This is a genomic window from Pseudonocardia sp. Cha107L01 (genome assembly GCF_052566575.1).
On record NZ_CP199579.1, the window covers coordinates 9,632,526 to 9,688,366 of the forward strand.

54 protein-coding genes and 1 tRNA gene (2 of these 55 cut by a window edge) are annotated in these 55,841 nt (G+C 72.0%); 30 read left to right on the forward strand and 25 right to left on the reverse strand.

The genetic code is table 11. The annotated features are described in order from the left end of the window. Together ACTXG6_RS45425 and ACTXG6_RS45430 are read left to right on the forward strand one after the other, a co-directional pair. On the forward strand, positions 1-219 hold the 3' portion of the coding sequence (locus tag ACTXG6_RS45425; RefSeq protein ID WP_445185486.1) for a DUF309 domain-containing protein. It extends 318 nt beyond the left edge of the window; the window shows 219 of its 537 coding nt (coding positions 319-537); its start codon lies off the left edge, out of view; its stop codon occupies positions 217-219. A 184-nt stretch (positions 220-403) separates the two neighbouring features. Then, complete coding sequence (locus tag ACTXG6_RS45430; protein WP_445185487.1) at positions 404-3,490, forward strand: AfsR/SARP family transcriptional regulator; 3,087 nt, start codon at positions 404-406, stop codon at positions 3,488-3,490. A gap of 52 nt (positions 3,491-3,542) precedes the next feature. On the opposite strand, the gene ACTXG6_RS45435 is transcribed toward ACTXG6_RS45430, so the two are convergent. Then, a complete protein-coding gene (locus ACTXG6_RS45435; protein ID WP_445185488.1) occupies positions 3,543-4,079 on the reverse strand; it encodes a tautomerase family protein in 537 nt (178 codons plus the stop codon). 168 nt (positions 4,080-4,247) lie between these two features. Here ACTXG6_RS45435 and ACTXG6_RS45440 point away from each other — a divergent pair, with 168 nt between their 5' ends. The 3 genes from ACTXG6_RS45440 (at position 4,248) to ACTXG6_RS45450 (ending at position 5,539) form a co-directional block, all read left to right on the forward strand. Further along, positions 4,248-4,577 carry a hypothetical protein gene (locus ACTXG6_RS45440; protein WP_445185489.1) on the forward strand — a complete coding sequence of 110 codons (330 nt, stop codon included), beginning with the start codon at positions 4,248-4,250 and terminating at the stop codon, positions 4,575-4,577. Positions 4,578-4,581: 4 nt separating this feature from the next. Beyond that, complete coding sequence (locus ACTXG6_RS45445) at positions 4,582-5,082, forward strand: hypothetical protein (RefSeq protein WP_445185490.1); 501 nt, start codon at positions 4,582-4,584, stop codon at positions 5,080-5,082. A gap of 103 nt (positions 5,083-5,185) precedes the next feature. Further along, the gene (locus ACTXG6_RS45450; RefSeq protein ID WP_445185491.1) at positions 5,186-5,539 is read left to right on the forward strand and encodes an MmcQ/YjbR family DNA-binding protein; all 354 of its coding nucleotides are present in this window, start codon (positions 5,186-5,188) and stop codon (positions 5,537-5,539) included. Positions 5,540-5,579: 40 nt separating this feature from the next. Here the strand turns inward: ACTXG6_RS45450 and ACTXG6_RS45455 are convergent, their stop codons facing one another. Together ACTXG6_RS45455 and ACTXG6_RS45460 are read right to left on the reverse strand one after the other, a co-directional pair. After that, the gene (locus ACTXG6_RS45455; protein ID WP_445185492.1) at positions 5,580-7,118 is read right to left on the reverse strand and encodes an APC family permease; all 1,539 of its coding nucleotides are present in this window, start codon (positions 7,116-7,118) and stop codon (positions 5,580-5,582) included. Next, the gene (locus tag ACTXG6_RS45460) at positions 7,108-9,042 is read right to left on the reverse strand and encodes a primary-amine oxidase (RefSeq protein ID WP_445185493.1); all 1,935 of its coding nucleotides are present in this window, start codon (positions 9,040-9,042) and stop codon (positions 7,108-7,110) included. Before ACTXG6_RS45460 ends, ACTXG6_RS45455 begins: the two co-directional genes overlap by 11 nt. A gap of 228 nt (positions 9,043-9,270) precedes the next feature. On the opposite strand from ACTXG6_RS45460, the gene ACTXG6_RS45465 reads away from it, so the two are divergent. Further along, entirely contained in the window at positions 9,271-10,845 is a 1,575-nt protein-coding gene (locus tag ACTXG6_RS45465) for an APC family permease (protein ID WP_445185494.1), read from the forward strand. Continuing rightward, positions 10,842-11,594: an IclR family transcriptional regulator gene (locus ACTXG6_RS45470; protein WP_445185495.1), complete on the forward strand. Its 753-nt coding sequence runs from the start codon at positions 10,842-10,844 to the stop codon at positions 11,592-11,594. Before ACTXG6_RS45465 ends, ACTXG6_RS45470 begins: the two co-directional genes overlap by 4 nt. Positions 11,595-11,714: 120 nt before the next feature. Here the strand turns inward: ACTXG6_RS45470 and ACTXG6_RS45475 are convergent, their stop codons facing one another. Then, positions 11,715-12,884, reverse strand: coding sequence for a PucR family transcriptional regulator (locus ACTXG6_RS45475; RefSeq protein ID WP_445185496.1), 1,170 nt, complete (start codon positions 12,882-12,884; stop codon positions 11,715-11,717). Positions 12,885-13,002: 118 nt separating this feature from the next. On the opposite strand from ACTXG6_RS45475, the gene ureA reads away from it, so the two are divergent. The 4 genes from ureA to ACTXG6_RS45495 are packed head-to-tail and all read left to right on the forward strand — an operon-like array spanning position 13,003 to position 18,324. Continuing rightward, positions 13,003-13,608 carry an urease subunit gamma gene (gene ureA / locus ACTXG6_RS45480; RefSeq protein WP_445185497.1) on the forward strand — a complete coding sequence of 202 codons (606 nt, stop codon included), beginning with the start codon at positions 13,003-13,005 and terminating at the stop codon, positions 13,606-13,608. Further along, a complete protein-coding gene (locus ACTXG6_RS45485) occupies positions 13,605-15,278 on the forward strand; it encodes an urease subunit alpha (RefSeq protein WP_445185498.1) in 1,674 nt (557 codons plus the stop codon). Before ureA ends, ACTXG6_RS45485 begins: the two co-directional genes overlap by 4 nt. Before the next feature lie 4 nt (positions 15,279-15,282). Next, positions 15,283-16,923 (forward strand): amidohydrolase, encoded by a 1,641-nt coding sequence (locus ACTXG6_RS45490; protein ID WP_445185499.1) that lies wholly within the window; start codon positions 15,283-15,285, stop codon positions 16,921-16,923. Positions 16,924-16,977: 54 nt separating this feature from the next. Then, positions 16,978-18,324, forward strand: a complete 1,347-nt coding sequence (locus ACTXG6_RS45495) for an MFS transporter (RefSeq protein ID WP_445185500.1) — start codon at positions 16,978-16,980, stop codon at positions 18,322-18,324. 122 nt (positions 18,325-18,446) lie between these two features. Here the strand turns inward: ACTXG6_RS45495 and ACTXG6_RS45500 are convergent, their stop codons facing one another. From ACTXG6_RS45500 to ACTXG6_RS45515, 4 genes are read right to left on the reverse strand one after another with little or no spacing between them, the layout of a single operon-like run. Beyond that, complete coding sequence (locus tag ACTXG6_RS45500; RefSeq protein WP_445185501.1) at positions 18,447-19,220, reverse strand: enoyl-CoA hydratase; 774 nt, start codon at positions 19,218-19,220, stop codon at positions 18,447-18,449. Beyond that, entirely contained in the window at positions 19,217-20,440 is a 1,224-nt protein-coding gene (locus tag ACTXG6_RS45505; RefSeq protein WP_445185502.1) for a CaiB/BaiF CoA transferase family protein, read from the reverse strand. The genes ACTXG6_RS45500 and ACTXG6_RS45505 overlap by 4 nt, the downstream gene beginning before the upstream one ends. Continuing rightward, positions 20,437-20,871: a hypothetical protein gene (locus tag ACTXG6_RS45510; RefSeq protein WP_445185503.1), complete on the reverse strand. Its 435-nt coding sequence runs from the start codon at positions 20,869-20,871 to the stop codon at positions 20,437-20,439. The genes ACTXG6_RS45505 and ACTXG6_RS45510 overlap by 4 nt, the downstream gene beginning before the upstream one ends. Beyond that, positions 20,862-21,296: a hypothetical protein gene (locus ACTXG6_RS45515; RefSeq protein WP_445185504.1), complete on the reverse strand. Its 435-nt coding sequence runs from the start codon at positions 21,294-21,296 to the stop codon at positions 20,862-20,864. Before ACTXG6_RS45515 ends, ACTXG6_RS45510 begins: the two co-directional genes overlap by 10 nt. On the opposite strand from ACTXG6_RS45515, the gene ACTXG6_RS45520 reads away from it, so the two are divergent. Beyond that, a complete protein-coding gene (locus tag ACTXG6_RS45520; RefSeq protein ID WP_445185505.1) occupies positions 21,250-22,548 on the forward strand; it encodes a (Fe-S)-binding protein in 1,299 nt (432 codons plus the stop codon). The two genes, ACTXG6_RS45515 and ACTXG6_RS45520, sit on opposite strands and share 47 nt — an antisense overlap. Before the next feature lie 82 nt (positions 22,549-22,630). On the opposite strand, the gene ACTXG6_RS45525 is transcribed toward ACTXG6_RS45520, so the two are convergent. After that, positions 22,631-23,563, reverse strand: coding sequence for a LysR family transcriptional regulator (locus ACTXG6_RS45525; protein ID WP_445185506.1), 933 nt, complete (start codon positions 23,561-23,563; stop codon positions 22,631-22,633). A gap of 102 nt (positions 23,564-23,665) precedes the next feature. Between ACTXG6_RS45525 and ACTXG6_RS45530 the strand changes: the two genes are divergently transcribed. The 6 genes from ACTXG6_RS45530 (at position 23,666) to ACTXG6_RS45555 (ending at position 29,988) form a co-directional block, all read left to right on the forward strand. Next, positions 23,666-24,781, forward strand: a complete 1,116-nt coding sequence (locus ACTXG6_RS45530) for a maleylacetate reductase (protein ID WP_445185507.1) — start codon at positions 23,666-23,668, stop codon at positions 24,779-24,781. Positions 24,782-24,820: 39 nt separating this feature from the next. Next, a complete protein-coding gene (locus ACTXG6_RS45535) occupies positions 24,821-25,735 on the forward strand; it encodes an intradiol ring-cleavage dioxygenase (RefSeq protein ID WP_445185508.1) in 915 nt (304 codons plus the stop codon). After that, the gene (locus tag ACTXG6_RS45540; protein WP_445185509.1) at positions 25,732-27,579 is read left to right on the forward strand and encodes an FAD-dependent oxidoreductase; all 1,848 of its coding nucleotides are present in this window, start codon (positions 25,732-25,734) and stop codon (positions 27,577-27,579) included. The genes ACTXG6_RS45535 and ACTXG6_RS45540 overlap by 4 nt, the downstream gene beginning before the upstream one ends. A 57-nt stretch (positions 27,580-27,636) precedes the next feature. Beyond that, positions 27,637-27,771, forward strand: a complete 135-nt coding sequence (locus ACTXG6_RS45545) for a hypothetical protein (RefSeq protein ID WP_445185510.1) — start codon at positions 27,637-27,639, stop codon at positions 27,769-27,771. 14 nt (positions 27,772-27,785) lie between these two features. Next, positions 27,786-29,450: an FAD-dependent oxidoreductase gene (locus ACTXG6_RS45550; protein WP_445185511.1), complete on the forward strand. Its 1,665-nt coding sequence runs from the start codon at positions 27,786-27,788 to the stop codon at positions 29,448-29,450. Between the two features lie 73 nt (positions 29,451-29,523). Then, positions 29,524-29,988 carry a nuclear transport factor 2 family protein gene (locus ACTXG6_RS45555; protein WP_445185512.1) on the forward strand — a complete coding sequence of 155 codons (465 nt, stop codon included), beginning with the start codon at positions 29,524-29,526 and terminating at the stop codon, positions 29,986-29,988. On the opposite strand, the gene ACTXG6_RS45560 is transcribed toward ACTXG6_RS45555, so the two are convergent. Both ACTXG6_RS45560 and ACTXG6_RS45565 read right to left on the reverse strand, forming a co-directional pair. Next, on the reverse strand, positions 29,964-30,425 hold the full coding sequence (locus ACTXG6_RS45560) for a PaaI family thioesterase (protein WP_445185513.1): 462 nt from the start codon (positions 30,423-30,425) through the stop codon (positions 29,964-29,966). The genes ACTXG6_RS45555 and ACTXG6_RS45560 overlap by 25 nt on opposite strands. A gap of 321 nt (positions 30,426-30,746) precedes the next feature. Beyond that, a complete protein-coding gene (locus ACTXG6_RS45565; RefSeq protein WP_445185514.1) occupies positions 30,747-32,012 on the reverse strand; it encodes a cytochrome P450 family protein in 1,266 nt (421 codons plus the stop codon). A gap of 406 nt (positions 32,013-32,418) precedes the next feature. Here ACTXG6_RS45565 and ACTXG6_RS45570 point away from each other — a divergent pair, with 406 nt between their 5' ends. Beyond that, positions 32,419-33,846: an LLM class flavin-dependent oxidoreductase gene (locus ACTXG6_RS45570; RefSeq protein WP_445185515.1), complete on the forward strand. Its 1,428-nt coding sequence runs from the start codon at positions 32,419-32,421 to the stop codon at positions 33,844-33,846. Between the two features lie 10 nt (positions 33,847-33,856). On the opposite strand, the gene ACTXG6_RS45575 is transcribed toward ACTXG6_RS45570, so the two are convergent. After that, the gene (locus ACTXG6_RS45575; protein WP_445185516.1) at positions 33,857-34,699 is read right to left on the reverse strand and encodes an oxidoreductase; all 843 of its coding nucleotides are present in this window, start codon (positions 34,697-34,699) and stop codon (positions 33,857-33,859) included. A 79-nt stretch (positions 34,700-34,778) separates the two neighbouring features. On the opposite strand from ACTXG6_RS45575, the gene ACTXG6_RS45580 reads away from it, so the two are divergent. Beyond that, positions 34,779-35,666 carry a LysR family transcriptional regulator gene (locus ACTXG6_RS45580; RefSeq protein ID WP_445185517.1) on the forward strand — a complete coding sequence of 296 codons (888 nt, stop codon included), beginning with the start codon at positions 34,779-34,781 and terminating at the stop codon, positions 35,664-35,666. Between the two features lie 16 nt (positions 35,667-35,682). Here the strand turns inward: ACTXG6_RS45580 and ACTXG6_RS45585 are convergent, their stop codons facing one another. After that, positions 35,683-36,552: an NAD-dependent epimerase/dehydratase family protein gene (locus ACTXG6_RS45585; protein WP_445185518.1), complete on the reverse strand. Its 870-nt coding sequence runs from the start codon at positions 36,550-36,552 to the stop codon at positions 35,683-35,685. Between the two features lie 243 nt (positions 36,553-36,795). On the opposite strand from ACTXG6_RS45585, the gene ACTXG6_RS45590 reads away from it, so the two are divergent. Together ACTXG6_RS45590 and ACTXG6_RS45595 are read left to right on the forward strand one after the other, a co-directional pair. Continuing rightward, complete coding sequence (locus ACTXG6_RS45590) at positions 36,796-37,581, forward strand: alpha/beta fold hydrolase (protein WP_445185519.1); 786 nt, start codon at positions 36,796-36,798, stop codon at positions 37,579-37,581. A gap of 3 nt (positions 37,582-37,584) precedes the next feature. Beyond that, on the forward strand, positions 37,585-38,058 hold the full coding sequence (locus tag ACTXG6_RS45595) for a LysR family transcriptional regulator (protein WP_445185520.1): 474 nt from the start codon (positions 37,585-37,587) through the stop codon (positions 38,056-38,058). Between the two features lie 40 nt (positions 38,059-38,098). Here ACTXG6_RS45595 and ACTXG6_RS45600 read toward each other — a convergent pair whose 3' ends face one another. Genes ACTXG6_RS45600 through ACTXG6_RS45615 form a run of 4 tightly spaced genes read right to left on the reverse strand, consistent with a single transcriptional unit; the run spans position 38,099 to position 42,198 of the window. Further along, a complete protein-coding gene (locus ACTXG6_RS45600; protein ID WP_445185521.1) occupies positions 38,099-38,905 on the reverse strand; it encodes an ABC transporter permease in 807 nt (268 codons plus the stop codon). Between the two features lie 10 nt (positions 38,906-38,915). Further along, positions 38,916-39,812 (reverse strand): ABC transporter permease, encoded by an 897-nt coding sequence (locus ACTXG6_RS45605; RefSeq protein WP_445185522.1) that lies wholly within the window; start codon positions 39,810-39,812, stop codon positions 38,916-38,918. Position 39,813: 1 nt separating this feature from the next. Beyond that, a complete protein-coding gene (locus tag ACTXG6_RS45610) occupies positions 39,814-41,046 on the reverse strand; it encodes an ABC transporter substrate-binding protein (protein WP_445185523.1) in 1,233 nt (410 codons plus the stop codon). 36 nt (positions 41,047-41,082) lie between these two features. Further along, complete coding sequence (locus ACTXG6_RS45615) at positions 41,083-42,198, reverse strand: ABC transporter ATP-binding protein (RefSeq protein ID WP_445185524.1); 1,116 nt, start codon at positions 42,196-42,198, stop codon at positions 41,083-41,085. Between the two features lie 212 nt (positions 42,199-42,410). On the opposite strand from ACTXG6_RS45615, the gene ACTXG6_RS45620 reads away from it, so the two are divergent. Both ACTXG6_RS45620 and ACTXG6_RS45625 read left to right on the forward strand, forming a co-directional pair. Continuing rightward, positions 42,411-43,154: a FadR/GntR family transcriptional regulator gene (locus ACTXG6_RS45620; protein WP_445185525.1), complete on the forward strand. Its 744-nt coding sequence runs from the start codon at positions 42,411-42,413 to the stop codon at positions 43,152-43,154. A 45-nt stretch (positions 43,155-43,199) separates the two neighbouring features. Beyond that, positions 43,200-43,946: a cache domain-containing protein gene (locus ACTXG6_RS45625; RefSeq protein WP_445185526.1), complete on the forward strand. Its 747-nt coding sequence runs from the start codon at positions 43,200-43,202 to the stop codon at positions 43,944-43,946. Between the two features lie 27 nt (positions 43,947-43,973). Here ACTXG6_RS45625 and ACTXG6_RS45630 read toward each other — a convergent pair whose 3' ends face one another. Beyond that, complete coding sequence (locus ACTXG6_RS45630; protein ID WP_445185527.1) at positions 43,974-44,723, reverse strand: maleylpyruvate isomerase family mycothiol-dependent enzyme; 750 nt, start codon at positions 44,721-44,723, stop codon at positions 43,974-43,976. A gap of 361 nt (positions 44,724-45,084) precedes the next feature. Between ACTXG6_RS45630 and ACTXG6_RS45635 the strand changes: the two genes are divergently transcribed. The 4 genes from ACTXG6_RS45635 to ACTXG6_RS45650 all read left to right on the forward strand — a co-directional run bounded on the left by ACTXG6_RS45635 (position 45,085) and on the right by ACTXG6_RS45650 (position 48,303). Beyond that, a complete protein-coding gene (locus ACTXG6_RS45635) occupies positions 45,085-45,936 on the forward strand; it encodes a polysaccharide lyase family 7 protein (RefSeq protein ID WP_445185528.1) in 852 nt (283 codons plus the stop codon). Positions 45,937-46,009: 73 nt separating this feature from the next. Continuing rightward, entirely contained in the window at positions 46,010-46,633 is a 624-nt protein-coding gene (locus ACTXG6_RS45640; RefSeq protein WP_445185529.1) for a phosphatase PAP2 family protein, read from the forward strand. A gap of 189 nt (positions 46,634-46,822) precedes the next feature. Then, positions 46,823-47,479, forward strand: a complete 657-nt coding sequence (locus ACTXG6_RS45645) for a DUF1326 domain-containing protein (RefSeq protein ID WP_445185530.1) — start codon at positions 46,823-46,825, stop codon at positions 47,477-47,479. Positions 47,480-47,538: 59 nt separating this feature from the next. Beyond that, entirely contained in the window at positions 47,539-48,303 is a 765-nt protein-coding gene (locus ACTXG6_RS45650) for a DUF2182 domain-containing protein (RefSeq protein WP_445185531.1), read from the forward strand. 68 nt (positions 48,304-48,371) lie between these two features. Here ACTXG6_RS45650 and ACTXG6_RS45655 read toward each other — a convergent pair. After that, positions 48,372-48,447 (reverse strand) — tRNA-Ala (locus ACTXG6_RS45655). A gap of 83 nt (positions 48,448-48,530) precedes the next feature. On the opposite strand from ACTXG6_RS45655, the gene ACTXG6_RS45660 reads away from it, so the two are divergent. Beyond that, on the forward strand, positions 48,531-49,880 hold the full coding sequence (locus tag ACTXG6_RS45660; RefSeq protein WP_445185532.1) for a phenylacetate--CoA ligase family protein: 1,350 nt from the start codon (positions 48,531-48,533) through the stop codon (positions 49,878-49,880). Positions 49,881-49,935: 55 nt separating this feature from the next. On the opposite strand, the gene ACTXG6_RS45665 is transcribed toward ACTXG6_RS45660, so the two are convergent. Next, a complete protein-coding gene (locus tag ACTXG6_RS45665) occupies positions 49,936-50,619 on the reverse strand; it encodes a DsbA family protein (protein ID WP_445185533.1) in 684 nt (227 codons plus the stop codon). Positions 50,620-50,644: 25 nt separating this feature from the next. Further along, positions 50,645-51,118 carry a MauE/DoxX family redox-associated membrane protein gene (locus ACTXG6_RS45670; protein WP_445190294.1) on the reverse strand — a complete coding sequence of 158 codons (474 nt, stop codon included), beginning with the start codon at positions 51,116-51,118 and terminating at the stop codon, positions 50,645-50,647. A gap of 173 nt (positions 51,119-51,291) precedes the next feature. Between ACTXG6_RS45670 and ACTXG6_RS45675 the strand changes: the two genes are divergently transcribed. Then, positions 51,292-52,026, forward strand: a complete 735-nt coding sequence (locus ACTXG6_RS45675; RefSeq protein WP_445185534.1) for a VIT1/CCC1 transporter family protein — start codon at positions 51,292-51,294, stop codon at positions 52,024-52,026. A gap of 65 nt (positions 52,027-52,091) precedes the next feature. Here ACTXG6_RS45675 and mshB read toward each other — a convergent pair whose 3' ends face one another. From mshB to ACTXG6_RS45695, 4 genes are all read right to left on the reverse strand, one after another. Then, entirely contained in the window at positions 52,092-52,943 is an 852-nt protein-coding gene (gene mshB / locus ACTXG6_RS45680) for an N-acetyl-1-D-myo-inositol-2-amino-2-deoxy-alpha-D-glucopyranoside deacetylase (RefSeq protein WP_445190295.1), read from the reverse strand. Between the two features lie 331 nt (positions 52,944-53,274). After that, entirely contained in the window at positions 53,275-54,507 is a 1,233-nt protein-coding gene (locus tag ACTXG6_RS45685) for a DUF222 domain-containing protein (RefSeq protein WP_445190296.1), read from the reverse strand. A 317-nt stretch (positions 54,508-54,824) separates the two neighbouring features. After that, positions 54,825-55,121: a hypothetical protein gene (locus ACTXG6_RS45690; RefSeq protein ID WP_445185535.1), complete on the reverse strand. Its 297-nt coding sequence runs from the start codon at positions 55,119-55,121 to the stop codon at positions 54,825-54,827. 120 nt (positions 55,122-55,241) lie between these two features. After that, positions 55,242-55,841 carry the 3' portion of an SDR family oxidoreductase gene (locus ACTXG6_RS45695; RefSeq protein ID WP_445185536.1) on the reverse strand. Its footprint extends 102 nt past the window's final position, so 600 of the gene's 702 nt are visible here — the last part of the coding sequence; the start codon falls outside the window, past its right edge — the gene reads right to left on this strand; its stop codon occupies positions 55,242-55,244.

Consider the following 55,841-nt stretch of genomic DNA (forward strand, 5'->3'; position numbering starts at 1 on the left):
ACCCACGCGCAGCGGCGCAACGCCAATGGGGCGGTCTCGCTGCTGGAGCGCGGCGCCGAGCGGATCAGCCCGTTCGCCGCTGACCCGCCGCACGGGATCGACGTGGCCGGGCTGGTCGCGCACGCCACCGCGCTGGCCGGCCGGATCAGCTCGGCGGGGTTGACCGGGCTCACCGGGGACGATCTGCGGCCCCGGTTGCGTCGACAGCTCGGCGACTAGGGCGGCAGAACGGCGTACCTGGGACCCCTCCGGAGGTCATTACAGGTATTTACCAACGTGACTTTGCCCTCTACGGCTTACCGTAGGTCCCATCAGTGAGCGTCTCCGCTGACGGCGCCGCGCAATCGGCTGGATGACGCGACGGACACGCTCCGGGCTGATCGGCGGGCATGGGGGTGCTGACGTGCTGTTCTGTCGCGTGCTCGGACCTCTCGAGGTCGAGGTGGACGGCGTCAAGGCCGATCTCGGCGGCCCGTTGCCGCGCCGGCTGCTGGCCGCGCTGCTGGCCGCCGAGGCCAAGCCGATGAGTGATGACACCCTGGCCGAGCTGGTCTGGGAGGCGGACCGCCCGGCGGTGCTCAGCAGCGCACTGCAGGTCACCGTGTCCCGCCTGCGCTCGGCGCTGGGGCCGACCGGGCGGGCCAGTCTGGAGCGCAGTCCGGCCGGATACCGGTTCAAGGTGGACGCCGAACAGACCGACGCCGGCCAGTTCGTCGCCCTGGTCGAGCTCGGCGGCCAACTGTTGGCTAGCGTGGACGCGGCGCGCGCGCTGCGGGTCTACAGCTCGGCGCTCACGCTCTGGCGGGGCGAGCCGTGGAGCGAGCTGGCCGAGGCGCCGGAGACCGCCGGCTCCCGGGTGCGGCTGCACGAGCTGCGCGAGGTCGCGCTCGAGGAGCTGCAGGCCGCGCGGCTGGCCACCGGCGACGCCGCCGGGGCGGTGGCCGCGCTGAGTGAGGCGGTGGCCGCATCGCCCTACCGAGAACGGCGCTGGGAGCTGCTGGTGCTCGGGCTCTACCGGAGCGGGCGGCAGGGCCACGCGCTGGCCGAGCTGCGCCGGGTCCGCGAGCTGCTGGCCGGCGAGCTCGGCGTCGACCCCGGTCCCGGGCTGAGGGCGCTGGAGCAGCAACTGCTCAACCACGACCCCCGGCTACTGATCATCGACTCCCCGTCGGCGGCCAGGGTGGCGGCTCCGGCCGGCTCCGTCCGAGCCGGCCCGACCCCGGCCGCCCTGGCCGACGCCGACCAGAAATCCGCTGACCTGGCATCCGCGGACCTGACATCCGCTGACCTGAAATCCGCTGACCTGGCATCCGCGGACCTGGCATCCGCGGACCTGACTTCCGCCGACCTGACTTCCGCCGACCTCGACCCGTCCAGGCTGGTCGACCGGGCCAGCGGCTACCTCGCCATCGCCCGACCGCTGTCCTCGTTCGTCGGGCGCGGGGCCGAGCTGGCGCTGCTGGCCGGGCCGCTGGCCGAGGAGCGACTGGTGAGCCTGCTCGGACCGGCCGGGGTGGGGAAGACCCGGCTGGCGTTGGAGCACCTGGCCGCAGTGACCGACAGGGTGGACACCTGGCTGGTGCGCCTCGCCGATATCGCCGCCCCCGAAGCGGTCATCGTGTCGGTGGCCAGTGCGCTCGGCATCGAGCAGCTGTCCGGTGACCCGGTGCGGGCCATCGAGCGGGCGCTGGCCGGCGCGCCCGGTCTGCTGGTGCTGGACAACTGCGAGCACCTGATCGACGCGGTGGCGGAGCTGGCCATGGCGCTGCTGTCCAACTGCCCCCGGTTACGCATCCTGACCACCAGTCGTGAACCGCTCGGCCTGGACGGCGAGCACGTCATCGCGGTCGCGCCGCTGCCCGTGACCGGTGCCAACGACGCCGACGGGACGGCGGTCACCCTGCTGCTGGACCGCGTGCGGGCGTCCCGGCCGGGGTGGCGGCCGACGCCCGACGAGCTGGCCAGCGCGCGGCAGATCTGTGCGGAGCTGGACGGGTTGCCCCTGGCCATCGAGCTCGCGGCGGCCCGGGAGCGCGCCTTCGGGCTGGCCGGCGTGGCCGCCCACCTGCGCGACCGGTTCGCGGTGCTGGGCGCGCCGCCCCGAGGGTCGCTGACCCCGCACGCCACGCTGCACGCCGCCATCGGGTGGAGTGTGGACCTGCTGGGGGCGGCGGACCGGGCGATGCTGCTGCGGCTGTGGCCGTTCGAGGGCGGCTTCTCCTGGCAGGCTGCCGAAGCGGTGCAGCCACCGGGGGCGGTGGGTCGACCGGTGCTGGCCACCCTCGCCTCGCTGGTGGACCGGTCGGTGGTGATGGCCGACACGACCACGGCGCCGGCCCGGTACCGGTTGCTGGAGACGGTGCGGAGCTACTGCCGCGACGCCGACCCGGAACCGGCGGCCACCCGGGCCGCGCACGCCGCCTGGGTGCGCACCTTCGCCGCCGAGCACATCGCGCTGGTCAGCGGGTCCCGCGCCGGGGCGGCGTTCCGGGCGCTCACCTCGGAGCTGCCGAACATCAGGGCCGGCATCGCGCACGACCTCGAACACCGCCCGGTGGAGGCGCTGCGCACCACCGCGACACTGGAGTGGCTGTGGTCGGTGGCCGGTGTGGTCACCGAGGGCCGCCAACTGATCCGCGCCGCGCTGCGGGCCAGCCCGGGCGCCGCCCCGGAGGACCAGGTGCGGGGGCTGCTGGCGCTCGCGCTGGTGGCGTTCCACGCCGGCGATCCCGCGGAGACCGTCCGGCTGGCCGACGACTCGATGGCACTGCTCGGCGACCTGGCCAACCGACACCCGCTGCTGCTCAAGGCATGGATGTTCCGCTCGGCCGGCGCGGTGCAGCTGGCCGACCCGGAGCTGGCCAGAACCACCGCCGACCGGGTCGTCGCCGAGGCGGAGCGGCAACGCGCGCCGAGGTGGATCCGCTGCAACACGCAGCTCGCGCTCGGCGCCGCACAGCTCATGCAGGGCCATCGGACCGAGGGCGAGGCGACGCTGTTGGCCGCCCGGGACCTGAGCCACCAGTGCGGCTACCGGTGGGGCCAGGGCACCACCGACCTGATGCTGGCCTGGAACCTGCTCAACGACCGCGACCTCGCCGAGCCGACGGCGCAGCAGGCACTGCGCTCACTGCGCGGTGCGCTGGCCGTGTTCCTCGACCTGTCCAACACATCGGACGTCCTCGGTGTGCTCTACGCCGGAGCGCACACGCTCCCGTACGTGGCGCGGGCGTCGGACGGGGTGCGGCTGCGCGCGGCGGTGCTGCAGCACGCCGAACGGGTCGGCACCGAGCACCGGCGCTACGTACACCTGGCCGGCGGCGGCTTCGAGCAGCGGCTGGACCTGGCGCTGACCCCGGACGCGCGGGCCACCGCCGAGCGGGAGGGGCGGGCGCTGAGCTGGCCGGCGATGCTGCGCCTGTTCAGCGACGCCACCCGCGCGCCGGAGCCGGCCGTCCAGCTGGCCAGCGCGAAGGTGGCGCCGGCCTGACGGGCGGCTACACCGCGTCCGCCTACACCCCGTCCGCCTACACCCCGTCCGCCTACACCGCGTCCGCGTCCACCGGGGCCAGCGCCGATGCGTCCAGCGCCGCACGGACCCGGCTGCCGTGCTCGGTGAGCGTGCCGTTCGGCGGTATACCGCTGACGCTGGCGATGTCCTCCATCCGCCCGATGCCGCCGACCGTGCCCCAGTAGCCCTCCTTGATCTCGCGGATCAGCACCCACACCCTGGCGGCGTCCGCATCGGTGTACGGGGTGCCCTCCACGATCAGCACCTGCTCGGTCGCCGCGCGCACCAGCCGCTCCCGGTTGACCAGTCGGAACGGGCCGGACAGCGCCGGGGACCCCTCCGGGATGGTGAGCACCACGCGGTAGACCGGCACCCGGGCCGGCCGGCCACCGACCTGGATCGCGCCGAGCGGGCGCTCGTCGAAGAAGCACCAGGCGATGGCCCGCACGTACGGGGTGTCCGGGGAGCCCTCCGCGCCCAGCAGAGCAGCGGTGAGGCGGCTGGCCAGCTCGTCCTTGGCCGAGGCGGTCAACAGCCCAGCCGGCAGGGTGATGTCGATCATCGGCATGGTTGTGCTCCTCGGCTCATGGGCACGAGGTTCCCGCGCGGGCCTTCCGGTCCGCTTTCACCTCCCGCCCCACCGGCTGCAAGGTGATCGCAAGGTGGCCCGGTCAAGGTGTCACCGGTCGCCGCTGCGCCCGGCGACACCTGTACCGCGCCCTGGAGGGGATGAACCGTGCACCCGAACACCCGACGTGTGCTGCGCACCGCGCCGCTCGCCGTGGTGCTGGCGCTGTCCGTGGGAGCGTGCGCGTCGCCGTGGGCGAGCGGGTCGAACTCCACCTCGACGAGTTCCACGGCCGCGAACAAGGCGGCGAACAGCGCGGCCGCGCCGCCGGACGGGCTGCCGCCGGCCACCGCGCTGTCGGCGACCGACCAGGCCGAGTACTGCAACAGGACGAGCCCGCTCGACGTCGCACTGCCGTCGGAGGACGGGCGCCGCCAGCCGACCGCCAACCTGATCTGTCTGACCGAAGAAGAGCGCCAGAAGCAGGCCGGGAACTGAGCCGGTGAACCCCGAACAGAACGGCACCGACATGCCTCAGCAGACCAGACTCCGCCGGCGGGCCGCGCTGGCCGCCGCGGTCGCCGCCCTGTCCGTCACGCTGGCCGGCTGCGGCTCGGCCGGCTCCGGCACCGGGGCTGCCGGCGCGGCACCGGCGGGCCCCGCGCCGGCCCTCAACGCGGCGCCACCGCTGGCCAGCGGCCTGGACCCGGTCCAGTTCTGCGCCGTCGTGGTGAAGTTGGCGCAGGCGACCCTGCAGCGGGAGTCGGCGAACCCGAACACCGCGAAGGACCCGTCGTCGACGTTCGCCGCGCGCGCGGCCGACTGGGCCAAGTTGGTCCCCCTCGCTCCGGCCGAGATCGAGCCGGATGTACAGCAGATCGCGGACGGTATGCAGAAGATCGCGTCCGGTGGGGACCCGGCGTCCATCACGCAGAGCCTGTCGGCCCCGCTGCACCGCTACATCCAGTACGGCTCCCAGCACTGCCCCAAGCCGACCGGGTGAGCGTTCCCGTTCCTCCAAGACAGCCGCCCCCGGCCTGCCCGAGGATGGCTGTCGTCGGAAGCCGGGACAGCGTCGGAAGCCGGGACAGCGGGGAGCGAACGGGATGGCGGACTGGGCGGAAGTGGTGGCGATGGCCGGTGAGCTGCCGGCCGTCGAGGAGTCGACCTCGTACCGGACGCCGTCGCTGAAGGTGGCCGGCAAGAGCTTCGCCCGGCTGCGCACCGAGGCCGAGGGCGGCCTGATGGTGCTGTGTTCGATGGCGGAGAAGGAGGCACTGCTGGCCTCCGGCGAGCCCGCGTTCTACACGACGCCGCACTACGACGGCTACGGCTCGATCCTCATCGACCTGACCCGGGTCGACCCCGAGCAGCTGCGCGAACTGCTCGAGGAGGCCTGGCGGCTCAAGGCACCCGCCAAGCTCCGCAAGGCCCACGACGCCGCGACTCAAGGCTCGTGAGTGGCGAGTGGTCCCAGGGGACCGCTCGCCACTCACGGGATTAGACCTCGTCGAACACGGTGCCCATGTCGGCCCAGACCGCCTGGCGGGTGCGCCGGATCCAGGTCGCCACCAGCAGCCCGGACACCACGATGCCCAGGCAGACCCACGGCACCATGGCGACCACCAGCGGGATCTCCGCGCCGGGGGCGGCCGGCACGAACGAGTAGTACAGGCTGCCGAACACGGCGAGCGCACCCACCACGGCGGCCAGTGCGCCGATGAGCTGGAAGCCGGGTTCACCGTCGCGGCGCCCCTCGAGCACGCCCGCCACGCCGAGCAGCAGGTACACGAACATCACCAGCGGTGTGCCGAGCCCGGCGAGAAAGGTGAAGGCGAACACCCCGCCGGTGACGCCGCTGTCGGCTCCACCGGCCAGCGCAACCTGGGTCGCCCGGCCGGTGAACACCAGCGCGGCGACGGCGAGCACCGCCCACCCGACGAGGTCGAGGCCGATGGTCCGCCACGGGGTGCCCCACCTCGGGTGCAGCACGCCCAACCAGGCCGGCAATACCCGTTCGCGGGCCATTGCGAAGAGCACCCGCGACACCGCGATGTGGACCCCGAGCGCGCAGAACAGGCTGGCCAGCGCCGCACTGGCGAGCACGGCGGCGGCGAACGTCCGGTTCGGGGCGACGGCGGCCAGCCCGGCAACCGAAGCGGGCCAGTCCGTCGCGGCCTGCTTGACTCCGAAACCGATCGACGTGGCATAGGTCACGACGAGGTAGAAGACCCCGGCGACCACCACGGACCCGACGATCGCCCTCGGTACCGCGCGCCGGGGGTCGCGAGTTTCCTCGGACAGCACCGCGCCGGCCTCGATGCCGGTGAACGACAGCATCGCGAACGCCAGGCCGAACAGGATCCCGGTCCACGGCACACCGGCAGCGGCCGGCCAGAACGCGCCTGGGTCCCAACTCCGCCCGGCGTCGGCCAACGGCGTCGTGTGGTCGATGACGCTCACCGAGGGGGCCCCGATGGCGATCACCGTGACTGCCGCGACGAGCATCGCCGCGACCGTCAGAACCATGATCACCAGCTGGGTCCGGGTGGAGGTCTGGATGTCGAACAGGCTCATCAACGCAATGACCACCAGCGCCGCGAGCGAGAACCAGTACCACGCCGGATCGGCCCCGGTGAGCAGCCCGATCAGGCTCGCGGTGAAGAACCCGAACCCGCACAGCACCGCGCTGCCCAGTACCAGGAACGCCAGCGCGTAGCACCAGCCGGCGAGGAAGCCGGTCGTCCGGTTCGCCCCGTGGGTGATGTAGGTGTAGAGCGAGCCCGCCGAGGACAGGGTGCGGGCGAACCTGGCCACGACCAGCCCCAGGCAGAGCATCCCGACCAGGCCGAAGACGAATGCCAGCGGCGTCGCCCCGCCCGCCTTGGTCGCCGCGAGGTAGGTGAGGAACGCTCCGGACATCGCCGGGGCGACCACGGACAGGCTCTGCGCGATGACGTCCGACAGGCCGAGCGACCTGTGGAATCCCTCGGGCGCGGCCGCGGCGGTCTGGACCGGCGGCTCCAGCTCAGTCGACATGGCCGTTGTCCCTGCTCGAGCAGTGCGCGCCGCCGGTGGCCGGCACGTCGAGCGTGGGGTTGCGGTCGAAGAAGCCGACCGGCTTGAGGGTGAACCCGGCGTAGTCCACCGGCATGACCGGCCAGTCCTCCGGGCGCGGGAAGTGGGTCGGGCCGAAGGTGTGCCAGACCACGATGTCCTCGCCGTCCACGTTGCGGTCGGCCGCCGTCCAGCGCGGCAGCCCGTCGCCGCCCGGGTTCTGGTTGACGAAGTCGCCGGCCGGGTAGCGCTGCGCGGGGTCGTAGCGGGTCACCCACAGGTGCCGGGTGGCGAAGGTGGCCCTGGCCCGGATCGAGGAGGACTCGTCGGCCAGCAGCGCCGGCTGGCCCTCCGGGCGCAGCGCGTAGCCGACCGGGTTGCCGAACCGGTTGAGCTTGTCCGGGTTCACGATGTGCCAGGTGCGGCCCACGCTGTTGTCGGCCAGTCGCTGCGCGTTCGACTCGCTGGTCAGCCTGGTCCGGGCGCGGCGGAACGCGTTGCCGTGCGGGTTCTCCTCGCTCATCGGGACCCGCTGCGCCTCGATCTCGTCGACGGCGTTGCGGGTGCCGTCCACGGTCATGTCCAGCCGGGCGGAGAACAGGTGCTGGTGGTACGGCGCGCCCAACCCGGGAGCGACCTCGGTGGCGTACTCGTTGCCCTCCTCCGGGTAGGCGGCGGTGAACAGGATGCCGGTGGCCTTGACCTCGCACTGGATGGTGCCGTCCAGGTAGAGGTACCAGTAGAAGCCGTAGTCGTAGTTGCCGATCGGGGTGAAGAAGGAGAACACCATCCGGCGCTGCCGGCGGGTCTCGCGGGCCTCGGTGAACAGGTCGCTGTGCTTCCACAGCACGCCGTAGTCCTCTTCGTGCATGCAGATGGCGTTGCGGATGGTCTTCGGCGCGCCCAGGTCGTCGGCGATCACCGCGTCCGTGTAGTGGATCTCCCCGACGCAGTCGCAGCCCAGCTCCAGGGAGTCGGCATAGCGGGCGAACATGTACTCGCCGCAGTCGAAGTAGTTCTGCCAGAACCGCACCGGCGACGGGTCTGCGTACGGCACCACCATCTCGGCGATCGACGCCCGGTAGACGATCGGGCGGCCGTCGAAGCTGATCTGGTGCAGGGTCAGGCCCTCGCGCTCGTTGAACCCGATCCGCAGGTCCCACTTCTCCCACTGCACGTGGTTGCCCTCGACGGTGAAGCTGGGGCCCTCGGGCTGGGTGATCTCGATCGGCTTGAGCGTGGTGCGCGCCGGCCCGGTCACCTCGGGGTCGTCGTAGTTGCCCGACTCCGCCGGCACCGGCAGCAGGCGCTGGTCGATCACCTTGGTGACCACCCGCCGGGTCAGGTCCACGTAGGCGACCAGGCCGTCCACCGGGTGCGCCCAGGCGTGGTCCTTCGGGTGGTCCTGCCGGAAGCCGAACGAGCGGACGATGCGGCGGCCCACCTCCTCCGGGTAGTCGTACACGCCGGCCGACAGCGGCACCGAACGCACCATCGCCGGGTCCAGGCCGCGGCGGCGCAGCGCCTCGGTGCACTCCGCGTTGGCGTTCACGATCTCCTCGATCAGCACGAACTCGGAGTCGATGATCGGCGGCTGGCCGGTGGTCGCCGGGTCGAGCTCGTGCACGCTGTCCACCCGCTCGTGGCTGACCGACACGACCACGTCCCGCGACGTGCCGGTGGCCAGGTCCAGCAGCACCACCCGGAACCGGCGGTCCGGCGCGGTGCCCGGCCGGTGGTCCAGCACCTCGGCCTTGGCCGGCTCCTCCGGGGCGAAGAACGCCCAGCGGATGGACTCGCCGAGCAGACCGGAACCGTCCAGGATGTCCCGGACCGCACCGACCTCGGCCTCGGTGGTCATGTCGAGTGGGTGGCCGGTGGCGGTGGTCGGTTCGGTGATCGTCATCTCGCTCCTGTCGTCGACCGGACGAAGTGGTCGGCCGACCGTCCGCTGCCGAGGTCAGACCGGCAAGGCATGATCCCACGCGAAGAGAGGACGATCTGTGGGTTGTCTCACAACCCGGGACACCCGGTTGCGGCCGTCTCGGCCCCGGGGTGAGGTGCACCCACCCGGGCGGGGGCCGGCGACGCGGCGGGCCCCGACCCATCACGCTACCGATCCGGAGCAGCAGCGGTGACCTACTCGCCCCGGGTCGCGGACCAGCTTCGCGGCCAGTCCCCGATGGCCGGCCTCGACCGGCGCAACCTCGGCCCCATGCAGGTGTTCGCCCAGTCCGTGTCCGGGGCGGCGCCGGCTGCCGCGATGGCGGTCATCCCGGCGATCGTGGCGGCCAACGCCGGCTCGGCGACCATCTGGTCACTGGCCATCGCCACCGGGCTGGCGCTGCTGGTCGCGGGGTGCATCGGCCAGTTCACCCGCCGGATGGCCGCCGCCGGCTCGCTCTACAGCCTCACCGCGAAGGGCCTCGGGGCCGGGCCGGCGCTGCTCTGCGGCACCGGGCTGATGGTCGGCTACAGCCTGCTCGGCATGGGCTCGCTGACCGGGGCGGCCATGCAGACCGCGGCGCTGCTCGCCCGGCTCGGCCTGCCCGGCGCCGGCTCCCCCGCCGTCGCGGCTGTGCTGGTAGTACTACTTGCCGGACTGGTCGCCGCCTGCACGGTGCGCGGCGTGCGGCTGTCGGCCGGGGTGGTGTTGCTGGTGGAGGCGCTGTCGATCACCCTCATGCTCGTGGTGTTCGGCGTGCTGCTGGTCAGCCACGGCATCGCGCCGGACACCCGGCAGCTCTCTCCGTCGGGCGGGCCCGGCCTGGGTGGGGTGGCCGCCGGCGTGCTGCCCGCGCTCGGTGCGTTCATCGGCTTCGAGGCCGCCGCCGCGATGGGCGTGGAGGCGCGCCGGCCGTTCCGGACCATCCCGCGCGCGGTGCGCTCGACCGCCGCGCTCACCGGCGTGCTCAGCCTGCTCGCGGCGTACACGCAGGTCGCCGGGTTCGCCACGGTCCCGGGCGGGCTGGCCGGCCAGACCGAGCCGGTGCGCACACTCGCCGCCGGCGAGCAGCTGCCGTGGCTGTCCGCGCTGCTGGACGTCGGCCTGGCCACCTCGTTCCTGGCCTGCGCGGTGGCCACCACGACGTCGCTGGCCCGGCTGCTGTTCACCATGGGCCGCGAAGGGGTGCTGCCCCCGGTGCTCGGTACCGCGCACCGCCGGTTCCGCACGCCGCACGTGGCGATCGCGGTCGCCCTGCCGGTGCTCGCGGTGGTGCCCGTACTGCTGTTCGCCGCCGGCCTCACCCCAGCGCGCGCGCTGGTGCCGCTGCTGGTCACCGCGGCGTTGGGCTACCTGCTCGCCTACCTGCTGGTGTGTCTGGCCGCGCCGGTGTTCCTGCACCGGATCGGCGAGCTCACCGCCGGCGCCGTGCTGGCCACCTCGGTGATCGTGCCGGTGCTGGTGGTGGTGCTGGCCGCGTTCGTGTCCACCGCGCCGGTCTCGGTGGCCACGCTGGTCACGATCGGGGTGCTGCTGCTCGCCGGTGCCCGGTACCTGTGGCTCCGGGCCCGCCACCCCGATCGGCTGGCCGCCGTCGGGGCGTACGACGAGACCTCCGCCGCCGACCTGCTCGCCACGCCCCCGACGCACTGGACCGCCCCGCTGCGCCGCCCGGTCGCTACGGCCGGGCCGGGGCCGGCAGCAGAACCGGGGCCGGCACCGGGACCGGACCGGCCGGCGGGACCGTCGGAGCCCGATCGGTGAGCCCACAACCGCCACCGCCCGTCCCCGGCCGCCAACCCCGGGCCGTGCGCAACGCGCTGGCGGCCCTGGCAGAGGTCGTCTCGGCCGGGCCGGGGGTGACCGCCAGCGAGATCTCCGCGGCACTGCGCCTGCCCAGGGCGACCACGTACCGGCTGCTCAACCTGCTGGTCGCCGAGGAGTACCTGGTGCGGCTGCCGGACCTGCGCGGGTTCGCCCTCGGCGCCAGGGCCGGGCGGCTCGCGGTGCCGGTCGTGCCGAGGCCGTGCACGGCCGCCCGGGCGGTGGTGGCGCACCTGCGCGGCCGGGTCCGCTGGGGGGTGCACCTGGCGTCCTTTGCGGGCGGGCAGGTCACGCTCACCGACCCCGACCCGGACCACCCGCGCAGCGAGGAACACCTGCTCGCCCGGCACCCGCACGTCTCCGCGCTGGGCAAGCTGCTGCTGGCCGAGCACCCCGACCGGCTGCCCCCGGCGAGCGAGCTGCGCCGGTTCACCGAGCACACGGTCTGCGACCCGAACCGGCTGGCGGCGCAGCTCGCCGGGATGGCCGAGGCGGGCCTGGCCAGGCAGTGCGGTGAGCTGCACCTCGAGCGGGGCTGCCTGGCCGTGCCGGTGCGCAGCCCGTCGGACGGCACGCTGATCGCCGGCCTCGCCCTGAGCGGCCCCGCGCACCGGGTGGCCGAACCCAACACCGACCTGATCGACCTGCTCAGGGCACACGCCACCCGCCTAGCCCCCCTGCTCGCCTGACCACACACCCACTTCGGTCGCCGCACACCTACCGCGGCGGGTGCGCGGCGACCGGAGAGGGTGTGCGGCGACGCGCCACGGAACGCGCGGGCCAGGGCGGCTAGGGGCGGCTAGGGGCGGCTAGGGGCGGCGGTCGGCGCAGTGCAGGGCGAGCAGGACGGCGGCGGCCTGGGTGGGCACGGCGACGTCGCGCCCGGTGAGCTCGGTGAACCGGCGCAACCGGTTGAGCACGGTGTTGCGGTGGCAGTACAGCTCGGCGGCGACCTCGCCGACCGCGCCGCTGGCGGCGTAGCGGCGGACGGTGTCCAGCAGGCGCTCGCGCTCCCGGGCGGGCGCCCCGGACAGGCCGCCGAGCACCGAGTCGACCAGCTCCGGCGCGGTATCCGCCAGCCGCCCGCCGGCCAGGGGCAGCCACGCGTCCAGCAGCTCGCACGGACCGGTGGCGCCGGGCAGCACGTCCACGATCTCGCCGGCGAGCCGGGCGCTGCGCCCGACGTTGGCCAACCCGTGCGCGACCGGTCCGACCCCGCACGGCACCCCGGCCAGCGCCGCACGCACCGGCGCCCCGGCACCGCCGTCCCAGCGCGCGATCAGCACGCTGTGCCGCCCGGTGGACTGTACGTGCGCGGTCCGCCCGTCGGCGCCGAGCCGGTCGGCGGCCCGGCGCAGCGCGCGCCCGGCGGCGGGGCTGGCGGCGGCGACCAGCAGGTCGTCGTCCACGTCCACGTCGAGGGCCAGCGCGACGTGAGCGACCTCGTCCGGATCCGGGTCCTCGGTGCTCAGCAGCGCGGCGACCAGCATGGTGCGCTCGCCCTGGCGGTCCCTGGCCAGCAGCGCCGCCTCCGCCTGGTAGCTGACCTGGATCTGCGCGGTGTACTCCTCGACCACCGCCCAGACGTCCTCCACGCGCGCCACCAGCATCGGCTCGTCGGTCGGCGCGGCACGTTCCCGCAGCGCCTCCCAGAGCACCCGGAAGTCCAGCCGGACGGCGGTCAGCAGGTCGTTCAGCGGCACTCCCCGGCGCGCCCGGTCCCGGCCGATGGACGGCCCGATGCCGGCCAGCCGGGCCGGTACGGGGTGCCCGGCGAGGCGGCGCAGCAGGTACTCGAAGGTCAGGTCGGCGTCGGTCTCCAGCCGCTCCGTCGGCACCACGCCCCGGCCGTACGGCGGGATCGCGCGGACCCGGGAGACGAACGAGGCGACCAGCGTGTCCGCCTCGTCGCGCAGCCGGCCGACCAGCGTGGTCCAGCGTTCCGCCTCGGCCGCCGTCAGATGACCCGAAGTGTGCATATGCACAATCTATTACCTGTTTTCCGTGGTGGTTTTGTCTTCCACCAAGGGCCTTCGGGGCGGACGCTCAGCCAATGCCACAGCCGATACCGCAATCGATGCAGCACTGGGATCCGCGATGCACCTGACCCCGAGGGAACGGGAACGGCTGCTGCTGCACAGCGGCGCCGAGCTGGCCAGGCGCCGGCTGGCCCGGGGTGCCCTGCTCGGCGCGCCGGAGGCGATCGCCCTGGTCTGCGACGAGATCTGCGAGCTGGCCTGGGACGGGGTGGCCTACGAGCAGGTCGTGGCGACCGCGCGCACACTGCTGCGCCCGGACCAGCTCGTAGACGGCGTGCCGGCCGCCGTGCCCACCCTGCAGGTGGAGGCGCTGTTCCCCTACGGCTCCACGCTGGTGCACGTGGACGCGCCGTTCGGGCCGGCGCCGGTGGACGGGCCGGGTGCGGTGCGGGCGGCCGACGGCGAGATCGAGCTGGCGCCCGGGCGCGAACGCGGCACCGCCGTGCTGCGCAACACCGGGCCGCTGGCGATCTGGGTGTCCTCGCACGTGCCGCTGGACCGGCTGAACACGGCACTGACGGTCGAGCTGACGGTGGAGCTGGAGACCGAGCCAGCCGCCCCGGGCCGGTACCGGCTGGACCTGCCGGCCGGCACCGCGGTGCGCGTCGAGGCGGCCGAAGCCCGCGAGGTGGCCGTGGTCCGGATCGGCGGCGGTGCCCAGTGAGCACGCTGCCCCGCGCCGAGTACGCCCGGCTGTACGGGCCGACCACCGGCGACCGGGTCCGGCTGGCCGACACCGACCTGTGGGTCGAGGTCGAGGCGGACGACACCGAGCCCGGCGAGGAGCTGATCGGCGGCTGCGGCAAGACGGCCCGGCACGGCGCGCTGGTCTCGGCCAGCGCCGGCCGCGACTCCAAGCTGGACATGATCGTGCTGGGCGTGCTGCTGATCGACCCGCTCCTCGGCGTACGCAAGACGAACATCGGGATCAAGGAGGGCCGGGTCGTCGGCGTCGGCCGGGCCGGCAACCCGGACGTGCAGGACGGTGTCGAGCTGGAGGTCGACGCGCACACCGCGATGATCACCGGTGAGGGGCTGATCGCCACCCCGGGCATCGTGGACTCGCACGTGCACCTGTCCAACGCCGAGCTGGTGCCGGCCGCGCTGTCCGCCGGGGTGACCACCGTCGTCGGGATGGGCATCGGCGGGGTGTGGGACGTCGGCGCCAACCCCCGGTACAACCTGCACACGCTGATCGAGTCCTGGGCGCACACGCCGGTGAACGCCGCCTTCCTGGCCAGGGGCTCGTCCACGTCGACGGACCTGCTGGAGCAGTCCGTGCTGGCTGGCTGCGGCGGCTACAAGATCCACGAGGACTGGGGCGCCACGCCACCGGTGATCGACACGTGTCTCGCCGTCGCGGAGCAGACCGACCTGCCGGTGGCGCTGCACACCGACACGCTGAACGAGTCCGGCTACCTGGCCGACACGCTCGACGCGGTCGGTGGCCGGACCGTGCACGCCTACCACGTGGAGGGCGGCGGTGGGCACCCCGACCTGCTGTCCATCGTGTCCCGGCCGAACGTGCTGACCAGCTCGACCACGCCGACCCTGCCGCTCACCCCGGCCACGGTCGCCGAGCTGGGCCCGATGACGCTGACCGTGCACCGGGGCCACGCGCACCTGCCCAGCGACGCCGGCATCGCGGCCAGCCGGATCCGCGAGCACGCCATCTCGGCGGAGAACTGGCTGCACGACCAGGGGGCGATCAGCATCGTCAACTCCGACTCGCTCGGCATGGGCCGGATCGGCGAGACCGCGCGGCGTACCTGGCAGCTGGCGCACGTGCAGGCCACGCTGGCCGGCGAGACCGGGGCGGAGGTCAACAACAACGCCCGCGTGCTGCGCTACCTGGCCAAGCTGACGCACAACCCGGCGGTGGCCCACGGGCTGGCCGGGCACGTGGGCAGCGTGGCGCCGGGCAAGCTGGCCGACCTGGTGCTGTGGTCGCCGGCCTGGTTCGGCGCTCAGCCCGAGCTGGTGCTCAAGTCCGGGTTCGTGGCCTGGGGCAACGCCGGCTCCGGCTCCGGGTCCACCCGGCTGACCCAGCCGCGCCGGATGCTGCCGTTCTACGGCGGCACCGGCGCCGCGTCGGCCCGGCTGGCACACGTGTTCGTCTCCGCGCACGCCGACACACCCACGCTGCCCGCCGGCCACCGCTACGCCGCGATCTCCGGTAGCCGGGGGCTGGGCTGTGCGGACATGCTGCACAACACCGCCACGCCGACCGTGGAGGTCACGCCCGAACCGGTCCCGGTGCGGGTGGACGGCCGGGCGGTCGCGCTGCACCACTCGCACACCCTGCCGCTGACCCGCCTACACCACCTGGGATGAGTACGTGAGCTTCGAAGTCGACCTACTGGTCCGCAACGCATCGATCCTGACCATGGACGAGAACCGGCCGAGGGCCCGCGCGCTCGCGGTGCACCACGGCCTGGTGTTCAACCTGTTCGACGACGACCACGCGGACGGGCTGCGCGGGCGCACCGAGATCGACGCGCAGGGCGCCACGCTGGTGCCCGGGTTCGGCGACGCGCACAACCACATGGCCGGCTTCGGGCTGGGCCTGGCGGCCGTGGACCTCTCCGGGCTGACCGCCATGGCCGAGGTCTACGCCCGGATCGCCGAGCGCGCCGCCACGCTGCCCGACGGCGCGTTCGTGCTGGGTACCGGCTACGACGACGCCGCGCTGGGCGGCCACCCGGACCGCTACGAGCTGGACCGCGTCGCCGGTGGCAGGCCGGTCTGGCTGGGTCACCGCTCCGCGCACGTGTGCCAGGTGAACAGCCCGATGCTCGCCCTGCTCGGCCTGCTGGACGGCACCGCGGTGGTACCGGCCGGCGGCGTGGTGGTCACCGACGACGCCGGCCAACCGACCGGGCTGCTGGAGGAGCAGGCGCAGCAGCTGGTCGGCGCCGTGCTCCGGCCGGTCCCGCTGGAGATGCTCGCCGGGGCGCTGACCAGGGCATCGGCGGTGTACGCGGCCGAGGGGCTCACGCACGTCACCGAGTGCGGCATCGGCGCCGGCTGGATCGGCCACTCGCCGCTGGAGCTGGCCGCCTACCAGCGGGCCGCCGATGCCGGTGAGCTGCGGGTGCGGGTCCAGGTGATGCCGTCGATGGATGCGCTGCACGCCGTGGCCGGCAGCGTCGAGGACCCCCACCGACGAGGGCTGGACCTGGGGCTGCGCACCGGGTTCGGCGACGACCGGGTGCGGCTCGGCCCGGTCAAGATCTTCATGGACGGCTCGCTGACCGCGCGCACGGCGGCCATGCACGACGTGTTCTGCGACCGGGCCTCGCACGGCTACCTGCAGGACGACCCGGACGTGCTGCGGACGAACGTGCTGGACGCGCACGCTTCCGGCTGGCGGATCGCCGCGCACGCGATCGGTGACCGTGCCATCGACCTGATCCTGGACACCTTCGAGCTGGCCCAGAAGCTGCACCCCCGCCCGGACGCCCGGCCCCGGATCGAGCACGCGGCGGTGACCAGCGCGGCGCAGGTCGCCCGGATGGGCTCGCTCGGCGTCACCCCGGTGCCGCAGGCGCGGTTCCTGTACGAGATCGGCGACACGATGGCTGCCGCGGTCGGCCCGGACCGGGTGGACCGGCTGTACCGGCACGCCAGCTTCCTGCGCGCCGGGCTGCGGGTGCCGGGCAGCTCGGACCGCCCGGTGTCCTCCGGCGCGCCGCTGCTCGGTATCCAGTCGATGGTCCGGCGGATCTCCAGCGGTGGCACGGTGATCGGCCCGGACGAGCGGGTGGACGCCCTGACCGCGCTGCGCGCCTACACCCTCGACACCGCCTGGATCGCCGGCGAGGAGCACCGGCGGGGCAGCCTCACGCCCGGCAAGCACGCCGACTTCGTCTTGCTCGGCGACGACATCACCACTATCGACCCGGACCGCATCGGCGACACCCAGGTCATCGCCACCTACCTGGCCGGCGAATGCACCCACGGCGACCTCACCCCGTGAGTGGCGGTCCGATCGGACCACTCGCCACTCACGACCTCTGAGCTGGGAGGACCTATGACGACACCGCCCTCGCCACAGCACGCCGGCGGCACGACACCGACCGGCGGGGCGGTGACGGTGACCGACGCCGAGGCCCGCAAGGTGGCCTTCGGCGCGTTCGTCGGCACCGCGCTGGAGTGGTACGACTTCTTCCTCTACGGCACCGCGGCGTCGCTGGTGTTCAACCGGCTGTTCTTCACCAGCGGCAACCCGGCGCTGGCCACCCTGGGCGCGTTCGCCTCGTTCGCGGTCGGCTTCGCGGCCCGGCCGTTCGGCGCGATCCTGTTCGGGCACCTCGGCGACCGGATCGGCCGGCGGCGCTGCCTGATCATCACCGTGACCCTGATCGGCGTGGTCACCGGCGTGATCGGGCTGCTGCCCGGCTACGTCTCGATCGGGGTGGCCGCGCCGGTGCTGCTCACCCTGCTGCGGCTGGTGCAGGGCATCGCGGTGGGCGGTGAGTGGGGCGGCGCGGTGACCCTCGCGGTCGAGCACGCCCCGATCGAGCGGCGCGGGCGCTACGCCGTCATGCCGCAGATCGGCTCACCCATCGGCACCCTGCTGTCCTCCGGCGCGTTCCTGGCGGTCTCCGCGCTGCCACCGGCCAGCTTCGACTCCTGGGGCTGGCGGCTGCCGTTCCTGGCCGCCTTCCCGCTGCTCTACATCGCGCTGTGGATCCGCCGCCGGGTCGGCGAGTCGCCGCTGTTCGAGCAGCTGCTGGCCGAGGACGAAGTGGCCAGCTCGCCGATCCGCGACGTGGTGACCACGGCGTTCCCGCAGCTGCTGGTCGGCGCCTGCGCGTGCCTCCTCGGCGTCGGCGGCTTCTACCTGGCCACCACCTTCGTGATCAGCTACGGCACCGGCACGCTGCACCTGTCCCGGTCGCTGATGCTCACCGCCACGCTCGTCGCGGCGGTGCTGGAGATCGGTGTGCTGGTGGCCGGCGGGCGGCTGGCCGAGCGGTTCGGCCCGGCCCGGATCACCGTGGCGGGCGGGCTGGTCTCGGTGCTGGTGGCGTTCCCGATGTTCTGGCTCATCGACAGCCGCGGCGCCGGGCTGGTGGTGCTCGGGGTGGCCCTCGGGGTGGCGTGTCTGTCCATCCCGTACGCGGTGTCCGGACCGTTGCTGGCAGACCTGTTCCCGGCGAAGCTGCGCTACAGCGGGCTCGCCCTGTCGTCCAACATCGCCGGCATCGTCAGCGGGTTCGTGCCCCTCGTGGCCACCGCGCTGCAGGCCGCGACCGGCGGCGGCTCCTGGTCCGCCGCGGTACTGCTGATCGTCATCGCACTGATCACCACGCTGGGCGGCGCGCTGGCGCCCCGGCTGTCGCTGAGCCGGGACGAGGTGGTCGCCGGTGGCTGAGCCGGTGGCTGAGCAGACGGCTGAGCAGACCGCGGGCGCCGCGATCGTGGCCCGGCACTGCCGCCGTGCTGCACCTGGACGTCGACCCGCTGTCCTGGAGCCGCGCGGCACCTACTGACGGGTCAGGTTCCGGTCCAGTCGGGGCGCTGCCGGGAGCCGAACAGCCGGACGCCCCGCGCGAAGTCGGCGCTGCCGTAGATGCGCTCCACCAGGTCGTCGCCCGGCGGCAGGTTCGCCCTGCGCAGCCGCGCGACCGCGCGCTTGGTGGCCCACATGGTCAGCGGGGCGTGCCCGGCCAACGTCCCGAGCACTCCGGCCAGCACCTCCTCCAGCGTCGAGTCGGCGGGAACCAGCTCGGCGACGAACCCGGCGGCGTGCGCGTCGGCGCCGGTGAGGTAGCGCGCGCGCAGCAGGAGGTCCAGGGTGCGCGCCGGGCCGAGCTGCCCGACCAGCAGGGCGTAGGTGTCCATGGACAGGCAGTTGCCCAGTGTCCGGGCGATGGGCACGCCGAACCGCGCCGACTCGGTGGCCACCCGCAGGTCGCACGCGGCGGCCAGCGCGAGCCCGCCACCGAGGCAGTAGCCCTCAATCGCGGCGACGGTGGGAACGGCGGTGTCCTCCAGCCGGCGCACCACCCGGGTGATCCGCTCTTCGTACTCGACTCCGGCCGCCCCGTCGAACCCGGCGAACTGGGCGATATCGGTGCCCGAGACGAACGCCTTGCCACCGGCCCCGCGCAGCACCAACGCCCGGATGCCGTCGTCGGCGTCAGCGGTCTCGCACGCGTCGTAGAGCCCCTGGTACATCGCGAAGGTCAGCGCGTTGTGGGCTTCGGGCCGGTTGAACGTCACCCGCAGCACCGCGCCGTCCCGCTCCACGTCCAGCTGATCCGTCATGCCGCCGCTCCTGCCTCGATCATTGCGTCGATCTCCCCGGCGGTGTAGCCGAGCTCGCCGAGTACCGCGCGGGTGTGCTCGCCCAGTATCGGGCCCGCGCCGCCGCGGCGCGCCGGGCCGCCGGACAGCCGCATCGGTGAGCCGAGCTGGCGGACCGGGTCGAGCTCGGGGTGCTCGGCTTCCCAGAAGTAGTCGCGCCGGGTGAGGTGGTCGTCGGTGAACACCTGGCCATAGTCGTTGATCGGCGCGCAGGGCACTCCCTCGGCCTCCAGCGCCGCGACCAGCTCGGCGGCGGTGCTCCCCTCGGTGACCGCCTCGATGGCCGCGACCAGCTCCGCGCGGTGGGTGTGCCGGGTGGCGGAGTCGGCGTAGCGCGGGTCGGCGAGCAGCTGGGGCCGATCCAGCGCGGTGCACAGGCCGGCCCAGGTTTTCGGGGTGATCGCGCCTAGGGTGACCCAGCCGTCCCGGCAGCGCACCGCCTGGTAGGGAGCCTGGGTCTGGTGCGCCGACCCCAGCGGCCGGCCGATCGCACCGGTGGCGAAGTAGGTGCCCGCCTCCCACACCGCCAGCGACACCCCGGCCTCCAGCAGCGACACGTCGACCCGCTGACCCCGCCCGTCCCGGTCCCGCTGGCGCAGCGCGGCGGTCACCGCCAGCGCGGTGTACAGCCCGCTGACCAGGTCGCAGATCGGCACACCGACCTTGGCCGGGTCGCCGTCCGGGATCCCGGTGATGCTCATCAACCCGGACCGCGCCTGCGCCATGATGTCCAGCCCGGGGCGGTCGGCGAGCGGGCCGTCCTGGCCGAAACCGGACGCGGAGGCGTAGACCAGCGCCGGGTACCGCTCCGCGAGCTCGTCCGGCCCGAGGCCGAGCCGGCTCAGCGCGCCGGGCCGCAGGTTCTCCACCAGTGCGTCGGCGCCGCCCAGCAGGCGCAGGAACGCACCCCGGCCGGTGGCCGATTTCAGGTCCAGCGCGACCGACTCCTTGTTCCGGTTGAGCCGGGCGAACGGCGAGCTGTGCCGCTCCCCAGCCCCGGACGCGGGCCCGGACAGGAACGGCCCGGTGGCCCGGGTCGGGTCCGGGGCGGCCGGGTTCTCTACCTTGATCACCCGGGCGCCCAGGTCGGCGAGCTGCATGGTGGCGAACGGCGCCGCCATGAAGACCCCGATCTCGAGCACGGTCAGGCCGGCCAGCGGCCCCTCAGGAGCAGACGTCATCCCCCCAGCCAACCCGGAACCACCAACAGCAGCCATGTGACGGTCGGCGCAATGGCGACCATGGAGAAGCCCCAGGCCATCAGCCGGCGGTACACGTAGTCCCTGCGCTCCTCCGGGGCGTTCGCGGTGACCAGTGCACCCGAGGTGGAGAACGGGCTGGAATCCACCACCGAGGGCGAGATGGCCAGCGCGGTGATCAGGCCGACCGCGCCGACGTGACCGGCGAGCAGGAACGGCACCGCGAGCGGGATGAGCGCGCCCAGGATGCCGGTGGTGGAGGCGAACGCGGACACCGCCGCCCCGATGTAGCAGATCACCAACGCGGCGAGCAGCGGGACGCCGGTGGTGGCCACCAGGTTGCCCAGGAACTTGATGGTGCCGATCTCCTGCAGCAGGTTGACGTAGGTGACGATGCCGCAGATCAGCAGCACCGTCGGCCAGGCGCCGGCTCGGTGAACCCGGCTCCGGTGGCCCCGGTGGTCTGGGCCCGCGCGGCGCCCGGCCCACCGCCCGGCGCCACCTCGGTGGCGGCCGACGCGGTCTCCACCGCGGCGACCCGGCCGAGCAGCTCCCGGCCGCCGAAGATGAAGAACACCACCACGTTGAGCAGCGTGTTGAAGATCAGGCTGCCCAGGAACAGGGTCAGCGGGCTGCCCGGCAGGTTGCTCTTCGCCACCACCCCGTTGGTGATCACGCCGAAGATGCTGAGCGGGGAGAACCCACCCGCGCTGGCGCCGTTGATGATGGACAGCCCCATCAGCACCGGGTTGATCCGGTGCCGCACGGCGAAGCTCAGCCCGACCGGCGCGATGATCGCCACCGCCGCGGGTACCACCGCGCCGAACGCGGTCAGCATGGTCCGGATGCACGCGGTGGCCGAGGAGATCCGCGACCTGGTCACCGAGTTCGGCGGCGCCAACTCCTCCGAGCACGGCGACGGGCTGGCCCGCAGCGAGTTCAACCGGCAACTGTTCGGCGACCAACTGTACGAGGCGATGCGGCAGGTCAAGGGCCTGTTCGACGCCGATAACCGGATGAACCCTGGCAAGATCGTCGACTCGCCGTCGATGACCGAGCACCTGCGCGACGCCGCCCTGCCGCCGGCGCCGCCGCTGCGCACGATGCTGGACCTGAGCCTGGTGAGTGGCGGCGCCGACGGGATGCGCGGCGCCGCCGACCGGTGCATGAACATCGGGCTGTGCCGCAAGACCGACGCCGGCGTGATGTGCCCGTCCTACATGGCCACCCGGCGCGAGGAGGACTCCACCCGGGGCCGGGCGAACGCGCTGGTCAAAGCCCTGACGATGGCTGACCCGGCGGCGGCGCTCGGCGATCAGCGGCTGCACGAGGTGCTCGACCTGTGCCTGATGTGCAAGGCGTGCAAGAGCGAGTGCCCGCTCGGGGTCGACCTGGCCACGCTGAAGAGCGAGGCGCTGCACCAGGCCCACCAGCTACACGGCACTCCGCTGCGCTCCCGCGTGTTCGGTGCCATCCGCGCGCTCAACCGGCTGGGCTCGGCGACCGCGCCGCTGTCCAACCTGCCCGGCCGGCTGCCGGTGGCGCGGCGGCTGCTCGGCCGCGCACTGGGTATCACGCCGAGCCGCCCGCTGCCGACGTTCGCCCGCGCCACGCTCCCCCGCTGGTTCGCGCGCCGAGGTGTCGTGCGTGGCAAGCGTTGCTCTGACAACGCTAGCCACTCAGGACCTCTGACCTGGCTGGTTGACTCGTTCACCTCGTACACCGAGCCGGCCGTCGGGATCGCGGCGATCGAGCTGCTGGAGCGGGCCGGGTGGGACGTGCGGCTGGCCGACGGAGGCTGCTGCGGGCGCGCGGCGTTCTCCAAGGGGTTGCTCGACCAGGCGCGTAAGCAGGCGTCCGGGCTGGTCGACTCGCTGGCCGGGTCCGACGGCCCGATCGTCGGCGCCGAGCCGTCCTGCCTGCTCACCCTGCGCGACGAGCACCGCGCGCTGCTCGGTTCCGACGATCCGCGAGTGGCGGACGTGGCCGGTCGCGCCCAGCTGTTGGACGAGCTGCAGCAGATCGCGCACGGCACCACCCGCCGCGCCTGGCACCCGGTCGAGCTGATCCGGGCCGCGCTGGCCGACTGACCTGGTGTGCTGAGAGTCCCGACTCGGTGTGCTGAGAGCCCCGACTCGCGGGGAGCTTGGAACTCGCGCGGAGTCGGGCTGGTCAGCGGCGGGAGTGCTCCGGGCTGAGCACGTCCGGCTCCGGGGTGGCCAGCGCCAGCCGCAGGAAGTGCTGCACCTGCGGCGACGGGCGGTCCCCCCGCCGGCGCAGCACCGCCGTCTCGGCCACCGGGACGTGCCGCGCCAGTGGGCGGACCACCACGTCCGGCCCGGCCACCTGGCGCACCGAGGCGGGCAGCACGGACACCCCGAGCCCGGCCCCGACCATCGCGGCCGCGGTGTGCATCAGTTCGACCTCGCGCAGCACCGGCTCGAAACCGGACAGTCGGCAGGCGTTGAGCAGGTGCGGCCGCAGCCCGCCCCAGACCGCGCGGGTCGGGGTGAGGAACGTCTGGTCGGCCAGTGCGGCAAGGTCGACCCTGTCGCCCACCGTCGCGGCCAGCGCGGCCGGCAGCACCGCCACCAGCGGCTCCCGCTGCAGTACCGCGACGTCGAGATCCTGGCCGTGTGTGGCGCCCACCCCGGGCGGCGGCAGGTGCAGCAGGCCCAGGTCGGCGCGGCGGGCCCGGACATGCTCCACCACGGCGTCCGGGCCGCTCTCCAGGAAGTCGATCACGACGTCCGGCCGGTCCGCGTGGTAGCCGCGCAGCAGCGGGGCGAGCACCGTCCAGGCGGTGGCCGAGACGAAAGCGACGGTCAGCCGGCCGACCCGGCCCTCTCCCAGCCGGCGCACCGAGTCGGTCGCGGCGTCCATGCCGGCGAGCAGCCGGCGGGCGTGTTCCAGCAGGTGCGCCCCGGCCTCGGTGAGATCCACCCCGCGCCGGTGCCGCACCAGCAGCGTCACCCCGAGCTCGTGCTCCAGGCGGGCGAGCTGCGCGCTCAGTGGCGGCTGGGTCAGGTGTAGGCGGCTGGCGGCCCGAGTGACGGAGCGTTCCTCCGCGACGACCAGGAAGTAGCGCAGCTGCCTCAGATCCATAGTTCATCGTATGGCTAGCAGTCGAAACAAGTATTGGACATATGTCTGGGTACCGGCGAGTGTGAGTGTCCTCACCGCAGGGCCGAGCCGCCGGAGGCACCAGTGCAGGGGTTCCACTACGACGCACTGCCCGGCCGGGTGGTGTTCGGCGCCGGCGTGGCGCGGCGCGAGCTGCGCGCCGAGGCGGGGCGGCTGGGGGTCAACCGGGTCCTGCTGGTGGCCACCGAGTCGGAGGAACCGCTGGCCCGCGAGTTGGCCGCGCCGCTGGGCGAGCGGGTGGTGGCGGTGTTCACCTCGGTCCGGCCGCACGTGCCGATCCAGGTCGCCGAGGCGGCCAGGGCGCTGGCCACCTCGGTGCGCGCCGACGCGGTGCTCAGCGTCGGCGGCGGCTCCACCACCGGCACCGCCAAGGCGATCGCGCTGACCACCGGGCTGCCCATCATCGCGGTGCCGACCACCTACGCCGGTTCCGAGGTGACCCCGGTCTGGGGGCTCACCGAGAGTAGCGCCAGCGGAACGAGCATCGGCACCGAGGAGGCCCGCAAGACCACCGGAGTGGACCCCCGAGTGCTGCCGCGCACCGTCGTCTACGACCCCGAGCTCACCGTGACGCTGCCCGCCGACCTGTCCGCCGCAAGCGGGTTGAACGCGCTGGCGCACTGCGTCGAGGCGTTCTGGGCGCCCCGGCGCAACCCGATCTCGTCGCTGGCCGCCGAGGAGGGCATCCGGGCGCTGGCCGCCGGGTTGCCCTCGGTGCACGCCACCCCCGGTGACCTGGCCGCCCGGTCCGACCTGCTCTACGGCGCCTACCTGGCCGGCAGTGCGTTCGCGGTGGCCGGTTCCGGACTGCACCACAAGATCTGTCACGCCCTCGGCGGGGCGTACAACCTGCCGCACGCACAGACCCACGCGATCGTGCTGCCCGAGGTGCTCGCGTTCAACGCCCCGGCCGCCCCGGACGCGGCGCGCCGGATCGGGCGGGCACTGCGCGGCGGCTCGGACGGGGATCCGGTGGGTGCGCTGCGCGCGCTGTCCGCCCGGCTGGGCATCCCACGCGGGTTGCGCGAACTGGGCCTGGAAGAGGACCAGATCGACGTGGTCGCCGCTCTGGTCGAACCCGCCGTACCGGCCGACAATCCACGCAGGGCCGATCGCGCCGCGCTGCGCGAGATCATCCACGCGGCCTGGGCCGGCGCGCCGCTGGCCGCCACGAAGTAGCCGAGCCAGCCCCACTCACCCGTACTCCGAGGAGCGACAGTGACCGCATCCACCACCAGTACCTCGATCGGGGCCGAGCAGGCCGCCCGTGAGCAGGCGGTCACCGACGAGGTGGTGGCCAGCTTCGCCAGCAGCAGGACCGACCGCTACCGCGAGGTGATGACGAGCCTGGTGCGGCACCTGCACGGGTTCGCCCGGGACGTGCGGTTGACCAACGCCGAGTGGGAGACCGCGATCGACTTCCTGACCCGGACCGGGCAGAAGTGCGACGACCGCCGCCAGGAGTTCATCCTGCTCTCCGACGTGCTCGGGCTGTCCATGCAGACCGTCGGCATCAACGCACCGGCGGCGGGATCGGGTAACGAGGGTGCCACCGAGTCCACCGTGTTCGGCCCGTTCTTCGTCGACGATGCACCGGAGGTGCCGCTGGGCGGGGATCTTGCGCAGGGCGCGAAGGGGGTTCCCTGCTACGTGTCCGGGCAGGTCCGCTCGGTGGACGGCACGCCGCTGGCCGGGGTGCGCATCGACGCCTGGGAGGCCGACGAGGACGGGTTCTACGACACCCAGTACGAGAGCAACCCGACCCAGGGCCGGGGCTGGCAGCTGACCGGGGAGAACGGTGAGTACCGGTTCTGGTCGGTGCTGCCCACGCACTACCCGATCCCGGACGACGGCCCGGTCGGCGAGCTGATCGCGGCGGCGGGGCGCGGCCCGATGCGCCCGGCGCACCTGCACTTCAAGGTCGACGCGCCCGGCTACCGCCCGCTGATCACCCACGTGTTCGTCAACGGGGACGACTACCTGCACAACGACGCGGTGTTCGGCGTCAAGGACAGCCTGATCGGCAACTTCGTCCGCCACGACAGCGGCACCGCACCGGACGGCACCGAGCGAAACGGACAGTGGTTCCAGGTCGAGTTCGACCTGGTACTCGCACGGGAGGACCAGCCATGAGCTTCGAGGCACCGTTCGATAACGCGGTCGGCGCCGACCTGGATGACGCCGCGGCGGCGCAGCTGGAGCACACCGCCGAGGGCGACCTGGAGACCGACGTCCTGGTGATCGGCAGCGGGCCGGCCGGGGCGGGCGCCGCGCTGGCGCTGGCCTCGCTCGGTGTGCCGCACCTGGTGATCACCAAGTACCGGTGGACAGCGAACACCCCGCGCGCGCACATCACCAACCAGCGGACCGTGGAGATCTTCCGCGACCTGGGCATCGAGGACGACGTGTTGGCGCAGGGCACCGAACACGCGCTGATGGGCGACACGGTGTTCTGCACCAGCCTGGCCGGCGACGAGATCGGCCGGGTGCGCACCTGGGGGACGCACCCGGCACGCGAGGCCGACTACACCATGGCCAGCCCGTCGCCGAACTGCGACATCCCGCAGACCATCCTGGAACCGATCCTGATCGGGCACGCGGCGTCGCGGGGCAGCCGGATCCGGTTCGACACCGAGTACCTGGGCCTGACCCAGGACGCCGACGGGGTCACCGTCCGGGTGCGCGACCGGGTCACCGAGCAGGAGTTCCGCATCCGGGCCAAGTACGTGCTGGGCGCTGACGGCGGGCGGTCCGCGGTGGCCGACGACATCGGGCTGCCGTTCGAGGGCGAGATGGACCTGGCCGGCAGCATGAACATCGTCTTCCACGCCGACCTCTCGGCGTACGTGGAGCACCGCCCCAGCATCCTCTACTGGATCCTGCAGCCGGGCTCGGACATCGGCGGCATCGGCATGGGTGTGGTGCGGATGGTCCGGCCGTGGAACGAGTGGCTGACCATCTGGGGTTACGACATCAACCGGCCGCCGCCGGACGTGGACGACGAGATGGCCACCCGGATCGTGCACGAGCTGGTCGGCGACGACACCATTCCGGTGACCATCCGGTCCACCTCGCTGTGGGGCAACAACAAGATGTATGCCACCAGCTACCGGGCCGGCCGGGTGTTCTGCATGGGCGACGCGGTGCACCGGCACCCGCCGTCGAACGGGCTGGGCTCCAACACGTCCATCCAGGACGCCTACAACCTGGCCTGGAAGCTGTCCTACGTACTGCGCGGGCAGGCCGGCGAGGGGCTGCTGGACTCCTACGACGCCGAGCGCGCCCCGATCGGCAGACAGATCGTGCTGCGGGCCAACAAGAGCATCGAGGAGTTCGGGCCGATCTTCGAAGCGCTCGGGCTGACCGACACCGGCGACCCCGAGGAGATGCGCGCCCGGATCGCGGCCCGCGCGGACAACACCCCGGAGGCGGCCGCCCAGCGCGAAGCCCTGCGCAAGGCGCTGGAGCTGAAGAACTACGAGTTCAACGCGCACGGCGTGGAGCTGGGCCACCGGTACGCCGCGGCCAACGGAGCGGCGATCGTGCCGGACGGCACCGACGAGCCGGGCTTCACCCGCGACCCGGAGCTGTACTACCACCCGACCACCTGGCCGGGCGCCCGGTTGCCGCACGTCTGGCTGGCCGACCGGGCCGGGCACAAGGTCAGCACCCACGACCTGTCCGGCAAGGGCCGGTTCGCGCTGCTCACCGGGATCGCCGGGGAGGCGTGGGCGGAGGCGGCGGCCGCCGTGGCGGAGAAGCTCGGGGTGGAGATCTCCGCCCACGTGATCGGCCCCGGCCGCGAGTACATCGACGTCTACGAGGACTGGGCGGGCGCCCGCGAGGTCGGCGAAGCCGGCTGCGTGCTGGTCCGCCCGGACGCGCACGTGGCCTGGCGCTCCGCCGACCTCGCCGCCGACCCCGCCGCGACGCTCCTGCAGGTACTGACCAGCGTTCTCGCACTTCAGACCCCGTGAGTGGCGAGTGGTCCCATCGGACCACTGCGCACTCACGACCCGACGGAGGAGGACAGATTGGGACGGATGGAAGGCAAAGTGCCCGGCGGCCTGGACGTGCTGGTCGCCAACGCGGGGATCAAGTCCCGGTACGTCACCGGGATCGCGCTGCCGGTCGACCTCGGCATGAGCATGAAGTACTCCGGAGCCTGAAGGGAGCCTCGACGATGAGCTCGGACAAGGACATAGCGGCGCGTGCGGCGGCCCGGCCCGCGCCGGGTGAGGGCCCGTTCGACAGCGAGGCGGACGTGGTGGTGGTCGGTGGCGGCGGCGGGGGGCTGCCGACCGCCCTGTTCAGCCGCTGGCTGGGCAACGAGGTGATCCTGCTGGAGAAGGCGCCGGAGCTCGGCGGGACCGCGAAGAAGGCGGCGTTCTGGTACTGGGTGCCGAACAACGAGCCGATGCGCGCGGCCGGCCTGACCGACGAGCGCGAGGACTTCCTGCGCTACGTGGCGCGGCTGTCCCGGCCGACCCGGTACGACCCGGACAGCCCGACGCTGGGGCTCACCGCCTGGGAGCACGCGATGGCCTCGGCGATCTACGAGAGCGCCAGCCCGGCCACCGAGCTGCTCGCCGAGCGCGGCGCGCTGCCCTACCGGCACTGCCCGGGGGTGCCGGACTACTGGTCGGAGCTGCCCGAGGACAAGGCGCCGTACGGGCGGGTACTGGTGCCGGTGGATGCGTCGGAGTCGATGGCCGACGGCGGCGAGAACGCGGTGCGCACGCTGTCGGCGGCGGCGGAGCGGGACGGTGTGGACGTGCGCACCGGGCACCGGGTCCAGCGAGTGGTGCGCGACGACACCGGCCGGGTGGTCGGCGTGGAGGCGAGTACAGCGCCTTCTTCGGACGGCGCCACGGTGCGGGTCCGCGCGCGCAAGGCGGTGATCTTCTCCAGCGGCGGGTTCACCCACGACGACGAGCTGCGCGGCAACTTCCTGAACGTACCGGCGTACCGGGGCTGCGCGGCGGCCACCAACGAGGGCGACTTCGTCCGGATCGCCTCGGCGGTCGGCGCGCAGCTGCGCAACATGAACTACGCCTGGATGTGCCCGGTGCCGCTGGAGCGCTCCGGGCGCCCCGACCTGGTCGGCATGTTCTCCGTCTCCGGCGACTCGATGCTGTTCGTGGACAAGACCGGGCGGCGGGTGGTGAACGAGAAGCTGCCCTACAACGAGCTGGCCCAGACCTTCTTCCGTTGGGACGGCACCGCCGGTGAGTACCCGAACCTGGTGCTGATCCAGATCTGGGACCAGCGCAGCCAGGACAACAGCGCGAGCACCGAGTACGGCCGGCTGATCGTCCCGCCCGGGGCCGACGACTCGCACGTGATCCGGGGTGACTCACTGGAGGAGCTGACCTCGGCGGTCGCGCAGCGGCTGGCGACGGTCGCGGCGAAGACCGGCGGGCTGCGGCTGACGGGCGACTTCACCGCCACCCTGAAGGACACGGTCGCCCGCTACAACGAGCAGGCCGCCGCCGGGCGCGACACCGACTTCCACCGGGGTGAGGCGGCCATCCAGCAGATCTTCAACGGCCCGGTCAAGGAGGAGGACGGACGGGAGAACCCGACCTTGTGGCCGCTGGCCGGACAGGGTCCGTACTACGCCGCGCTGGTCACCGGCGGCACCCTGGACACCAAGGGCGGTCCACAGACCGACACCGAGGGCCGGGTGCTGGACGACACCGGGGCGCCCATCCCCGGGCTGTACGGGGTGGGCAACTGCGTCGCGTCGGCGTCCGCCCAGGCGTACTGGGCCGGTGGCGCCACCCTCGGCCCGATCCTCGCCTTCGCCTACCGCGCCGCGAACGCCGCACACACCGAAACCCGCTGATCACGACCCGTGAGTGGCGAGTCGGGCCATAACCCAACTCGCCACTCACAGGTACCCGAGCAAGGAGGCACCAATGGCTGTTGCCACCCAGACCATGACCGACGAGCAACGCAAGTCCGTCGCGCTGGAGTACCTCAAGGCGTTCGACAACGGCGGCACCACCAGCACCGGGGGCAGCATCCTCGAGCTGTTCGCCGAGGACGCCCAGGTGTACTTCCCGAAGTGGGGCATCGCCGAGGGCCGGGACCAGATCGGCCAGATGTTCGGCGACGTGGGCGGCACCCTGAAGGGGATCAAGCACGACTACGCCGGGTTCAACTGGGTGTTCTCCGGCGGTGACACCGTCGTCGCCGAGGGCACCAGCTACGGCGAGCACCAGGACGGGCCGTGGCGGGCCGGTGTGCCGGACTGGGGTGCCGGGCGCTGGTGCGACGTGTTCGAGATCCGCGACTTCCTGATCCAGCGCTGCTTCATCTACCTGGACCCGGACTACGCCGGCAAGGACACCGAGCGCTACCCCTGGCTGGCCGGCCGCTGAGGGCGGGGCGGCTTGCGGCGGCGCAGGAAGGTGCCGCTGCAGGTCGCGACCAGCTCCCCGTCGCGGGTCGCGGTGGCCTCGGCGAAGATGGCCGTACCGCCGAGGCGCAGCACCTTCCCGGTGATCCGGAAGGTGTCGCCGGCGCGGCCGCCGCCGGGGGTGGACGCCTTCAGCTCCAGACTGACGCAGGAGTCCTCCGGCGGTAGCGCGGAGTGGATCGCCATGCTCATGGCCGCGTCGAAGATGGTGCCGAACAAACCGCCCTGGACCGCGCCGTTCGGGTTGCAGCTCTCGCCGGTGGGTAGCCAGGTGCCCTCGGAGATCCCGTCCTCGGCACGGCTGAACGAGACACCGAGCCGCTCGAGCAGGGGCATCCCGCCGTGGGGCAGGTGGCGGCTCATGTCGCGGCGTCGGGGCGCCGGGTTCTCGGTCTGCACCGTCCCATCTCAGCGTGCCCCGCGCGGCCCCACTACGGAGGGTGGCCCACCCGACCCGGAACCTGGGCTCACCGGGCGCTGGCCTGCTCGGCGACGGCGCGGGGCCGCCGCCGCGTGAGGCGAGCGCGGGGGATGTTGTTGCGGATGTGTGCGCGATGGCTCACATTTCGCTGCCAAATGTGAGCCATCGCTCACACGGACTGGGGCCAACCCCACGGAGCGAGGCCGCCGATCAGTGTTCCGGCGGTGGGCGGCCACCGGTCACGACGCCACCTCCAGCACCAGGTTGCCCCGCACCGACCGCTCCAGCAGGGCGCGGACTCAGCGACCCAGCCGGACCGGCAGCCGGTCGAGCCCTCGGAACAGGGTGCTGTTGCGCCAGGACAGCTCGCCGGGCTCACCGGCCAGCTCCAGGTCGGCGAACCGGTCCAGCAGCGCCCGGAACGCGATCTCGCCCTCCAACCGGGCCAGCGGCGCGCCGAGGCAGTGGTGGATGCCGTGCCCGAACGCCAGGTTTCCGGTGCCGCGGTGCACGTCGAGCTCGTCGGGCCGCTCGTAGTGCGCCGGGTCGCGGTTCGCCGAACCCAGCGCCAGCAGCACGATCTCGCCGGCCGGGATCTCGGTGCCGGCGATCGTCACCGGCTCGGCGGAGAAGCGCATCGTGGCCAGGTTGACCGGGCCGTCCAGCCGCAGGAACTCCTCGACCGCGCCCGGCACCAGGGACGGGTCGGCGCGCAGCTGCGCCAGCTGCCCGGGATTACGCAGCAGCGCCAGCATGCCGTTGCCGATCAGGTTGACGGTGGTCTCGTGCCCGGCCACCAGCAGCAGGAAGGCCATCGAGACGGCTTCGTGGTCGCTGAGCTGGTCGGCATCCTCGCTGGCGGCGACGACCGCGGAGAGCACGTCCTCGCCCGGGTGTGCCCGCTTGTCGGCGACCAGCTGGGTCAGGTACTGGGCCATCGCGGCGGCCGAGGCGGCCCGCTCCTCCATCGGCGCCGAGGACAACAGCGTGTTGGACCACGCGCGGAAGTCGTACCGCCGCCCACCGGGCACCCCGAGGATCTCGCAGATCACGGTCATCGGCAGCGGGAACGCGAACGCGTCGATCAGGTCGACAGCGGCGGCGTCCGCACCCGACCCGACCGCCGCCAGGCGCGCCGCCATCGCTTCGGTCAGCTCGGCGGCGATCTGCTCGATCCGGGGCCGCAGCCGGCCGATGGCCCTGGCGGTGAACCCCCTGCTGACCAGTCTGCGCAGCCGGGTGTGGTCCGGTGGGTCCGAGTTGAGCATGTGCGCGCTGAGCTCCTGGCTCAGCCGCGCACGGTGCTGGGCGTCGTGGGTGCGGCGCTCGAAGATCTCGTTCAGCCCGCCGCTGTCCTTGGCGAGCCTGGGGTCGACCAGCGCGGCCCGGACGTCGTCGTAGCGGGTGACCAGCCAGATCCGCATGCCCAGTGGCATCCGCGCCTGGGCGACCGGCCGCTCCTGGCGCAGCAGCTCGTACAGCACGTGCGGGTCGGCCGTGAAACTGTCGTCGAGCTGGATCACCTGGTCGCCGTACCCGGTACGGCCCGGTGCGGTACTGGTCATCGAGTGAGTCCTCCTCAACGAGGCCGGCTGGCGTACCCACGGTACGGCCCAGCGGCCGCCCGGCGGCGGGATTTCTCAGCCCCCCCGGGTCGGCGAGGTCGCACCGTGCCCCCGGAGTCAAGGCGGCGCAGCTCACGCCCGCCGACCGTTGACACCACTCGGTGCCGACTGCCTATCGTGCTCGCAGGCAACCCGCGAGGAGGGTCATGGTGCACCGCGCCGGCCCGTCCCATCGCGGCGGTTCGTCCTATCGGGGTGGCTCGTTCTATCGGGCCGGCTCGTTCTATCGCGGTGGCGGAGCCCGCTACCGGTTGCACGTCGATCTGCTGAGGGTCTGCAGCGCGCGCTGTCGTCACCACTGACGTCCCCGCCCTCCCCTGCAGCGTCGACCCTTGCGGAGCACACCGTGACCCGTCATATCCGGCTGAACGCCTTCGACATGAACTGTGTCGCCCACCAGTCCCCCGGGCTGTGGCGCCACCCCGACGACCAGTCCTGGCGGTACAAGGACCTGTCCTACTGGACCGACCTGGCCCAGCTGCTCGAGCGCGGCCTGTTCGACGGCCTGTTCATCGCCGACGTGCTGGGCACCTACGACGTGTACGCGGGCACCCCCGAGGCGGCTATCCGCCAGGCCGCCCAGGTGCCGGTGAACGATCCGTTGCTGCTGGTCTCGGCGATGGCGCACGTGACGGGCAACCTCGGTTTCGGCATCACCACCGCGACCGGGTTTGAGCACCCGTACCCGTTCGCCCGGCGGATGAGCACCCTGGACCACATCACGAACGGCCGGATCGGCTGGAACGTGGTGACCGGCTACCTGCCGTCCGGCGCGCGCAACATGGGCCACGACGACCAGCTGCAACACGACGACCGCTACGACCACGCCGACGAGTACCTGGAGGTGCTCTACAAGCTCTGGGAGGGCTCCTGGGAGGACGGCGCGGTACTGCGCGACCCGGTGCGCGGCGTATTCACCGACCCGGCGAAGGTGCACCCGATCGGCCACCACGGCAAGCACTTCACGGTGCCCGGCATCCACCTGGCCGAGCCGTCGCCGCAGCGCACCCCGGTGATCTACCAGGCCGGCGCGTCCCCCAGGGGCCGCCGCTTCGCCGCCGAGAACGCGGAGGCGATCTTCACCGCGGCGCCCACCAAGGCGCTGCTGAAGGAGACCGTCGCGGACATCCGCCACCAGCTCAAGCGCGCCGGCCGCGACCCGTACAGCGCCCGCATCTTCAACCTGCAGACGGTGATCACCGACGCCACCGACGCCGCCGCCCACGCCAAGCACGAGCAGCTGCAGGGCTACGCCAGCGACGAGGGCTCGCTGGTGTTCATGTCCGGCTGGATGGGCATCGACCTGTCCCGCTACGACCTGGACGACCCGATCGGCGACGTGGAGAGCAACGCGATCCGGTCCGCGGTCGCCGCGTTCCAGCAGGCCGACGCGGACGGCCGGGAGTGGCGGGTCCGCGACATCGCGGCCTGGGGCGGCATCGGCGGGATGGGGCCGAGGGTGGTCGGCTCGGCGGCGACGGTGGCCGACGAGCTGCAGTCCTGGGTGGACGAGACGGACGTGGACGGCTTCAACCTGGCCTACGCGATCACCCCGGGCACCTTCCAGGACCTGGTCGACCACCTGATCCCCGAGCTGCAGCGCCGCGGCGCCTACCCGACCGAGTACACCGGCGGCACGCTGCGCAACAAGCTGCTCGGCCGCGGCGACCGGCTGCCGGCGGAACACCGCGGCGCCACCTACCGGGTCGGCGGCGAGGCGTCCACGATCCCGGCGACCGCGACCGCGACCGCGACCGCGACCGCGACCGGCTGAACCCCGCCGGTCAGCTGTCCGGGAACCGGGTGTCCAGCAACACCTTCTCCCAGGCCTCGATGTCGGCGAGCTGGCTCCGCAGCTTCTGCCGGATCCGGCTCACCGCCTCCGGGCCGAGCGGCAGCCGCAGCGGTGAGGAGCTGTCCCGGACAGCGGTGATGATCGCCTCGGCGGCCCGCACCGGGTCGTTGGGCTGCACGCCGTCCTGCGCGGAGAACCGGGCCCGCAGCGCACCGGCCGGGGTGTCCCGGTAGTCGTCGATCGGCTCGGCGAAGTTCATCGAGCGGCCGGCGAAGCCGGTGCGGAACGGCCCGGGCTCCACGATGGTGACCCGGACGCCGAACGGTGCGACCTCGCCGGCCAGCGCCTCGGACAAACCCTCCACGGCGAACTTCGCGGTCGCGTACGCCGCGTGCCCGGGGTTGCCGACCACGCCGCCCACCGAGGAGAGCTGCACGATGTGGCCGCGCCGGCGGGCCCGCATGTGCGGCAGCACCGCCCGGGTCACCGCGAACACACCGAACACGTTGGTCCCCATGACCCGGGCGAACTGCTCGTCGGTGAGCTCCTCCAGTGCGCCGACCAGCCCGTGGCCGGCGTTGTTGACCAGCACGTCGATGGCGCCGGCCCGCTCGATGGCCTCGGCCACCGCGGCGCGGACCCGCGGGGGGTCGGTCACGTCCAGCGGCAGCCGGATCACGCGGTCGGGGTCGGGGTCGGGGCCGGTGAGGTCGTCGAGGGCGGCGACGTTGCGGGCGGTGGCGATCACCCGGTCGCCGTGCGCCAGCACGGTCTCGGCCAGGGTGCGGCCGAGGCCGGTGGAGGCGCCGGTGATGAACCAGACATCAGTCATACGGCCATCGTGCGACCGGTCCGACTCAGAAGTCCAAGACAGCTTTGTTCTAGGACTCATCGCAGGTGATTATGAATAGATGGAACTGCGCCAACTGGTCTACTTCGAGGCGGTGGTCCGTTACGGCGGGTTCACCCGGGCCGCCGAGCAGCTACGGATCGCCCAGCCGGCGGTGTCCGCCCAGGTCCGCCGGCTGGAGGCGGAGCTGGGCGTGGCGCTACTGGAACGCACCACCCGGCGGGTGCGGCTGACCAGGGCGGGTGAGTTGGTGCTGGCCCGGGCCCGGCGCACGTTCGACGAGCTGGACGGCGCCCGGGACGACCTGGCACGGCTGGCCGGCGAGCTGCGCGGCCGCGTGCGGCTGGGGTCGATCCAGGCCACCGGCCCGTTCGAGCTGGCCGCCGCGCTCGCCGCGTTCCACCGCCGGTTCCCCGAGGTGGAGCTGTCGCTGCGGTCCGGGCGGCTGAGCCAACTGGTGGCCGACCTGGACGCCGACGTGATCGACCTGGCGATCGGCCCACTGCCGGCCGACCTACCAGGGCGGATCGCCGCCCGGCCGCTGTTCACCGACGAGCTCGTGCTGATCACCGCGCCGGACCACCCCCTGGCCGGGCTCGGTGCGCTGGCCATGGACGCGGTCCGGGAGGACACCTTCGCCTGCCTGCCGGCGGCCAGCGGGCTGCGTCGCCTCCTCGACCAGGCCTGCGCGGCGGCCGGGTTCACCCCTCGGGTGCGGTACGAGACGAACATCGTGCCGCAGGTCCGCGAGCTGGTCAGCCACGGACTCGGCGTGGCCCTGCTGGCCCGCTCGGTTGCCGAGGCACCGGGGCGCCCGGTGGTGGTGCACCCGGTACTGCCGGCGCCGATCGACCGCCCGGTCGGCCTGCTGCACCTGGTGGACCGCCCGCTCGGCCCCGCCGCCCAGCGCTGTCACGTCTTCCTGGCCGGCTGGCCGGCACGCGGCTGACCGGCGAGCCGGTGACTCAGCCCTCGGCGAGCTCGGCCAGCGGGTCGGTGTGCGCCGGCCGCCAGCCGAGCTGGTCCCGGGCCCGGGCGGCGGTGACCCGCTGGTCCAGCGCGAACGCCTCGGCGATCGGACCCATCCGCTCCACGGACTCCGCCAGGCTCAGCGCGGCGACCTGGCCGGGAATGCCGATGGACCGGGCCACCGCGGCGGCCACCTCCGCCTGGGTCGGGTACTGCTCGAGCACCCCGGCGTACACCGCACCGGCCGGCGCGCTCAGCGCGAGCACGTACAGCTCGGCGATGTCCTCCACGTGCACCACCGACCAGTGGTTGGCGCCGTCCCCGACGCACGGCACCGATCCCTCGGTGCGCCCCGGCGCGGCGTAGAACCCCTCGACCAGACCGGCGGAGCGGCCGTAGACCACGCCGGGCATCACCAGCACCGGGTGCCCGCCGTTGCCGGCCCTGGCCAGCACGCGCTTCTCGTTCTCCGCTCGCCAGGCGGTCAGCGCGGGTGCCCGGAACGGCGCGTCCTCGTCCACCACACCCTCGGTGTCGCCGTACACCCAGACACCGCCGGTGTGCACGTAGCTGCCCCGGTCGCCGAGCCCGTCCAACATCGCCTCGCTGGCCGCCCGGTCGACGTCGGCGGTGTCCGGGCCGTAATGCTGGCCGAGGTGGATCACCCCGTCGGCCGCCGCCGCCGCGTCGCGCAGCACTGCCAGGTCGGTGAGCCCGCCCCGCACCGGGGTGGCGCCGAGCCCGGCCACCAGCTGTGCCGACTCGTCACTGCGGACGAGTGCGGACACCTCGATGTCGCGCCGGCGCAGCGCCTCGATGGTGGGTCGACCGATGTACCCCGAACCACCCGTGACGAACACTCGCATCCGAACCAGCCCCTTCAGCTGCCAACACCGAACTCTCGAGATCCACTGTGCGACCCGGAGGCGGCCGGCGTCCAAGACCTGTTCGGTCCTCGCTGATACCTCCTGGGCATCTCCGACCGAGCCAGCCCCGCCGGGCAGCGAAGGTCAGCGGGCGTGGGTGCTCCTCGCCTGTTCCACCGGGAGGCCGTAGGGTTCGTCAGCGCAGTACCCGGGCACGACCCGGGCCGCGGAACAGGAGCGATCATGGGTTCGACGGTGACCGTCAACGGCGGCCAGCGGCTGCACTTCGTCGACTACGGCGGCACCGGCGCGCCGGTCGTCCTGTTGCACAGCTTCCTGATGGACCTGGAGATGTTCGCCCCACAGGTCGCCGCGCTGGGCCGCGAGTTCCGGCTCATCGCCGTCGACGAGCGTGGTCACGGGGGCACCCCCGCGGACGAGTCGTTCGACTACTGGGACGTGGCCGACGACGTGCTGGCCCTGCTCGACGAGCTCGGGCTGCCCAAGGCCGCCGTGATCGGCACCAGCCAGGGCGGGTTCATCGGGCTGCGGATGGCCCTCACCGCACCGGAGCGGGTCAGTGCACTGGCCGTGCTGGGCACCTCGGCGGCGGCCGAGGACGCCAAGGTCGCCGCCGGCTACCGGGAGCTCGTCTCGACCTGGTCCGACCAGGGGCCGGCCGACCAGCTGCTGGACATGATCGCCAACATCTGCCTCGGCACCGCCGACGCCACGTCGTGGAAGGCCAAGTGGAGCACGGTGCCGGCCGAAAAGTTCAGCCGCATCATGGCCACCCTGGTGCACCGCGACGGGCTGCTCACCCGCCTCGCCGAGGTGCGTTGCCCGGTGCTGGCGATGCACGGGTCCGCCGACGCGGCCTACCCGGTCTGTCGCGGGGCCGAGATCGTCGAGGGGGTCGCGCACGCCGAGCCGCTCGTCGTGGTGGACGGCGGCGCACACTTCCTGAGCCTCACCGACCCGGAGGCGGTCAACCCGCACCTGCGGAAGTTCCTCACCGAGTTCGCCTAGCGGGTGGAGCTGCGGCAGCTGCGCTACTTCGTCACGGTCGCCGAGGAGCTGCACTTCGGACGGGCCGCCGAGCGGCTGACCATCGTGCAGCCCGCGGTCAGCCAGCAGATCCGCCGGCTGGTGGCCATCCGAGTGGGTACCAGCGAGGGGTTGGGTGACCGGCTGGACCAGGTACTCGGGGCACTCGCCGCCCTGGTGCCCGAGCTCACCGTCGAGCTGGAGTACGCCCGGACCCAAGTTAGGCTGGACCGGGTGCGCGGCGGCCAGCTGCATCAACGCCCTCTCCGTCCCGCCCGAGAGCGTGCAGGTCTGGATCCACGAGGTACCCACCGACAGCTGGGGGGCGGCCGGCAAGCTCATCGCCGACACGTGACCGTTGCCGGCGGCCGGCACAGCCCGTGCCCCGCGGGCTGTTACCGAGCTGCACAGGAGGCAGGTTTTCGGCGCCCGCAACCTGCCTGGTGTGCAGCTCGGTAACAACAGGCCGCGCCGGTCCGGCCGCGCCAGGGCGCGCGGGCTAGAGGCGGCCGCCGCCCGCGGTGTCGCCGGACAGCCGCTGGGCCAGGTACACCGGCACCGTGGAGATCACCACGAGCACCGCGGCGACCACGTTGACGATCGGCGCCTGGTTCGGCCGGAACAGGTTGTTCAGGATCCAGATGGGCAGCGTCTCCATGCCGGTACCGAGGGTGAACGTGGTCACGATGATCTCGTCGAAGGACAGCGCGAAGGCCAGCAGACCACCGGCCAGCAACGCCGAGCGCAGCATCGGGAAGGTCACCAGCCGGAACGTGGTGATGCCGTCCGCGCCCAGGTCCATGGAGGCTTCCTCCAGGCTGCTGCCCATCCGGCGCAGCCTGGCCACCACGTTGTTGAACACCACCACGATGCAGAAGGTGGCGTGCGCGACGATCGCGGTGAACAGCCCGAGGTTGATGCCCAGGATCGTGCGGAAGGCGTTGTTCAGCGCGATACCGGTGACGATGCCGGGCAGCGCGATCGGCAGGATCAGCAGCAGCGACACCGAGTCCCGCCCGTAGAACCGGTAGCGCTGCAGGGCGAACGCGGCCATCGTGCCGAGCACCAGGGCGATCGCGGTCGCCGCCACGCCGGCCCGCACGCTGGTCCACAGCGCGTTCAGCGCGCCCGCGTTGCCGGTCACCCGGGACCACCACTCCAGGGTGAGCGCGGACGGCGGCCAGCCGAACGCGGTGTCCGCGTTGAACGAGTTGAGCAGCACCACCAGCAGCGGGATGTAGATCACCGCGAGGCCCACCGCGAGGGCACCCCAGAGCAGCAGCCTGGTCGTCCTGGAAACAGTCACCGGCCGCTCCCTAGAGGTTGTCCAGCGCGCCGGTGCGGCGCACGGCGGCCAGGTAGACCAGCATGATCACCACGGGCACCAGCGCCACCGTGGCCGCGAACGGCAGGTTGTTCGCCGCGCCGATGTTGCTGTAGACCACGTTGCCGAGCATCTGGCTGGTGCCGCCCACGATGGTCACCGCGATGTAGTCGCCGAGCGACAGCGAGAAGGTGAAGATCGAACCGGCCACCACCGCCGGGAAGGCCAGCGGCAGCACCACCGACCGGAACGTGCGCAGCGGCTTGGCCCCCAGGTCGCCGGAGGCGGCCAGCAGCGACTCCGGCAGCCGCTCCAGCCCGGCGTAGATCGGCAGGATCATGTACGGCAGCCACAGGTAGGACAACGTGATCACCGTCGCGGTCACCCCATAGCCGGGACTGTGCAGCCCGAGCGGGGCCAACGCCCAGTTCAGGAACCCGTTACCGGAGAACATGGTGCGCCACGCGTACGCCTTGACCAGGTACGACGCCCAGAGCGGGGTCAGCACCGCGATCACCAGTACCCGCTGGGCGGCCGGCGAGGCGAAGCGCGCCATGCAGAACGCCATCGGGAAGGCGATCACCGCGTCGATCACCGTCACCAGCACCGCGATGCCAAGGGTCCGCAGCGTGATCGTCCGGTACACCGAGTCGGTGAACAGCGAGATGAAGTTGTCCAGCGACCAGCTCACCTGAACCTGGCCGGTGAAGCTGTCCACCGACCAGAACGCCGTGATGAAGAGCGCGGCCAGCGCCCCCAGGTACGCCAACCCGAGCCAGAGCAGCGGCGCGGACAGCAGCATGCTCAGGCGCAGCCCCGGTGTGCGGTACAGGAACGCCGCGACGCGACGCCGGACGCCGGCCTGCCCCGGCGCGCCCGCAACAGTCATGTCAGCCCTTGATCTCGGTCCAGGCCTTGGTCCACTCGGCGTAGTCGGTGCACTGGGTATCGGTGCGCCCGTCCAGGCACTGGGTGATCGGCGTCGTCCAGTAGAAGATCTTCGAGGCGAAGTCCGGGTCGTTCGCGTGGTAGGAGTCGCAGAAGGTCTTGTCGGTGGTCTCGGCGCACGCCTTGGCGTTCGCCGGGGCCTCACCGAAGTACTCCGCGACCTGCGCGTTCGCCTTCGGGCTGACGATGTAGTTCATCCAGTCGTAGGCGCAGGTCTTGTGCGCGGACTTGGTCGCCACCATCCAGGTGTCCGACCAACCGGTGGCGCCCTCGCTGGGCAGCGTGGAGTCGACCGGCCCGCCGTCGTGCTTGACCTGGTTGACCGTCACCTGCCACGCGGTGCCGACCACCGCGTCACCGTTCTTCAGCGACTGCGCCTCCTTGAGGTAGTCCGACCAGTACTCGCTGACCAGACCGCGCTGCTGCTTGAGCAGGTCCACCGAGGCCTGGAACTGCTTCTGGTCCAGCGCGTAGGGGTTCTTGATGCCCAGGTCGGGCTGGTGGCGCATCAGGTACAGCGCGGCGTCGGCGATGTAGATCGGCGAGTCGTACGCGACGATCTTGCCCTTGTACGGCGAGGCCGGGTCGAACATCACCGACCAGGACGTCGGCGCCGGGGTCACCAGGTCGGTGCGCCAGGCCAGCAGGTTCGCGCCCCAGCCGTGCGGGATGCCGTAGGGCACGCCGTTCACGCTGTTCCACGGCTTGTTCTTGAGGAACAGCTGCACGTCGGCGTAGTTCGGCACCAGCGAGGTGTTCACCGGTTCGACGTCACCGGAGGCGATCAGCCGCAGCGACGCGTCGCCCGAGGCCGACACCACGTCGTACTGGCCGGTCTTCATCAGGCTCAGCGCCTCGTCGGAGGTGCCGAAGGTCTTGACGCTGACCTTGCACCCGGTCTGCTGCTCGAACGGGGTGACCCAGTTGACCTTCGGGTCGTTGGAGCCGTTCTCCGCGTAGCCCGGCCAGGCCAGCACGCTGAGCTGCCCCTCCGGCTTCCCGAGCTGATCCAGCGCCGGCAGGTTGGGCGGCGTGAAGCCCTGCGGACTGGGCGCGCCACCACCACCACCACCACCACCACCACCACCACCGCCACCGGTGGAGGAGGTCCCGCAGGCGGCCGCCAGCAGGCCGGCACACAGCACGCCGGCGAGCAGCAGTTTCCGATTTCTCATGACAGGCCTTTCGGTGAGGAGCAGGAGCATCAGGACCTACCGCTGGTCCGGGACCCGGACGTTGTGTTCGTGGCGCCAGCTCAGCCGAACCCGGGTGTCGGTGCGGAACGGCTCGTCGCGTCCGGTGGTCCCAGCGGAGGCGTTCCGCCGGCCCTCGGTGTTCTGCTGGAGCACCGCGAGCTGCCCGCCCGCGTCCAACGACACCTCGTAGCGCATCGTGGCGCCCGCGTAGACGACGTTGGTGAGGGTGCCGGTGGCGCTGGTCTCGCCGTCGCCCGCCGGCTGCGACAGGTCGCCGTCCACCCGGATCTTCTCCGGCCGGATGCTGAACACCCCGGGCCGGCCGATCACCGCCTCGGCGGCATGCCCACTGATCAGGTTCGAGGTGCCGACGAAGCCGGCGACGAACGCACTGGCCGGGTGCTCGTAGACCTCCACCGGGGTGCCCACCTGCTCGATGCGGCCCTCGTTGAACACCGCGATCCGGTCGCTCATGGTGAGCGCCTCGTCCTGGTCGTGCGTGACGAAGATGAAGGTGATGCCGACCTCGCGCTGCAGCGCCTTGAGCTCGGTCTGCATCGCCAGGCGCAGCTTGAGGTCGAGGGCGCCGAGCGGCTCGTCGAGCAGCAGCACCTTCGGCCGGTTGACCAACGCCCTGGCGAGCGCCACCCGCTGGCGCTGGCCGCCGGAGAGCTGGGACGGCTTGCGCTCGGCATGGTCGCTCAGGTGTACCGAGCGCAGCGCGTCCAGGGCACGCTCGCGGCGCGGGCCCTTGGGCACCCGCTTGACCCGGAGCCCGTACTCGACGTTCTGCAGCACCGACATGTGCGGGAACAGCGCGTAGTCCTGGAAGACCGTGTTGACGTCCCGGTCGAACGGTGGCAGCCGACTGACCTCGCGCCCGTCGAGCTCGATCGTCCCGCCGGTGGGCAGCTCGAAACCGGCGATCAGCCGCAGCACGGTGGTCTTGCCCGACCCGGACGGCCCGAGCATGGAGAAGAACTCGCCGGCCGGGATGTCCAGGTCGACCCCGTCCACCGCGCGCACCGGGCCGAACTCCTTGCGCAGCCCGCGCAGCCGGATGGCCGGTTCGGCGCCGGCCGACGCGGGCGTGGGGTCCTCGCGGGGCAGCGTGGGCGCCTGATTGGGCATGTCGGGCCTCTCCGTCCTGGGGAGTATTGATCCACACGCAGCCGAAGTCGAGCTTCGCCGCGGACCGCATCGCCCGTCCGTGGCCGGTGGACTCGCGACAATCACCTGAGACACCGTCAAGAGGTAAAACATATAAGACCATATTTCATATGACAACGGGGTAACGTGGGTTCGACCCGGCCCTCCACCACTCCGCCGGGTAGGGGAACCAGATGGTCAAGCGGATGTCGCACGGCGCGCGGGCCGCCCTGTTCGCGCCGCTGGACCAGACCGGCCGGGCCGAGGCGGTCACCCGGCGGCTGGTGGACGCGATCACCCTCGGCCTGCTCGCCGACGCCGAGCAACTGCCCACCGAGACCGAGCTGGCCGCCCAGTTCGGGGTGTCCACGGTGACTGTGCGGGAGGCGCTGGTCGCGCTGCGCCAACACGGCCTGGTGGAGACCCGCCGGGGCCGGGGCGGTGGCAGCTTCGTCCGGGCGCCGGCCGACTCGCCGGTGGCGCCCTGGCGGGAGCGGCTGCGCGCGGTGTCGCTCGCCGACCTGCGCGACGTCGGCGACCACTACATCGCGGTGGCCGGGGCGGCGGCCAGGCTGGCGGCCGAACGCAGCTCCGCCGAGGACCTGGTCCGGCTCGAACTGGCCGCCGAGGACATCCGCGCCGCAACCGGTCCGGCGGCCTCCCGCGCCGAGCGGCACTTCCACCTGGAGGTGGCCGCCGCCGCCCAGTCACCGCGGCTGACCCACCAAGAACTGCTGCTGCAGGGCGAGCAGGGTGGCTTGCTGTGGCTGCCGATCGGCCACCGGGACGACCCGGAGGCCGGGTACGCCGTGCACGGCGCGATCGTCGGCGCCATCGCCCGGGGGGACGGGGACCTGGCCCGCACGCTCACCGAGGAACATATTCTCGACGCCATCGACCGGCTGGCGGTGCTGCACCTGGAGTTGATTGATCCGTAAGCTGCGGCATCCGCCTATCGCTCCGCCTATCGCGAGGTGAGCATCGTGAACGACACGCGGACGCGGCCCGGGGACGAGGTCGTCGCGCAGGTCTCCGGCATCGTCGAAGGGGTCTTCGCCGGCCTCAAGCCGCTGCTGGCCGCCGCCGAGACACTGCTCGCCGAGCCGGGCGACACCACCGGCGCCGACCTGGACCGACTGCGTCCGCAGGTGGTCGAGCTGCTCGGCGGACTGGTCGTCGGCGCCGGGTTCATCGCCGCGCCTCGGCTACTGGCCGACCAGCAGTTCGGCTTCGAGTGGTGGACCAGCGCGCCCAGCGGCACACCCACCCAGCTGTTCATCAGCCTGGACCCGGCCAGCGAGTACTTCCTCGACTACACCCGCCAGTCCTGGTTCACCGTGCCGCGCGACACCGGGCGCCGGCACATCACCGGCCCCTACGTCGACTACCTGTGCACCGACGAGTACACCCTGACCTTCACCCTCCCGGTGCGCGGCGCGGAGGACTTCGCCGGTGTGGTCGGCGCCGACGTCTTCGTCCGGGAGTTCGAGCACACCACGCTGCCCAAGCTGCACGCACTCGCTGTGGAGCAGCATGCCCGGGCGGCCCTGGTGAACGCCCAGGGCCGGGTGATCGTGTCCACCTCCGCGCGCCAGGCCACCGGGTCGCTGGTCCGCGAGCTGGACATCCCGGCCTGGTGGACGACCGGCGAGGAGTCCGTCAGGCGGCCCGGCACGACGCTGCGCCGCTGCGGCGACGCCCCGGTCGCCCTGCTGGTCACCGCTCGCTGACCCGGCGCTCGCTGACCCGGCGCTCGGTCAGAACGGGGTGCGGGCCAACCAGTTCGCCCAGACCGCCGCGTCCCCGATGATCTCGACTTCCCCACCGGCCGAGCTGCGACGCAGCACGGCGAGCAGCAGATCGCTCGCACGGCCACGGACCGCGGCCGTGCCCTTGCCGTGCCCGTGCTCCCAGGAGACCGAGCCGCCGCTGCTCCGGATCATCCACTCGCCGTCGGGGCCGAGGTCGCCGTCGGTGGCATGCAGGTGCAGCGTGAGCCCGTCCTCGAGCACCGGCGGGGCATCGGACCTCGGTCGCGCGGTGACCAGGTCCAGCCACTCCGACACGCCGTCCGCCGCCAACTCCGGCGACAGGTCGTAGTCGGCGCCGAGCGCGATCGCCGCGTCCGCCCGGTGCACGGTCGACTCGTGCAGCCTGCGCCGGATCCACCACTCGGCCGGCTTCGGCCCGATGAAGGTCCACACCTTGGTGTCGGCGCCCACCTGCGCCACGGCGTCGACCACCGCACCGGCGCTGCCGTGCAGCCAGGCGAGGGCGCCGTCGGCGTCCTCGGGCGGCTTGCCGTTCGCCACGCTGCGCGGGTCGATCACAGTCTCCGACCGCTCCGCCACGATCGTGGCGGCCCAGCGGTCGCCCCGGCCGACGTGCCTGACCAGCTGCTGGAGCGTCCACTCCGGACAGGTGGGCACCCGGACCGACTGGTCGGCGCGGTGAATGAGCTCGCCGAGCAGTCGGTTCTGCTCGAACAGTGCGGCGGTGTAGTCCACGGCCGGACGATAGCGCTCCGCGCGGTCGTCGGCCCGGTGAATACGCCCGGCCAGTTCGCCCGGCCAGTTCGCCCGGCCAGTTCGCCCGGTCAGTTCGCCCGGTCAGTTCGCCCGGCCAGTTCCACCAGCCAGTTCGCTGACGGCGCGCTCAGGCCGGGGTGTGCGCCGGGCGCAGCGCGGCGGCCACGTGATGGACCGCGAGCAGGTCCGCCGTCATCGTGTCCAGCAGCAGGCGCTGCTACGCCCGCTCCCCCGGCATGCCGCGATCATAAGAGCCGGTCGGGGCACTCCCGTCCCGGCCCACCGGCGTGAGCGGGGCCGGCCCGCGGTCACGGTGAGTGCCCGCGCTAGCGTGGGCGTGGTGAGGCAGCAAGGACTCCCCAGCAGGCTCTCGGCACTGCGTGAGCGCCGCTGGCAAGTGATCGCCGTGGCCCTGGTCGTGCTGCTCGGCGGCGGACTGTGGATCGCCCTGGCCAGCTCCGGCAGCGGCGGACCTCAATCGCAGACCGCCGCGCCGGCGACGGCGGCCAGCCCACCGCCGCTCCCCCCACCGGGCATCGACCTCAGCGCCTGGAAGCTGAGCATCCCCGAGGAGAACGACGACGGTAACGCCGCGTCGATCGAGCCGGCGACCCTCAAGGAGCCCTGGCTCGCGGCCACTCCCGACGGCGGGTTGATGTTCTGGGCACCCACCTCGGGGGCGACCACCAAGAACTCCGACCACCCCCGCACCGAGCTGCAGAGCCTCACCAACTTCAAGGCCGGCACCGGCCCCCACACCATGACCGCCTCGGTCACGCTGCTGCAGGTACCGCAGGACGGCGGCGGCATCATCCTGGGCCAGATCCACGGGGCCGACGACATCAGCTCGGTGCCCTACGTGATGCTGCGCTTCGAGAAGAACAAGCTCCGGGTCGTGGTCAAGCAGGCCCAGAAAGGCGGGCGGCTCATCAACTACCCGCTGCTGGACAACGTCGGACTCAACAGCGAGATCGACTACACCCTCGCCGACCTCGGCAACGGCAGCATGACCTTCTCCGCGACCTACAACGGCCAGACCCGCCAGACCACGGCGCCCGTCCCAGCCCTGTTCCAAGGTGCGACGGTGCGTTTCCAGGCCGGCGACTACCAACAGGCCGACGACCCCGGCGGGGCCCAGGACGGCGGCCGGGTCATCTTCCACCGCCTCGCCCAACAACCCACCACCCCGTGACACGACGCACCGGTGCAGGCAGGCCTCGCAGTTGAGGTGACCGCTCCCTCGCACTCCCCGTGAGGACGTCCCCATGCCCAGCAACATCCAGCTCCTGCTGACCATCAACGCGCTGGCCCGGTCCACACCGTGGCTCCAGACCGCCATGTCGAGCTATGCCACCGTGGCTGGCTTCGTGGTCTTCGCCGAGCTCATGCTCGCCGGTTGGTGGTTCGCCCGGCAGCGATCGGACCCCCGGGCCGTCGCGGCCACGCTGTGGACCCCGATCGGCATGCTGCTGGCACTCGCGGTCAACCAACCGATCACGGCCCACTTCGCCGAACGCCGCCCCTACATGGTCTATCCCGACCTGCTGACCCTCGCCCAGCACAGCCTCGCCCCGGGGTTCCCCAGCGACCACGCCGTCATCGGCGGCGCAGTCACCGCCACCCTGTTCCTGGCCAGCCGCCGGCTCGGCTACTGGACCGCGCTCGCCGCACTGGTCATGGCATTCGCCCGCATCTACATCGCCGCGGCCTACCCCTACGACGTCCTCGCCGGACTGCTGCTCGGCGCGGCGGTCAGCCTCGTCAGTTTCCTGCTCGTCCGTCGGCCCCTCGTTCGCCTGCTCGGCGCGGCGGACCAGACCGTCTTCCGGCCCCTCATCACAGCCACGCCGCGAACCGCGCTCGCGGGGTCGGCCCCCGGAGCTTCTTAAGGGCTGAGCTTGGCCGTTGTCCCCGTGCGATGACCCCGTCGCGAGAGTCGTGAACGCTCGCTCGCGGGATGCGCAGAATGACGTATAGACATGGACCGGCCGGTGCGCTGAGGTCAAGGCCCTGAACTGCACCAACAAGGTGAATCGGTTGAGTACCCGCCCAGTCGTCGACCGACGCAAGGAAACACCATGACTGCCACCGAGCCAGCTCCAGCCGCCACCGATGTCGTCTACGACCTGGAAGGGACGCTCCTCGAAGCCTGCTCCTGCGGGGTGCTGTGTCCCTGCTGGATCGGCGCGGACCCGGACGGAGGAAGCTGCGAGTCCGTCAATGCATACCGCTTCGAGCACGGCACCATCCGGGGCATCGACGTGAGCGGCCTCTCATTCATCAACGTCTGCCTCATCCCTGGCAACGTGCTCACCCCCGGCAGTTGGCGGGTGGTGAGCTTTGTCGACGACCGCGCCACCGACGAGCAATACCAAGCGATCATCGACGCCTACCACGGCCGCCTCGGCGGTCCGCTGGCTGACCTGGCGGGCTTGGTCGGCGAGGTGATCGCGATCGAGCGGGCACCCATCACCCACGAGACCCGCGACGGCAACGGCACACTGCGCATCGGCGACGTGCTCTCCGCCGACATGGAACCGTTCCGCAGCCCGGACGGCACCACCATCACTACCCTGCGCGACTCGCTGTTCTCGACCGTCCCCGGCTCTCCTGCCTACATTGCCCGGGCCCGTCACCACACCGTCAACCTGCCGCAGTACGGCATGGTCTGGTCTTTCGAGGGGCGTAACGCCATCCAATCCGACTACCACATCACCTACACAGCAACGGGATGACCAGCGGCGATACGCCCGGGACGATATCGCGCGCTCGCGTTCTTGACGACCCAGGCCGGGTGCTGTGGGCGGTCACGGGCGCGTGTTGGCTGCTGCTCGTCGGCGTGGCGATCTATGCCCCCGAGCTGGCCCACCGGCACGGCGAACTCGCCCGGCCGAACTCCACCCACGACTGGCCACTGGTGCTGGCGACGTTCGCGGGTGGCTGGTTGGTGATGGTCGCCGCGATGATGCTGCCCACGACCGTGCCGATGGTCCGGATGTTCACCGTCGTCACCGCCGGTGTCGAGCGCCGCCGCGCCGCTCGGGTTGTCTTCTTGGCCGCCTACTTCATGGTCTGGCTGGGATTCGCCTGGGTGGCGCTGGCCGCGGACGTGGGAGTCCATGCGGCGATCGGAGCGAGCGCGTGGCTGCGCAACCGCGAGGGTCTGGTGTTGGCAGGGGCCCTCGGGCTTGCCGGGGTGGCGCAGTTCACCCCACTCACTCGACGCTGTCTGCGCGCCTGCCGCGACCCGCGCGCTTTCCTGTTCCGGCACTACCGTCGAGGGCTTGCCGCATCCTGGGCGCTGGGTGTCCGCCACGGCTTGTTCTGCGTGGGTTGTTGCTGGGGATTGATGCTGGTGATGTTCGCCATCGGCGTGGGCAGTATCTGGTGGATGGTTGCGCTCACCGCCGTGATGATGATCGAGAAGACCCAGCCACTCGGCGCGAAGCTCGTCGCACCTGTCGGCCTGGTCCTGCTCGCCGCCGGTGCCTGGCTAGGCTTGTCGGAGCTGTTCGCACCAGCCGCCGGCGGAGTCGCGGTCACCCCGCACCACCACTGACCCATCACGATCTGAGCGGGTTGTGGTCAAAACTGTGGTCGACCGACCCGCTCAGCGGGAGATAATCCTGGTGGAGCTGAGGGGACTCGAACCCCTGACCCTCACACTGCCAGTGTGATGCGCTACCAGCTGCGCCACAGCCCCAAGAACACTGAACTTACCGGACGATGAACAACGGCCTGAAATCGGGGGGCCCTTTTCGGCCACCTCGCGTCTAGGCTCGCCCGGTGACCGCCGCAGAGTCCGCGCCGCCGGCCCTGGTCGACCCGGATGCCGAAGGATGCCAGCCGGAGCAACGCCGGGAGCTGCAGCAACAGCGGCTGGGCGAGCTGGTGGACCGACTTCTCCGGGCGGACGGCCTACAGGCCCAACGCCTGCGGAGCGCGGGGGTGGGGTCCGGCGCCGACGTCTCCCTGGACGACCTGGCCAAGCTGCCGACGGTGACCAAGCAGGACCTGTGGGACAACTACCCGTGGGGCCTGCTCGCGGTGCGACAACAGGACGTGGTGTGCCTGCACGGCTCGTCCGGCACCAGCGGCCGCCCGACACTGGTGCCCTACACCGCGGTGGACGTGGCGATCTGGGCGGAGGTCATGGCACGGGCGCTGGGCGGCGCCGGCGCGACCCGGTCCAGCGTGATCCAGGTGGCCTACGGCTACGGGCTGTTCACCGGCGGCCAGGGCATCCACCACGGCGGCATGCGACTGGGCGCCACGGTACTGCCGATGTCCGCCGGGATGACCGAACGCCAGCTACGGATGCTCGCCGATCTGCACCCGGATGTGCTCTGTTGCACCCCGTCCTACGCGATCTACCTCGGCGAGGCGCTGCGGGCCGAGGGCGTCGAGCCGGGCACCGGGTCGCTGAAGGTCGGCATCTTCGGCGCCGAGCCGTGGACCGCGGCGATGCGCGACCAGATCGAGACGCTGCTCGGACTGCGCGCGCTGGACATCTACGGGCTGTCCGAGATCATCGGCCCTGGCGTGGCCTGCGAGTCGCTGGACTCCGACGGGCAGCTCAACGTCGCCGAGGACCACTTCTACGTCGAGGCGATCGACGCCGAGGGCCACCCGGTACGTGACGGCACCCCGGGCGAGCTGGTGTTCAGCACGCTGACCAAGACCGGCATGCCGCTGCTGCGCTACCGCTCCGGCGACATCGCGACGCTGAGCGGCCCCGCCTCCGGTTCGCCGCGCACCCTGCGCCGGATGAGCAAGCTGCTCGGGCGCCGCGACGACATGCTGGTGATCCGGGGCGTGAATGTCTTCCCCACCGAGATCGAGGCCGTCCTGCTCGCCGACGAACGGATCGGCCCGCACTACCTGATCGTGGAGGACCGCAGGGTGCCGGCCCGCCCCGAGCTGCGGGTGGCCGTGGAGTCGGCGAGCGCGGCGGTGGACACCGTCACACTTGGCGACCAACTGTCGGCGGCATTGCGCGAGCGGCTCGGGGTCGGCTGCCAGGTGCGCGTGGTGGCCGCCGGCACCGTGCCGCGCACCGAGGTCGGCAAGGCGCGCCGGCTCGAGCGCTGGACCGAGGGCGACGCAGTACCGGAACGCTGGCAGGTACTGCTCTAGGCACACCAGTTCGGCACCCGCCGCCGAGGCTCTCCACCGCGGTGGGTGCCGGAGCTCACTTGGTGATGTTGGTCAACCAGGTGTCGTCGGACAGGTCGGCCTTCTTGCCGTTCACCATGACCGTCGGGGTACCGAACCCGGTCGAGCCCGGTGACCGCAGCGAGGCGTCCTTGGCCGCGCGCGAGGTCTCGTTGGTGACCGCCAGCTTGTACTTGCCGGTGATCACGCACTGGTTGAAGCTCGCCGGCGGGGTGGCACCGGCCTTGGTCGCCTCGTCGATCAGCTGCTGGTCGGTGAGCCCGGCCGAGCCCTCGGCGGGCTGGTCGGCGAACAGCTGCTTGTGGTACGCGGGGAAGAAGCCGGCGTCGGCCGCGCAGATCGCGGCGCTCGCGGCCCGCAGCGAGTACCCGGTGGGGCTCGTCGCGCGGTTCAGGATGGCCACCGGGTGGTAGCGGACCTGGATCTTGCCGTCGTTGATCGCCTTGGTCAGGTCGCCGCCGGAGTTCGACTCGAACCGACCGCAGATCGGGCAGAGGAAGTCTTCGTAGACGTCGACGGTGTTCGCGGCCTGCTTGCCCGCGACGACGACCGCACCCTGGACCGCCGTGGTGTACGTGGCGGCCACCTGCGTCTGCGAGCTGCTGCGCACCATGCTGATCGTCCAACCGATGAGCCCGGCTACCACCAGCACACCGATCACCACGTAGATGACCGTGCGACTGCCGCTCTTGGCTGCCACTTCAGGGACCTCCTCCGCCCACCGACTAGCGCTCGCCGCGAGTCAGTACGTCGTCCAGCGCCAACAGGGTGCGCGGACGGATCATCAACCAGGCCGCGAGGACGAGGAATCCAGAGTCCCGCAGCAGCTCAGTACCGTAGCTGGTCTTGTCCGGAGCAACATCACCGCCGCCCCCGAAGCAGCCGCAGTCGATTGAAAGGCCGCGTGCCCAGGCCTGCGCGACCCCGGCGATGAACACCAGCAGGAGCAGTCCGGAGAACGCCGCCACCAGCCGGGTACCCAGCCCCAGCAGCAACAACAGCCCCAGGGCCAGCTCCAGGTACGGGAGCACGGCGGCCACCACCGCGACGCCGGAATCGGGCATCACGTTGTAGGCGCGCACCGCGACGTAGGTCTGGTCCGGGTCGGCGGCCTTGATCCCGCCGGACACCAGCCAGACAGCGGCCAGGCCGAGCCGCACGATCGTGCCGACAATGTCGAGCCACGAACGCCCACGCACTTGATCAGTCAGCGCTTGGTCGCTCGGCACCGGGGCAGCCTAGTGATCGCCGCCGAGTGCCCGTCACCCACCTCCCGATGCAGCTCAGCACAGCCTTGGAGGGGCCCAGGCAAGGCTCGCCAAAGTCCAGTTTGGACAGTCGGGGACGTACTATGGAGCACGGAGGTGCGGCAATGGGCGGGATCAATTCCCCGGATGTCACGCAGGGCCCTGAGGAGATCGGTCACGAGCACAACGACCTGTCCGGTGGTTGGCTGCGACCCGCGGTCTTCGGCGCGATGGACGGGCTGGTCACGAACATCGCGCTGGTGGCCGGCGTGGGCGGCGGCGGCGCGAGCGTGCGGACGATCGTGCTGACCGGTATGGCCGGGTTGGTGGCCGGCGCGTTCTCCATGGCGCTCGGCGAGTTCGCCTCGGTGGACACCCAGAACAACGCCGTGCAGGCCGAGGTGGCCGTGGAGCGCGAGGAGCTGCGCCGCCACCCGGACGCCGAGAAGGCCGAGCTGATCTCGATGTACCAGGGCATGGGGTTGTCCGAGGACATCTCCCGACGGCTGGCCGAAGAGGTGCACAACAACCCGGAACTGGCGGTCCGCGAGCACATCACCGCGGAGCTCGGGGTGAACCCGGACGACCAGCCCTCCCCCTGGACGGCCGCCATCTCCTCGTTCTTCTGCTTTGCGGTCGGTGCACTGTTCCCGCTGCTGCCCTACCTGCTCGGCGCGCACTCGTTGCTGCTCAGCCTCGCGGTCGGCGGAACAGGGCTGTTCGCGGCCGGGGTCCTGGTGTCCCGGTTCACCGCCCGCAGCTGGTGGTTCAACGGGCTGCGCCAACTGGCCTTCGGCGTCATCGCCGCCGGGGCGACCTTCATCGTCGGGTCGCTGATCGGCGTCGGCGGGGTCGGCTGAGCCGGCCAGCTACCGCGCCGATCCGTTGGCGGCGCGGCGTCGGCGGGGTCGGCTGAGCCGGCCAGCTACCGCGCCGATCCGTTGGCGGCCAGCCCGGCGAACAGGTCGCTCTCCCAGCCGTGCTCGCCCTCGCCGGCCGGCCCGCGCTCGCCCCGGACCAGCCGGAAGTGCTCCACACCGAAGTCCGGGAGCAGGCTCAGCTTGCCGAAGAAGCCCTTCTCGAGGTCGACCTGGCTGTAGTGCGCACGCAGCGCGGCCACCTTGCTGGCGGCATACTCGCGCCCGTCGACCTCGGCGGCGATCATCTCGTCCGGCACCCCGGGCATGTCGTCCTCGATGTCGAAGCCGATAGTGGCCGCCAGCCGGCGCACCGACTCGCGCCGCAGCGCCGTCCAGTACACCTTCGGCACCTGCCACGGTTCGCCGAGCTCGGGCGCGTACCCGGGGTCGGCGGCCGGATCCAGCGCGGCCATCGTGACCCGGTGTGCCTGGACGTGGTCGGGGTGGCCGTAGCTGCCGTTCGCGTCGTCGCTGATCACCACGGTCGGCCGCTCCCGGCGGAGCACCTCGACCATGGCGCGCACCGCCTCGCTCAGGTCGGCCCTGGCGAACGCCCTCGGATCGTCGTTCTCCGGGGTGCCCACCATGCCGCTGTCCCACCAGCGACCGAGGCCGCCCAACCAGACGTGCCGGTGCACCCCCAGCTCGGCGAGCGCGGCGGCCAGCTCGCCTTCGCGGTGCCGGCCGAGCGCCTCCGGCCCCTCCTCCCGCAGGTGGGCCAGCTTCTCGGTGACGATCTCGCCGCGCTCGCCCCGGGTACAGGTGACCAGGCACACCGAGGCGCCCTCGGCCGCGTACCGGGCCATCGTCGCCCCGGTCGGGATGGCCTCGTCGTCGGGATGCGCATGCACCAGCACCATCCGGCGAAGATCCGAGGACGGCGTGGGAGTGGACGCCGGGGACAGCACGGGAGCGGGCACGGTCATACACAGAGTTGACCACATCTCACCGACGAACCGGGTCCCGAGCCGGCCGGTAGCTCAGTGACGTTGCCCCGTGGTGCGACACCGCGGCGATCCGCTGTGGACACCGCCGCGTTCCTGCTCGCCGCCGGTTTCGGCTTCGGCCTGTCGCTGCTGCGGATCAGTCGGACGAGCACGTGCCGCGGGCGCTGCGCGCCGGCGCGGCGGGGTTCCTGCTCCTGTACATCCAGCGCTGAATCCGCTGCGTTGAACCCGCCCGCCGACCTCAGTTCCGAATTCGAACAGGCCGCGGTTTCCGCCGGGGTGTCTGGGAGTAGTCGATCCATTTAGGCGGGATAAATTCGGGGAGCTCGTCGTGCATGCGAACTTCCCAGTCGGACTGGTGCACCATCCGGTGATGCGTCCAACACAACATCACCAAATTGTCGAGTTTTGTTTCACCATGGTGAACCCAGTGCACAATATGGTGCACCTCGCAGGAACTCGGAGGCCGGTCACACCCCGGATGGGCACACCCACCATCCCGAACCGCGACCGCCCGCCGCTGCGCCAACGTGGCACACCGTTTCTCCCGCCCCACATCCAACGGCTCACTGTTCGCACCGAGCACGATCGGGGTGATCTGCGCGTCGCAGCTGAGCCGGCGTACCTCACCCGGCCCGATGTGCCCACCCAACTCGAGGTTCGCCCCACGCAACCCGGCCTTCAGCGCTGCCAAACCCATCGTGATCGCCACATGCGGACGCTCACCACCTTGCGCGGGGAGGCGGCCCTCGTCGAGGGTGTGCGCGCAGATCTCCCCGAGCGCATCAGCCTGCCGCTGGCCCAACGACTTGCCCTCGTCGGCGGCCGGTTTGAGAATCGCCCCGATCGCCCGCGCCACCGTCTCGAACGTCACCGAGTCGAGCTGGCCTTTGATCTTCCCGCCCACCCCGTGGCGGGACTTGGCCAGATGCAGCTCGTTGACCTGCGGATCGTCCTCACCGGGAGGCGCGCCGTCCTGATCGAGCAGGTCGAGCTCCTCGCGGGCCTTGCGGGCCAACAACTCCGGGCTGTACTGCCGCGCCCAGTCGGCGAACAACACCTCCGCCGCCACCCACTGCTCCACCGTGATCCGCCGGGCGGCATCCGTAGCCAACACCGACTCGATCACCTCAGCATGCGCCAGATCAATCTCCAGCGCACCCAACGCCATCGCCGTCGCCGGCAGTTTCGGCTCCAACACCTCACCCACCAACGACCGGGTGGGAAACACACTGGCGGCCACCGCCACCATCCGCCGCCCATCCCGCTGGCTCACCCCGAGCAGATCGCTGACCGCGTTCCTCGAGCACGTCCCCCGCTCGAGAAACTCCCCATCCCGATCCAACCCGGCGAGCAACACCAACGAGTCGTACTCACATTGGCGCCGCAAAACCTGGTAACTCTTCAACCCATCAATCCGACACTCCGCATCACCGGTGCGTTCGAGTGCGCGCAACGCGGCCATGGAATCCATGACCACCCGCCGCACCGCAACAACCGAACCCTCCGACATACCCAAAATTATGGCAAAGAGCCCCGACAGTTTCCGGGCCGATACCGCCGCCCCCGAAAAAAGATTTCATGATCTTTTGCGAACCCCGCCGGACGTCCCCGACAAGCGTCTCCGACCCAAACAAAAAGGTCAGACACCAGACCGACCTAACCGACCACTGTCCCGTCCAAAGCTTCAGTAAATCGCGCCCAGCCACCGAAAGGAAACCAAACAATCCGAGCCATCGCGACGCCCCGCCGACGGCAACCGCATCAGTGCGGCCACATCGGTGCCGCCGCTCAGAGGATGCCGCTCAGTGAGCTCAACAGGTCGCTCACGGCGTCCGTCACCTGACTGAGGTCGATCCCCGCGACCTCGAGACCACCCTTGCCCTTGTCCTTGTCGTCGTCGGAGGGCGTGTCGTCGTCGGAACGCGAGTCGCGGTCACCCGAGTGCGAACGGTGCTCGTTCGAGCGCGAGTGCCCGTCACCGGAGCTGTGGTCCGAGGCGCTGGCGACCCCGGAGGTGAACAACAGCGCGAACAGGCCGGCGACAACGATGACCGCGGCGGTCGCTACTTTCCTGGCACGGTTCATCGACGTGTCCTCCCCTTCAGTGGATCTCCCGACGCCGTTCACGTGCGAGAACGATCCGCCCTAGAGACCGCGGCCACAACGAAAGATCCACTAAAGGGGACGCCATTCACGCTCTGGAACTCAGCGCGCCACTACTCCTGGTGACTGCACGGCCTGGGACAGCTGTGCCTTGACCTGCCGGGCCACCTCGTCGGCGAGCACCTCGGCGTGATCGCCGAGAATCCCGAGCATGGTCTGCTCCGCGACGGTGGCGGCGGAGATCTTGGGCGCATCGGCCCACGCGGCCGCCTCGGTGTCGACGAAACCGCAGTGCACTCCCACCACCAGCGTGCCCTGCTCGCTGAGGCCCAGCCGCAGCGCATTGGTCAGCGACCACTGGGCCGACTTCGACGCCGCGTAGCCGGGACCGGCCGCCGAGGCGCGCCAGGACGCCACCGACAGCATGTTGACCAGCGCGCCACCGCCGTTGGCCGCGAGCACCGGGGCGAACGCCCGGGAGACGGACCAGGTGCCGAGGTAGTTCACCTCCAACTCCCGGCGCGCCCCGTCCAACGAGCCGTCGAACAGACCCGTGCCGGTGGCGATCCCGGCGTTGTTCACCACGATGCTCACATCGCCCGCCGCCTCAGCCGCGGCGGCGACCTGGGCGGGGTCGGTGACGTCCAGCCGCAGCGGGGTCAGCCGGGGGTCGGTGACGGTTGCCGGGTCGCGCACCCCCGC

Excerpts from the sequence above, each read along its gene's own strand:
- ACTXG6_RS45620 (WP_445185525.1), top strand. The coding sequence starts at position 42,411 with ATGGTCAAGCGGATGTCGCACGGCGCGCGGGCCGCCCTGTTCGCGCCG.
- ACTXG6_RS45580 (WP_445185517.1), top strand. The coding sequence starts at position 34,779 with ATGGAACTGCGCCAACTGGTCTACTTCGAGGCGGTGGTCCGTTACGGC.
- ACTXG6_RS45605 (WP_445185522.1), bottom strand. The coding sequence starts at position 39,812 with ATGACTGTTGCGGGCGCGCCGGGGCAGGCCGGCGTCCGGCGTCGCGTC.
- ACTXG6_RS45615 (WP_445185524.1), bottom strand. The coding sequence starts at position 42,198 with ATGCCCAATCAGGCGCCCACGCTGCCCCGCGAGGACCCCACGCCCGCG.
- ACTXG6_RS45540 (WP_445185509.1), top strand. The coding sequence starts at position 25,732 with ATGAGCTTCGAGGCACCGTTCGATAACGCGGTCGGCGCCGACCTGGAT.
- ACTXG6_RS45610 (WP_445185523.1), bottom strand. The coding sequence starts at position 41,046 with ATGAGAAATCGGAAACTGCTGCTCGCCGGCGTGCTGTGTGCCGGCCTG.
- ACTXG6_RS45520 (WP_445185505.1), top strand. The coding sequence starts at position 21,250 with ATGATCGCCACCGCCGCGGGTACCACCGCGCCGAACGCGGTCAGCATG.
- ACTXG6_RS45585 (WP_445185518.1), bottom strand. The coding sequence starts at position 36,552 with ATGCGAGTGTTCGTCACGGGTGGTTCGGGGTACATCGGTCGACCCACC.
- ACTXG6_RS45590 (WP_445185519.1), top strand. The coding sequence starts at position 36,796 with ATGGGTTCGACGGTGACCGTCAACGGCGGCCAGCGGCTGCACTTCGTC.
- ACTXG6_RS45495 (WP_445185500.1), top strand. The coding sequence starts at position 16,978 with ATGACGACACCGCCCTCGCCACAGCACGCCGGCGGCACGACACCGACC.
- ACTXG6_RS45515 (WP_445185504.1), bottom strand. The coding sequence starts at position 21,296 with ATGCTGACCGCGTTCGGCGCGGTGGTACCCGCGGCGGTGGCGATCATC.
- ACTXG6_RS45640 (WP_445185529.1), top strand. The coding sequence starts at position 46,010 with ATGCCCAGCAACATCCAGCTCCTGCTGACCATCAACGCGCTGGCCCGG.
- ACTXG6_RS45675 (WP_445185534.1), top strand. The coding sequence starts at position 51,292 with ATGGGCGGGATCAATTCCCCGGATGTCACGCAGGGCCCTGAGGAGATC.
- ureA (WP_445185497.1), top strand. The coding sequence starts at position 13,003 with ATGCACCTGACCCCGAGGGAACGGGAACGGCTGCTGCTGCACAGCGGC.
- ACTXG6_RS45505 (WP_445185502.1), bottom strand. The coding sequence starts at position 20,440 with ATGACGTCTGCTCCTGAGGGGCCGCTGGCCGGCCTGACCGTGCTCGAG.
- ACTXG6_RS45525 (WP_445185506.1), bottom strand. The coding sequence starts at position 23,563 with ATGGATCTGAGGCAGCTGCGCTACTTCCTGGTCGTCGCGGAGGAACGC.
- ACTXG6_RS45565 (WP_445185514.1), bottom strand. The coding sequence starts at position 32,012 with ATGACCAGTACCGCACCGGGCCGTACCGGGTACGGCGACCAGGTGATC.
- ACTXG6_RS45435 (WP_445185488.1), bottom strand. The coding sequence starts at position 4,079 with ATGCCGATGATCGACATCACCCTGCCGGCTGGGCTGTTGACCGCCTCG.
- ACTXG6_RS45550 (WP_445185511.1), top strand. The coding sequence starts at position 27,786 with ATGAGCTCGGACAAGGACATAGCGGCGCGTGCGGCGGCCCGGCCCGCG.
- ACTXG6_RS45645 (WP_445185530.1), top strand. The coding sequence starts at position 46,823 with ATGACTGCCACCGAGCCAGCTCCAGCCGCCACCGATGTCGTCTACGAC.
- ACTXG6_RS45455 (WP_445185492.1), bottom strand. The coding sequence starts at position 7,118 with ATGTCGACTGAGCTGGAGCCGCCGGTCCAGACCGCCGCGGCCGCGCCC.
- ACTXG6_RS45685 (WP_445190296.1), bottom strand. The coding sequence starts at position 54,507 with ATGGATTCCATGGCCGCGTTGCGCGCACTCGAACGCACCGGTGATGCG.
- ACTXG6_RS45500 (WP_445185501.1), bottom strand. The coding sequence starts at position 19,220 with ATGACGGATCAGCTGGACGTGGAGCGGGACGGCGCGGTGCTGCGGGTG.
- ACTXG6_RS45450 (WP_445185491.1), top strand. The coding sequence starts at position 5,186 with ATGGCGGACTGGGCGGAAGTGGTGGCGATGGCCGGTGAGCTGCCGGCC.
- ACTXG6_RS45575 (WP_445185516.1), bottom strand. The coding sequence starts at position 34,699 with ATGACTGATGTCTGGTTCATCACCGGCGCCTCCACCGGCCTCGGCCGC.
- ACTXG6_RS45555 (WP_445185512.1), top strand. The coding sequence starts at position 29,524 with ATGGCTGTTGCCACCCAGACCATGACCGACGAGCAACGCAAGTCCGTC.
- ACTXG6_RS45460 (WP_445185493.1), bottom strand. The coding sequence starts at position 9,042 with ATGACGATCACCGAACCGACCACCGCCACCGGCCACCCACTCGACATG.
- ACTXG6_RS45690 (WP_445185535.1), bottom strand. The coding sequence starts at position 55,121 with ATGAACCGTGCCAGGAAAGTAGCGACCGCCGCGGTCATCGTTGTCGCC.
- ACTXG6_RS45475 (WP_445185496.1), bottom strand. The coding sequence starts at position 12,884 with ATGCACACTTCGGGTCATCTGACGGCGGCCGAGGCGGAACGCTGGACC.